Below are 56,951 nucleotides of genomic sequence, written 5' to 3'. Positions count from 1 at the left end.
GCGCCAGGCTTTTACCTACTCGCCAGCCAAATCCGCCCGAGGTCACGCGCCCGACGAGCTCCTCGCCAAGATAGATAGCTTCCGATCCGCGGGCATCGGCGTCAGTCACGTCCATGACCTCCATCGTCACCAGCGTATTGCTGAGCCCCGCAGCCTGCCGTTCGAGCAGCCGCTCGCGGCCATGAAAATGCTCTTTCTTCTTCGAGATAAAGCGATCAAGACCGCTTTCATGCGCCGAGTATTCGATCGAAAGCTCGCGCGGGATCAGCTTGTAGCTTTTCTCCATCGCCATCAGCGTCATTGCGCGGATCCCGAATGGCTTAATGTCGAATTCAGCACCGGCTTCCATCAGCTTGTCGAAGATGTAATTCTGCATCTCGATCGGGTGGTGAATCTCCCAGCCCAGTTCACCGATGAAATTGACCCGCAGCGCATCCACGGGTGCGGTACCGATGCTGATCTTCTGCCCTGTTAGCCAGGGAAAGCCTTCATTCGAGAGGTCTGCTCTCGTCACCTTGGCGAGCACATCCCTCGCGCGAGGACCAGCCAGAACCAGAACGCCCATCGCAGTCGTCAACCGCTCGAAGGTCACCGAACCATCGGTCGGCATGGCCTTCTTGAGATAGTCGTGATCGTGCCGCTCGTAAGCCCCGGCAGAGACCAGGTAGAACTCCTGCGGTCCGGTCTTGTAGATCGTAAATTCGCTGCGAACCCCGCCCTCTTTGGTGAGGAGGTAGGACAGGCAGAGACGGCCAATGGTCTTGGGTACGAAATTGGTCAGCAACTCGCCCAGCCACTCTGCCGCTCCCGGCCCTGCAATGCGGCACTTGGCGAAAGGCGACATGTCTTGGATGCCGACCTTGCTGGTGACGTGCTTCACCTCGTTGCCGACATGCTCGAAATAGTTCGAGCGGCGGAAGGACCATTTCTCGCGGATCGACTCGCCTTCAACATGCGGATGATTGTGATTGAGCAGCACGTCGGGCCGGTCGAGATCGCTGTCGGACAATTCATAGCCGTGCGGCGCGAACCAGTTCGGTCGTTCCCAGCCGAAGACATTGCCGAAGACTGCGCCCAGATCCTTCATCCGATCGTAGCACGGCGTGCGGCGCAGCCCGCGCGCAGCCTCGCGTTCTTCGTCCGGATAGTGAACGGTGAACACCTTGGCATAGGCTTCCTCGTTCTTCTCGATGAGGTAACCCTCGTCCGCATATTCGCCGAAGCGGCGCGGATCGACGCCCATCATGTCGATGGTAGGCTCGCCGTCCACAATCCAGTGCGCCAGCTGCCAGCCTGCGCCACCCGCCGCGGTAATGCCGAAGCTATGGCCTTCATTAAGCCAGAAATTCTTGCGATCCCATGCCGGGCCCACGATCGGCGAACCGTCGGGCGTATAGGCGATAGCGCCGTTGTAGACTTTCTTGACCCCGACCTCGCCAAACGCGGGTACGCGGTCGATCGCGGTTTCGATATGCGGCATCAGCCGGTCCAGATCGTCCGGGAACAGCTCGTATTCGCTGTTTGCTGCAGGCCCGTCGACATAGCAGGCAGGCGCACCAACCTCGTAGGGGCCAAGCAGCAGGCCACCAGCCTCCTCACGCATGTACCAGCTGGAATCGCTCTCGCGCAGCACACCCATCTCGGGCAGGCCCTTGGCGCGCCTTTCCATGATCAGCGGGTGCTGGTCGGTCACGAAATACTGGTGCTCCACCGGAATAACCGGAATATCGAGCCCAACCATGCGCCCGGTCTGACGCGCGAAATTGCCCGTGCATGAAACCACATGCTCGCAAGTGATGTCACCCTTGTCGGTCGAGACCACCCATTCGCCATTCGCCTTCTGCGTGATGCCGGTGACGGTGGTGTTGCGGTGAATCTTCGCTCCGCACTGACGCGCACCCTTGGCCAGTGCCTGGGTCAGGTCGGCAGGCTGGATATAGCCGTCATCCGGATGACGTATCGCGCCGATGATGTCGTGCGTTTCGCAAAGTGGCCAGATTTCCTTGACCTCGTCGGGCGTAAGGAAATCGACATCGACCCCGATCGTCTTCGCGACGCCGGCGTAGTAATGGTATTCGTCCATCCGGTCCTGCGTCTTGGCAAGGCGGATGTTCGAAACGCGCGAAAAACCGACGTTGAGCTCAGTTTCCGCTTCCAGCGTCGGGTAGAAGTCCACCGAATACTGGTGAATCTTGCCGACCGAATAGGACAGGTTGAAAAGAGGCAGCAGGCCTGCCGCATGCCAGGTCGAACCGCTGGTCAGTTCCTTGCGTTCGATCAATACCACATCTGACCAGCCGAGTTTGGCCAAGTGGTACAGCGTGCTTACTCCCACCACGCCGCCGCCTATCACAACAACCCGTGCGCTATTCATCACACTCACCGGCACAATCCAATCAAGACCATGGGACAACCCCTGCGGCTTTCTATGCCCCGCCGCGGGGCCTGTTCGCAACGCACACGCGCTCCATTCGGCATACTAATGTTGGTGATTAGCCATGACCTCTCTGGAGAATCCGCCAACTGAAAAATTGCCTGATTTCTGCGGCTTTGAGGCTGTGCTGCAGCCGACTTTCTTGCTTCATGGTCGCACCTAGTATTGCCACGCGTAACGGTACCTATGGCTGCAAGGGCGAAGCCAGATTGCTTTCGATCCTGCACATCGTCATCTGGCGCTCGGCATCGACGCGGGCGGGAAGATCCGTTCGCTAACACGGAATGGCATGGGGATTATCGGTGTGGCGCACATAATCGACGGCAGCGCGCTCGCACGCAAGTTGGACGATGAGACTACTGCGGGTATCGCCGGGCTCACCAAATCAGGATATTACCCGCCCGGGCTCGCGGTGGTTCTGGTCGGCAGCGATCCGGCGAGCGAAGTTTATGTCGCGCACAAGATTCGTGCCTGTAGGCGCGTTGGTATTGAAAGCTACGAGCATCGTATGCCCGAAGGTACTTCGCAGGATGCGCTGCTGACGCTGATCGCTCGGCTCAATGCCGATCCGACCGTTCACGGCATTCTGGTGCAGGTCCCATTGCCGCGGCATATCGACGCCGGAGTACTTCTCGGTTCGATCGATCCGGCAAAGGATGTCGACGGGTTCCATCCGGTCAACGTCGGCCGGCTGTCGACCGGTACCGGAGGCCTCGTTCCCTGCACGCCGCTTGGGGTCCTGAAACTGCTCGACACCGTGATCGACAACCTAACCGGCCTCAACGCAGTCGTTATCGGTAAGTCCAACATCGTTGGCAAGCCGATCGCGATGCTCCTGCTGGAGCGCGAGGCCACGGTGACCGTCACCCATATCGAAACGCGCGGCCTGCCCGAAATCGCCCGACAGGCAGACATCATTATCGCAGCTGCAGGATCACCTCGCCTGGTCAGGGGCTTCTGGGTCAAGGAAGGCGCCGTGCTGATCGATGTCGGAATTACCCGGGTTGCTCGCTCAAACGGCGGTGAGCGCCTTGTTGGCGACATCGCCTTCGACGAAGTCGAGCACGCCAAGGCCGTCACACCGGTACCCGGCGGTGTCGGTCCAATGACCATCGCCTGCCTGTTGTCCAACACGCTCAAGGCAGCGCGCAATGCAAGGAACCACAAAAATGGGTGAGCTTCAATCGATCACTATCGTGCGCGTGCGCGATTATCCGGTTCTGGCAGACATTGGCATCAATCCAGATGAAATTGGGCGGCGCCAGCCGCTCGTCGTCAGTGTCGAGGTCGAAGTGGCTGCAGGCTCGGTGAACGATATCGGCGAAACGGTCGACTACCGCCGCATCGTCGCAGAGATCGACGGGCTTGCCGCAGTGCACATCCCTTTGATCGAGACCTTTGCACACAGGCTTGGCGAAACTTGTCTTGCGATGAGCGGTGTGGTGGGCGCGGATATCTCGATCGACAAGCCATTCGCAATCACGCGCGGGATGGCGGGGACTAGCATTAGAATCTTTCGAGCTTAGCACTAGGCGTTCGGAGCGAGAGCAGTTTCGAGAGGTCGTACAGAGATCCGTGGCGACAACTGTGTTTGAATGCCTCGCTAGCCAGAGGCTTGGAGTGCACTGTCGAGCTAGTTGCTCTCAGGAGGATCGCATTATCTGCTGCATTGGTGCCAGAAGAGGACTCGATTGAACCCTTTAAGTTACTGATATTACGATCTTATATCAATTCGAGGGTTTTAAAGGCCCCCGATTAGGCCCCCAGTGCAGGGCACCTGAACATAAATTCTCACTCTACGGTCGACCTCCGCAGCCTGTTCAATTAGCCAGAGATTTCGCCTTATTTCAGCTTAAGGGGATTTCGTCCTCAACGTTTGACAAACCGGGCCAAACTCTGTGCACCGCCTCCGCCAGCCTTTCGCCTCGATCCCTAATCTCTTCTTCTCCCCATTGATCGTTCTCGGCGATATCGCGGTTTAAAGCGAGTAGAGACTTTCCAATTCTCTCTCGCTTAAAATCCCAGCCCTCATTGCCATTCACTGTGTTCGCTGGAGGTGTGAGAAGCGTTAGGTTTCCTAACGTATTCTTGGCTCGCTCGCGCAAATCCATTTCTTCTCGCATTTCTGGTGAAACTGAGTGCCCCGCGTCAACGGCTGCGAAGAAGTCCTCGGAGGGCGCAATTCCGCTCTTCTTTAGAGGCCAATTCTTAGCCCATTTGTCGGGTAGGATATGCTCAATCGAGAGGTTCTCGATTGGGATATTTTCGTCAAATTTCGTGCGTAGCTCTCTCTCAAGCTTGGTAAGGATGTAGCGGAGTTTTTTTGAGCCCAAGTTCCCGTAGGCATTTTCCCTGTTGGCCGCCCCTATAAGGTCGGAATGAGTTGGCATCCTGGATGTTGGCGCAGTTAGCGAGCCAACATATTTGACGAGGCCAGCCAATGGGCTCTCGGCTGATTTCATCGCATCGATCATATTCGGAGCGATTTTATTGTAATTCTTGTTCGAACCACCAATCAAATCGCGACGAACCACATAGTCTTCGATTAAACGAAGAATTTCAGTCTCTTCCTCGTCCGGCATTTCTTGGTAGGCAGCCCATAGAGCCACGGGATGGAAGGTCGACGTGTCCCAAACTTTGGTAAAATTACCATATCGCCCAAGTGCGTTCGAGGTGTCGCCTTCCTCGATTGCGCGGTATGCATTCGCATAGTGAAGAAGACTCTCAATCTCAGCCTCGACGGAGGGAAAAGCCATTCGCAAAGCGAAGTTCTTGTAGGCATTCGAAACCTGACCTGCGGCGACTTCTTCACCGGTTTCTGCGACCAGGCTATGAGAGATCAAGTGATCAACTCTCGGGCGCTTCAGTCGCCCCTGCTTTACCTCTTCCTTCCAGAAGTCAGTCTCCAGTTTGGACCAGTGTTTCTCGAACAGGGTATCATCATTTTCGAGGCTCAACCGTGCACGATGGAAGATGTCATTTCTAATCAGGTCAAAAGCAGTGAGTGGCTCCGCATTTCCATTCAGTGATGCGAAAATCACCTGCGCATCGTCTTCTTTGCCAAGCTGAATGACAACAATCTGAAAAGAGTGGAGAAACCCTGAAAGCAACGCATTCAAGACCTGCTCAACAGAGAATTCCTCTCCCTTTTTCTCATCAATATACTCGGCAATTACCTCTCTCAAATACCAATAGGCTGCGAGCAATTTCGGTGCTTGGCCCCAAATCAGCTTCCCGTTCTTGTAGAAGAACTCTGGAAACTCAGCGCGAATTTCATCAGCAGACTTGGTTGCGACAGCCAAGAAGAACGGGCGGTCAAAACTCGATGACCAAAGCTTAAACCGTTCCTTCTCAGGCTCAGCCATTCCACCACTTATTGCATTAAAGAGATACTCAGAGACTGCATTCGAGATTTGTTCGCAGCCATTCTCCTCCGCGCTATCGCGCAGCGCAGCTAGCACTAGATTGAAGGTAGTAATGCGTTGTTGTCCGTCGACAAGGAAGCGCTTGTTAACAGTCCCAAACGGCTGGTCAGTCGGCTGTGAGTAGATAATGGCACCAACGAAGTGAGGTTTTACATCCTCGCCATCTAGCTTCTCCTCTGCCCTCTCACGCAAGTCGTTCCAGAGTGTGGGTATCTGCTTATCCTCGCGCGTTTCCCATGCGTAGTGCCGCTGGTAGACTGGGATTACCCATTGCTGCCTCTCTTGCAGAACATCGTTCAGCTTCCAGTCTTTCGCGTGCAATTCTCGTCCCCCTGATTAGTTCGCGCCTCAGAAATCCACCTCGGCCAATTCCGTAACAACTGCGTAGTCTTCGCCGAGCGTTGCGAAATGCTTCTTCCCGCAATCGGTCTTCTGGTTCTCCTGTTGTCGACGCTTCCCGCGCTCCAGCGTGCTTTTCGTCTCACGAACGAAGAAGAGCTTTTCATGCCGTGCAGTCACAAACGCCCAGTCGGGATTATATGGCCCGACCGGCGTATCAACCACGAACCAGCCGGGTAGTTTGCAGAAGAACTTTACATGCTCGTTCACATCGAGCGCCTCGGCGAAATCGCGCTCAACCTCGCTGTCATACTCGACAAAATCGTAGAGCGTTCGGTCCTTATTCTTCACCTCATAAAGACGGTTCAGATAGCGCGTGATGCCCTTTTCGGCTTCCTGCTCGAACCGGGCCATCTCGTAATGAGCCCCATCGATTTTTTCATACTTGATGCCGTCGATCATCAGGTCGTGCAGCGCGCCTTGAATTTCCCGTGCTGCGTGTAGGATAAAAGTCTGAGGGTTGCCGATGAACTCATCGAGCTTGCCGCATTGCTTCAAGATTTCAGCCAGCGTGCTCCGCGTAAGTTCAGTTTCGCGTTGAAGCTGCCCCAGGATGTCGGGAAGTTTCCCGGACCGTCGCGAAGTGCTTACCTTGCGATCAAGCACGCCGCTGGCAGCTACACCCGAGTGCTCGACTGATACTGCAACCTTTTGAGCTGAGATCACAAGCGGGCTGATATGTTCCATACCCTTTATGCGCTCGACAGCTTTTTCGATGAGGTCTTCAGTTGAAAACTCGACACGATAGCGTGTCCTCTGGCTGATCCGGTGCCACAGCGCCTTGAAGTCGTCCCCCATGTGAACCTGCTTCCGAAAGCTCAGAGTCCGCTTATCGCGAGTTGGGCGGACATGACGCGAAATGAGGTAACGCCGCAGTTCGTCTTTTACCGGCTTAGCAATGTCCTCGTGTCCCGGAAGCTCGAACTCGAAAGTGAGGTCGTCTGGTCGGAAGTTGTCAGTATCCACCACACCTTTGCTGTCGAGGTAGCCCTGCCTTCGTAGAGTTTCCCAAACTTCGCTTGAGCCATCGACGCCGAGTGGCTCTTCATTGTCGCCAACCTTGCGGATCATTTTTGCGAAAGCGTCACGCGCTACCTCGCCGAACTTGACGCCGCTTTCGCCTTCGTACTCGGACTGTAACGTCTTGGCGAAGGACTGGTAATCCTCGTTGGAGATCACAACCAACCGGTTAACCGACTGGTCCTTCACTCGCTCGCCATCTGTGTTCACGGGCAGACGAAGTCCGCGGCCGATCTGTTGGCGGCGACGCATCGTGCTCCCGACAGCTTGTAAGACGCAAATTTGGAAGACGTTCGGGTTGTCCCAACCCTCGGCCAGAGCAGAGTGGCTGAAGATGAAGCGTAACGGTGTCTTGGGATCGAGCAGCCGCTCCTTATCAGTCATGATGAGATGGTAGGTATCTTCATCGGCCTTGGTCTTGCCGCTGGTGTCCTTGGCTTTCCCTTTGCCATCTTTTGAGAAATAGCCGTCGTGCACAGCCTCCGCAGGATAGGTCGCGACATCCGAGTAGTGCTTTTCTGCAAGCTCGGAGTAGGTGTCCTCGAACCACTTCCCGACCGGACCGAGACTTGTGGCCCCGTTGTCACCATAGATGCGGTAGTCAGCCACTCGATCTAGGAAGAATAGAGTGAGGACTTTAATTCCCTGCCCTTTCATCTCGCGTTCTTTGCGCAGATGATGCTCAACTGCGCGCTCAATCATGAGCTTAGTCACATCATCCGCAGCGCCACCCATCTCTTCATTCAATTCGAGTTTGAGGCCGTTCTGAAAATGCAGCGCCTCAGCCCCCGGCGTCGCGTCAATTTCCGAGACCATCAGGTCGGTGTAACTCTGATGCTCCTTGGACTTCTGGAAGAGCGTGTCGCCCTTCTTCACTGTGACTTTGCCACGCTTTGGACCGCCAGCTTGCATCTTAAAGATTTCGATCTGAGCTTGAATGGGTGACTTCGTATGGTCAGCCTTGAGGAACTTTACATACGGGTCGGATGAACGATCATCTGCACCGACGCTATCGACCTCAATTCGCTTCACAAGTTGCCGCTCGAAAGCCTCTACTGGCCCGAGGCGGAAAAGCAGATTGCGCGTGTCCTTATGGGTTGCAGAGTAACGGAAGATCGCTGCTGGATTGAGCCTCTGGATGGCCGCAGCGGCGTTCTCCGTGTCCATGCGCTGCGGTTCGTCGATGATGACGAAAGGATTAGTTTGCGAAAGAAAGTCGATTGGGCGTCCGCCCATCTTGTCGCTGTCGCGATAGATGATGTTTCCGCTCGTCTCTCCTTCGCCAGCGTCCTTGATGAAAGCCTGGATGTTCATGACCAAGAACTGCAAATGCTGCCCGCCCGCGAACTGCCGCACGCGGGAGGGATGCTTTGAGTCATAGACATCGAAATTGAATGGCATCGCGTCATAGAGCCTGCGAAAATGCTCGCCCATGACCTCGAGGCTCTTAAGAACCCCCTCGCGGATCGCGACCGAGGGAACGACGATGATGAATTTGCGGAAGCCGTATCGCTGCGCAAGTTCGAATGCGCTTCGCAAATAGACATAGGTCTTGCCGGTGCCTGTCTCCATCTCGACCGCAAAATCGAGTTCATCTATGTCGCGAGCAGAAGAAACATCGTTCGCTTCTTGAACCGCCTCGAGGTTCTCAAATATCTGATCGTTGGACAGAGTGATCGCATTGCCCAGTCCATGCTCAGTTTGGATCAAGCCATCGGTAATAGCCGCGCCCATCTCGGTCTCAACAGTGCCGGTCGCCTGCCCTTCGAACAGGTCCGCGACCGCAGAAACTGCAGAGTGCTGGTAATCCAGCGAGGGATCAAACTTGAGCTTCATCAGACCCCCCTAAACAGTGCGGAACACGCTGCCGTCCTCGCCGTGCCCGAGGCGCGACTTGAAGGTCTGGACCGCATTGGTCTTGAGTTGATCATCCTTTTGGAAACCCGCATCAAGGCAGACCACGCGCGCAGCGTCCGTTTCCTCGGCGAGATCGGCAAGAGCGTCGATAATGTCCTTTGTTAGTTTGCGTTCAAGGCAGATGATGAGAGCGCCTTCAGCTACGCTAAAGACGGTTGCACCTTCAATATTCTTGCTCTCAATTTTCGTCGTGAGTTCGAACCCATCTTTTAGCAGAAGTTCGAATAGGACCTCTTCATTCGATGCATCCTTTGCAGAAACTGCATGAGCGGCAATCCTCGATAAGAGATCGGACGCGCCAATAGTGGAGTCGACACGCCATTCTTTGAACACTGACGGGCCGAGGCAAAAAGCCCGCATGCCTTCCGCAGGGGCCCGTTCTTCAAAATTCTCTCGCAATCGTGCACGAGCCAATGCGGATATTGTTTCATGTCGACCCCCTTCGATTTTCTCGGGAAGTTGGACCAGAATAAATTTTCTAGCCTTCTCGCCGCCTGCCGAGAGTTCTAGAACGGCGTCCCCAGTTGCTCCGGAGCCCGCAAAGAAATCGAGCACGTAGTCGCCCGGCTGTGTCACCATTGAAATTAGGTAGCTCAACAAACTGACAGGCTTCGGATAATCGTAATTAATTCCGAGCTTTTCGAGAGCGGAACTGGCTTGTTCAGTCGTGCCCATCTTTTGCAAGACAGAAACAATATTCCGAGATTTTCCGCGATCTCGTCGGTAGTAGATGACGCCCTTCTTAGAGAGATAGAAGGTCAACTCGCTACCTTCATCGTCAAGAGGGACGCAGCCTCCCTTTATGAAGGCTTCCAACTTATTTTTGTTGGCCCACCCCGAAAACACACGAACAGGTGAGGTAAGCTTGCTCTCAGCTATATGGAGATCATCCATATGGATTGGGTATGACACGCCATATTTCTTCGTGATCTCACGGGTGATGTAGCCAGTTTCAGAAACCTCGTTCCAAAATGCTTGAGGAAGCTTATCGGCGGCTAAATCGACCTCTGGGACTTCGCAGGGGAAATCAGCGGGCAGAGTGACCTCGCTCGGAGGATTGGCTTTCCCATTCTTCGTAATGGAGTTTATCGCAATGCCTTTCCATACATTGCTCTCACTCCGCGTATTCGGGTCTACAACATATTGAAACTCGCATAGATCAGCGGACTTTGCATAAACAACCACATACTCGTGCGTGACCTTAACGTCGTATTGGTTGTCGGTATGCCCCTCCGAATGCCACACTAAAGTAGCTATATGATTTTCTTCTCCATAGATGAGGTTCATTATCGACAAAAGGTGGTGCAATTCATTGTCGTCTATTGATACGAATATGAAGCCATCTTCGGACAGTAGGTTCTTCGCCAGATAAAGGCGTGGGTAGAGCATGTTCAGCCAGCGGCTGTGAAACCGCCCCGAATGCTCGCTATTAGTAGAAAATCGCTGACCTTCTTCGTCTGCCTGGCCGCTATATTTCAGGTAGGTGTCAAGGTTTTCAGCATATTTGTCCGGGTAAATGAATTCACGTCCAGTGTTATATGGAGGGTCGATATAGATCATTTTAATCTTGCCGAAGTATGCTTTCTGTAACAGCTTAAGCACTTCAAGATTATCGCCTTCGACGAAGACATTTTCGCTGTCATCGAAGTTCACGCTCTCCTCACGATCCGGTCGCAGCGCGCCGGTGGCGGGGGCCTGAATAACCTTCATGCAGGCAGCCTTTCCCGGCCAAGTAAGACCAAAGCGCTCCGATCCTTCATCTATCCAGTCGCCCATCACCCGGCAAAGCTGGTCTAGGTCGATCTTGTTCTCATCAAAGACTTCCGGAAACAGCCGCTTGAGATCTGCGCGCTTGCGAGCAGCGACATCATCTGAATTGAGATCGAAGGGTTCGGGCTTTTCATTCGGGGAGTCGGTCATATGATCTCAAAGGTTATCGTAAAAAGGTCAGTGGTTTGTGTGTCTTGTGTCAGTTGCTCGGCCACTCGGTCAAGCAGGCGCTCCTTGCGCTCCTCAATTTCCTTGGCCTCACCATCATAGGCACGCCAAGCTTCATCGCGCTTCTTCTCGCACCGCTGTTTTGCGCGCTGAAGGGTGAGCTTGTCTTGGAGTGATCCGGCCAGCCGAACTCGCTTCTTCAGATCGACCAGTTCATCATCATACTTTCTGAGATCGGCCTTGAGCCCGGTGCGTTTATCCTCAGCCCAGTCGTCAAGCTTATCCATTTCCTGCTGCAACCAATCGGCGCGCTGCGCATCGAGATCAGCAAGAATGGCAGAGAACTGTGCATCAAGCGCTTCACCTAAATCGGCAGGGATATCGGCGATCTTGCCGATGCTCACTGGCAGTTCAAACAGTCGCATGGCCGCCGAGGGATCTAGCTGCTGGCCGTCATTGGTGATCGCTGCGAGCACGATATGGTCCTGCGCATCAACTCCTGTCACCGAAAGGAGACGTGCCGAAATCGTGCCGCTCGCGCCCACGAACGGCTTTAATGCTGACGCACTAGCTTCCCAATCGGTGTAGTCGAAGACCAGATGGCGACAGGGCAACTTTCGATTTGCAGCCTCATCGAGCAGATGCTGCGCCAGCGGATGGCCAAGGCGATACCGATGTCCGTCCAACCCAACCTTGCCTAGGAAGAAACCACCGGGCGCTGCAGGGCCAACCGGCTTCTTTAGTGTGAAGGTAAGATGAGCGTCGTCAAAAGCTGCATCGCGCCCAAGCTCATATTTAGTGACCGCCCAAAGCTTGCGCTCGTAGCGGTTTAAATACTCCTTGCTGCGATCCAGGTTAATCTTGAGCCGGTCGTGCACCTCTGCATCGAAATGCTCGAGCAAGGTTCGACGCGTATCCTGCATGGTCGCATCAATTTCCTGCTCCATCTCGGCGCGCAAAGCCTTGAAGCGTTCCTCAATTTCCTCAGCCGTTCGGCAGTTCTGGTAAATCTCAGCGATACGCTTCTCAAAATCGACACCTGAGCCAATTGCCCCGAGCACTTCATCTGACGCGCCAAATACGCCCTCGAAAAGCTGAAATTTCTCCTTCAGCAATTCGTAGACGCGCTGATCAGCGGCATTCTCCCTATTGAGGAAGTTAACAACAACCACATCGTGCTTCTGCCCGTATCGGTGGCAACGCCCAATGCGTTGCTCAATCCGTTGTGGGTTCCACGGCAGGTCGTAATTCACGACCATAGAACAGAATTGTAGATTGATACCTTCTGCTGCCGCCTCGGTTGCGATCATTATTTCCGCGGTGTTACGAAAATGATCGACCAGGGCTGCTCGAATGTCCGCCGCGCGCGAACCGGTCACCTTGTCCGATCCGCGATGCTTCTCGACCCACTCACTGTAGATGGCCTTCGACTGCTCATCAGTGTTCGATCCGTTGAAAAGGACAAGCTTTTCCGCGAAGCCGTTCGCTGAGAGCAGGCGAACGAGATATTCCTGCGTCCTTCGGCTCTCAGTGAAGATAATCGCCTTACGAGAGGCACCTAGTTCTTCCGCCTTATCGAACCCTGCACCAAGGGCCTTTAGAAGCGCCTCGCCTTTCGCGTTCTGGGTGATGGCGGTTGCCTCGTCCGCGAAGGCGCGAAGCTCCTCGATTTCGGACGCTATCGAGGCGCGTTCCTCCTCCGTGAGAAGCCCCTGCTCGAAGTCAGCGTCGTCATCGAGCGCTTCTTCTCCCCATTCTTCTTTTGTCTCCTGAAAGCTGTCCACGTCTTCATCGAACTCCGCCTCGAAGATCGATCTTCGTACAAACTGATCCGCCTTAAGTTGCCGCTCTAGTTTGGAAGCCAAATTGTGCAGCATTCCTGCAATCGCAAACGTCGAAGACGCGAGAAGCTTCCGCATCACTAGCGTCATCAGCGTCCGCTGGCTTGAAGGGAGGGCCGCCAACTCTTCGCGTTGGAGATACCCCGAAACGTCCTGGTAAAGTTGCCGCTCTGCCTCTGTGGGAGTGAACTCTTCGGTCAGAGGGACCCGGTTGGTATAGGAGACATACTCTGTCACCTGCCTACGCAGAGTTCGATGGCAGAGCGGCATAAGTCGCTCTTTCAGGTTGTCGAAGTTCGCATCACCACGTTGCGCAAATTGAGCCCGGAAGCTTTTGGCATCACCGAAGGCATAGTCATCGATTATGCTGACAAGGCCATAGAGTTCCATCAGAGAGTTTTGTAACGGAGTTGCAGTCAGCAATACCTTTGGGACGTTAGCAAGCGCGCTCTTCAGCGCCTTTCCCGTCTTGTTTGAGTTCTTATAGACATTTCGTAAACGGTGGGCTTCGTCGATTACCGCCAAGTCCCAACGCGTAGTCATGACTTCTTCTTCATGCCGTGCCGCGAAGGGGAATGAGCAGATAATTATCGCATTCTGTTCGAATGGCCTCATGCCATCGGCTGCAAGACGCTTGTAGCTGGCAGCTTCCAGGATTGCCGTGGGTAGAAAAAATTTCTCGGCCATCTCCTGCGCCCATTGCTTGCGAAGGTTCGCAGGTGTGATGATCAAAATTCGCCTGGCGCCTTCTGTCCATCGCTGGGACAGCAACAGACCCGCCTCAATTGTTTTTCCAAGTCCAACCTCGTCGGCAAGGATTGCTCCTTTCGAGATCGGTGACTGAAAGGCGAAAAGAGCCGCAGCGACTTGGTGGGGGTTCAGGTCGACCTGTGCGTCCAGCAAAGTCCCAGCCAACTTCTCAGCATCGCCCGACGCATGACGGCGACGAAGCTCGTGAGAATATAGTTTTGAATGAACGTCAGTCGGCAATTCGAATTCCAATGGTTGCTAGCATTCTCAGGGCCCGCCCCCCATTACGTTCCGATGCATCACTTCCGTTTCGGGCTTTTTGGTCGCGGGGAGAGCCCTTTATTCTTGCGGTCTTTCATCAAGCCGAATTCATAGGCTTTTTTGGAAATGTTCTCCACGTTCATGACCAGCTTGGGCAGGTTGAGAATGTTCATATTTGAAGTGGTTTGTAGCATCTTGAGATCTGCTTCTTTGACCGGACTACCAAGCTCCTGCTTGGCCATGACCCACTGCGTCCTCGAAATCGCAAAAGCTGCGAAGTCAGCAATTTGAATACCCGGTGTTTTGTGCGACTCCCGAAACTGCACTTTGGGTCCCTCAATGACATCTCCCCAATTCGGCAGTTCCACATCCACCCCTGCTTTGGCCAATCCTTCATCAACGAAAAGAGGCATAGGCAATTTGAAATTTTGGGGTCCATCCTGATGAAGTTCTCGCAGATAGCGAGCCAATTGATGGCAAAGCATCAGGAAGCCTAGGTGAGACACTTCCTTTATGTCCCACCATACGCCTTCTGCCTTTCGCACCTTAGCCCAAAACCGTTCAGCGTCAGCGTAGGACTCTTCGCTTGCCGTTTGGTGGATCACCGGAAGTTGGAAGTAATCCAGTAGCATCTGCATGAGTTCGAATATCTCAATGCGTTTACCGACCGGAACGTTTCGCCAACTCCCCCTGCCGCTATAGATGTCCGTGAAGTGTAATTCGACGGCGCCAAAGTCATCAAATATCCCTTTGAGGAACATTTCCATCGCGACCGTGACTTGTTGCTCGATGCTGGATGGAACGATGACTGCAGTCCAAGACTTGCGGGTGCTGGATAGAAAGTCTGACCCTGACTCAACGCCAGGGTTTCCAGAGTCATCTACGTAAACACCCCCTTCAACCATTCATTCGTTCTCCCAGCAATTTCGTTCGCGGCATCGCTTCACACCGATGTTCTATCTTCATCTGCCCAAAAAGGAAATTCCATATTGAATATAGAAGGTTGCAAGTCAGTTTGAGGTCAAGACCAATGCCGAATTTGCTTCCCCTATACCCTAGGGTTTTGGTAGTTTGGCAAAGTGAGCAGGTTCAGCGAAAACATCGAAGCAAATGAGGATTGGACAGATTACGGGAGTGCTGGGGATATTCCTGTTGGCCCAAGGCTATCCTCCTACCATCTGCACACGGCTGAGTGGCGCGAAGCTTTCCTTGAACGACTGGTGGCAGTCGGTGAACCTGCTTTGCTCGAAGCCACTTCAAGGGTTTATGAATTGCTGGCTGAACCAAAAGACTATCGAAGCGCGCTAATAGCCAAAGCGGCCGGAGTAACCGGCATAGGCAAAATCGCTATCCTTTATACTCTTCAGGCGTTTCTGGATGAATGGCTCCAACCAACGCAGCCATTGCCTCCACCTTCATCTTTCGAGGACGTCCAAAGCTGGCATAAAGCTGCAACGCGTGTTTGGAATTCAGATAGTGAGAGGGAGCAATGGGTGGTGAAAAAGTTCGCCGCAGTGTTGGACGGCAAAGCAATCTCAGAATTCGCACATAGCTAAAATTACTGAATACACTCCTCAGCCACTCGTGCGGTTCGGTTTTGCCAACCCCTTGGACTAAATATCTCGATGCGGCGAAGTCCTTGCTGTTCTGTAATCCTATAAGCAAAGACGACTGTTTGAGGCGTGTCGACAGCAATCACGAGTTCAGAGCTACCGCGTAAGACGCTGGGCAGCGAGGGCCATATTTCGCTCAGCCCTACCCCAATGCACATCTCCAATTCTTCGAAGGACCGCTGGCTAGAGAAAGTCGATCTTACGTCTTCCTCTGCGAGTAATTTCTTTGAGCTTCTTGCCTTTGCTTCACTTCCAAACATTGTGGTGGCAACTAGCGCCGCCAAAATCAGACAAGGAACGCCATTCGCAAACTGTCTGAAGACCGAGCGTATACGAAATTGCTGCACGATGTTTGTCCTCCGAAACCCTTTGAGAGTGAACACTTTGCGCCTTGCGATCTGATATTGCCCAGGAAAGTCAATTTCCCTGTTTTAGCGACTGCGGTTTTAGGGCCTGTGCCGTCTCTTTTTTATAGTTCCTGAGAATGTCTGCCCCACATCTGGCTTTACCGCTCTCCGCTGCCTTGCTGCAAATCCATCCAAATATGTCTAGCTAGGTCGTTCTAATTTCAGACGTGTCCCGTTAAATTCCAAGATACTCGTGGTTCGTTCCCAACCTTCTTTCCTCTATTGCCGACGAAATCGATCCTTGATCACGATGGTATTTATGCGGCGCCCCTCGACTGAAATATGCACCCGCCAGGGTTTGAGTGCTCCCAGGACGACTATGTGATCATCACACTCCAATGCACCAGAAAGTGTCAAACAATTCGCGCGATTGCGCTGACTTAAGAAGACTAAATCCGTGTCGTGCTTTACAGCACGCACAAAATCTTTCGGAGAATAAAGATCTGAATACCAAATCACATGAGGCCTGCTTGATAGAGAGGTGTTGAGAAGAGGGCATAGGACGACCTTCCCCAGCAGAGCCGGGAAAGGTCCTCCCTGTCCTCGTTTTACCTGCTCGACCGAGCCGGCGCCGATTGAGGGGCCGATGCGCGAGCGCCCGCATCAACATGGACGGCTACTTCACGACAGATGGCGCTCTGCCGGCGGCCACGCTTCCGTCCCTAGGACTGCGCTTGGGCTTTGGTCGCTTCCCCACAGTAGCCCACTGCACCGCCACCCTGCCGTCAAATTACACCGACGATGGCGGTCGTTCCATTCAAGGGTAAATCACAGAGAGTTCACTCGATGTTCGGAAGGCGTCCCGCAAAACGCTCAATCTCATCACGATGAAAGAGTGTTCGGTTGCCGTTCTTCAGAGCGGAAATCCGACCTTCCTTAACAGCAACATACAGAGCCGAGCGGCTCATCGAGAGTTGCCGGCAGGTGGTCTTTACGTCATTAAGGACATTCATAGGTTCCTCCCAGATAGCCAGATAGCGACAAGGAAAGAACTATATGGACATAGAGCCTTCAAAAAAAGAGGCAAAAATATTGGTTTCGACCCAATAATCTAGATAATCAATAAGTATGCATTTTTTGTGTCAAGCCCTTTACACAAAATCGGGTTTTGTATCATTTCCTTTATACTTAAGTGTATCTTTTGATCGAAAAAATTCCGCATGGAAGGTGATTGCATTCAAGGTTTATGCTGCGAATTTTACTTCACGACCAGCCTCAAGGTCAAAGAGCCTCTGGCTCCACCAAGCATGAAGGCGTTGCCGCTCTTCCCAGCGTAATCCACGGTCATATACGCCTCTAATCGCGTTGCTGTCTTTGTGGGCTAATGACCTCTCTATAGCATCGTGGTCAAATAGGCCGCTCTCGTTCAACTGTGTGCTCGCCATCGCCCGAAAGCCGTGCGCAGTCATTTCGTCAGAGGTATAGCCCATTCGGCGAAGTGCCGCGTTTACGGTGTTCTCGGACATCGGGCGCTTGGACGTGCGCAAAGAGGGAAATATGAAGGCCTCCCGCCCGGTGAGCGCCTGAACCTCAGTAAGGATTTGCAACGCTTGTTTGGACAGAGGCACTCGATGTGGTTGGCGCATCTTCATTCTCTCCGCCGGGATGGTCCAGATTGCCTTCTGAAAATCTATATCGCACCACTGCGCATGCCGAATTTCTCCAGGCCTTTGAAAAACATGCGCAGAGAACTCCAAAGCATGCCTAACAAGTGGGTCGCCAGAATATTCGCGAATTGATCGCATAAGCCCGCCGATTTCCGCGGGTTCGAGCAGTGCAGCGTGGTTTTTCACTTGGGGCGCGGCAATCGCTCCCCGCAATATCTGACACGGGTCAGTTTCTGCTCGGCCGGTCGCGCCTGCATAGCGGAATACGCGGCTGGCAAATGCACGGACCTTGCGAGCAGTCTCCAGTTGGCCCTTCTTTTCGAGGTGTTTCAGCACATGAAGGACATCGTTTGGACGAATGCTCGATATAGATCTATGTCCAAGCGACGGAGTGAGCAAACCAAGCATCCACTGAGCCTTGATGATTGTGGCCGTGGCCCGCCCCTCCTTCTCCATTTTGGCGATATATTCATTCGCGACCGCCTTGAAGGTAGTCGCTGTTTCAAATTCTGCTTCAAGCCGCAGGCGCCGCTTCTCTGTGCTCGGATCGACGTTAGTCGCCAATAGAGACTGTTGCTCCCTCACAATCTCGCGTGCATGCTTTAGAGACACAGCAGGGTAAGAGCCGAGACATAGCTTTCGCTCGACGCCATTGAACCGGTATTTCCACCTCCACAGCTTACTACCGCGGCTTGTGACCAATAAGTAGAGGCCATACCCATCGCTGAGTTTAAAGTCTTTGTCGCGAGGCCGCACTTTACGACATTGAGTGTGAGTAAGTTTAAACACCTTGGGGGCCTCCAATCTCCTGAAACCTAAAAGGCCCCAAAAGAGGCCCCCAAATGCCTCGAACTGCGCATGAACAGCCGTGAACGCACTCGGACAGAACGCGTCATTTTTAGCAGAATTCTGGGGTTTTTGGAAGGTTCCGCGGACATTCGCGGACGAATAAATGGTGCCCAGAAGAGGACTCGAACCTCCACGGGGTTGCCCCCACCGCCACCTGAAGACGGCGCGTCTACCAATTCCGCCATCTGGGCACACCATGCGCGTCCGATACCGAGCGACCGGCCACAACAGGAGCGCGCGCCTAGCCCGCACCCGCAGGGCTGTCAATGGATTATCAGATTGCCCATCGCAACTGTTGCGAGCCGGCAATGGTTGGGGCAAGGGACCTCGACACGGAATCAATAATGGCTGGGATGAAATGGCCGAAACCGAAGCACTGAAAGACAAGCTCGTCGTCCTGTTCGGGGGCAGCGGCTTCCTTGGACACTATCTTGCCCAGACCTTGCTTAAGCGCGGCGCAAGGCTTCGGATCGCCAGCCGCAATCCGGAAAGAAGCCACTCGCTCAAGCCGCTGGCCAATCTCGGCCAGATCCAGTTCGTCCGCTGCAATATCAATGATCCCGATCAAGTGCGCGCGGTTGCGACGCATGCCGATGCGGTGGTCAATCTCGTCGGCAGCTTCGCCGGTGACCAGATCCAGCTGATGGGCAATTCTGCAGGCGTGGTCGCCCAGGCTGCCGCCGATGCGGGAGCGAAGGCGCTGGTCCACATCAGTGCGATCGGAGCTAATCCGGATTCGTCCGCGACATATGGTCAGGCAAATGCGCTCGGAGAGAAGCTCGTATCGCAAGCCTTTCCGAAGGCAACGATCCTGCGTCCATCAGCGCTGTTTGGTGAGGACGACAACTTCGTCAACATGTTTGCAGGGCTGATCCAAATGCTGCCTGTGCTGCCGGTATTCGGGCCCGATTCTGAGCTGCAGCCTGCCTTTGTCGACGATCTGGCAGAGGCCATCGCCGTCGCTCTCGCCGATCCGGGCAAGCATGGCGGCAAAGTTTATGAACTCGGCGGTCCGGAAGTGATGACGATGCTAGAGCTCAACAAGCGGATCGCCGCTGCGGCACGTCGCGACCCTCTGTTTCTCCCCGTTCCAGATCCGATTTCAGCGATATTCGCGGCCTTACCGGCGACACCTATCAACGGCGACCAGTGGTCGCTGCTCAAAGAGGGCAATGTCGTATCGGGAAAACATCCGGGCTTCGAGAAACTCGGCATCGAACCGCATCCGCTCGGCTTGTTCCTCGATCGCTGGATGACCCGCTACCGCAAACACGGCCGTTTCAGCACGAGCAGCACACCGACCTAGAGGTTAATCTTCCGGCGCGAGGCCTGCCGGTTTCGCCTCACCTTCGATCAGGTTCAATGGCTCGACAAGAAGCTCCGCGCCATTGCTGCCCGTGATCCTGACGCGTTCGCCGACGTCGATATCGGGCCCGCGCGCAATCCATTCGCTGTCGCCGTACCGGATTCGCCCGCTCCCACCATCGAGGGCCTGCGTCACAATAGCCGTTTCACCGACGAGCCGCCCGCCGCGCTTGTTGAGCAGCGGGTCCGAGCTTTCGATTGGCCTTTCGCGCAAGAAACGCTTGGCCGAATAGACCGCGATCAGTGAGAGAAACACGAAATTCACGACTTGGAACGCGGGGCCGAGATCGAACACAAAGGCGATAGCCGAAGTGACTACGGCAGCGAGACCGAGCCACAGCAGGAATACCCCGGGCACAAGCATCTCGAGCGCGATGAGGACCAGCCCGATCGTCAGCCAGATCCAATGGGCGTCGATCCCTTCGAACATCAGCTATCTCCGCTGCGCGGAACGCTGGCGCGCGGCACCCGGTCACGCTGCGGCGGAAGCTGCGTACCGCCATCACGCGTTGTCACATCTGCCTCACCGGGCTTCACGATATCGCGTACCAGTTCGCCGATACCGCCAAGCGAGCCGATTAGTTGGGTTGCTTCGACGGGGAAAAGGATAGTCTTGGCATTCGGACTATCGGCAAACTTGCCGACCGCCTTGGTGTATTCCTGAGCAATGAAGTAGTTGATGGCCTGGTTACCCGACGAGGCGATTGCATCGGACACCATGTTCGTAGCCTTCGCTTCGGCCTCCGCCGCACGCTCGCGCGCTTCGGCATCACGGTAGGCCGCCTCGCGCTTGCCTTCCGCTTCGAGGATGGCCGATTGCTTGCGCCCTTCGGCACGCAGGATGGAGCTGGTCTTGTCGCCTTCAGCCTCAAGGATTTCGGCGCGCTTCAAACGCTCGGCCTTCATCTGGCGGGCCATCGCTTCCGAGATATCGATCGGCGGGCGGATATCCTTGATTTCGACGCGGGTGATCTTGACCCCCCATGGCGAGGTGGCATGATCAACCACCGACAGCAGACGGGCGTTGATCTCGTCGCGCTTTGACAGAGTCTCATCGAGATCCATTGCACCCATGACGGTACGCAAGTTGGTCGTGGTCAGCGCCATTATGGCCTGGAACAAGTTAGATACTTCGTAAGCTGCCTTACCCGCATCGAGGACCTGGAAGAATACAACTGCATCGACTCCGACCATAGCGTTGTCCGCAGTAATGATTTCCTGGCCCGGAATGTCGAGCACCTGCTCCATCATGTTGACCTTCTGGCCAACGCGATCAATCAACGGGACGAGGATGTGCAGCCCCGGATCGGCGGCAGTAGTAAATTTACCCAACCTTTCGATCGTATAAACATAGCCTTGCTTCACAACTCTCACGGTCGTGAAAAGCAGCACGATCAGAACAAAGATAACGATTCCGAAAAAGACGAATTCCATCAAGACCCTCCGTAAGTCGCTGCTAGGGTAGCCGATGATCGGAAAGCGAGAAAGTAAAACCGGAGGGAATCAGCTTAGGTTAAGCAGTTTTTGGTATTTTTTGCCTAATTGCCGATGTTTGGATTAACACGCGCGAAACCAGCAGGGAGGATAGCTAACGTAGTGTGATAAAGATGTTTCAAAACAGGATAATAGACCATCCTGCGGACCCATCTAGCCATCAAAACGTTATTCTCGAGCCATGCAACAGGAAACCATCTCTGCCCCAGCCTATGTGATCAAGCCGGAAGAGCTGCTGGCGCTCAACTTCCTGGCAGATGATCACCCGCGACCGGTCGATGCGGAATGGATCAATCGCGGAACCGACCAGAAACTCAAGCCGAGCACGGTGCAGATGCTCCAGCGGACTCTGTTCCGCGACATGGCGCCGCCCAGCGTGGTCCAGCTGCATCGCTCAGCAGGCCTGCGCGTTATCTTTCGCAACGATAAGGATCGGCAGTCTTTCGCAGCAGCTTTTGCTGCAGCCCGCGAGCAGGAAAGCCAGCGACGCAAGACAACCGTGACGGCTACCTTCGATAGCCGCGAGGAGGCCGAAACGGCGATCGCCGCGCTGGTCGATTCCGGTTTTGCCGAAGAACGCATCTCGCTGATCTGGCGCGTCAGCCAGCTGGAAGGCCACGCGCCCAAGCTGCGAGAAGGTCACAGCAAGCTCAGCGTGGCGAGCGCGATAGCCGGCGGCGGTGTCGCGGGTGCCCTGCTAGGTGTCGCAGTTCTGGTCGTACCTGGGCTGGGACCGATCGCAGCTGCCGGTGCGATTGCTGCAGCGGCTCCTTCGGTGGCCGGCGTCAGCGGCGTCATAGGCGCTACCGGCGGTGCTATAACTCGCATGCTTGACGATCATGACGTCGAGGACATCGCTTCCAACTATCATGAGCAGCAGATCAATCGCGGCAAAGTCTTCGTGACAGTCGATGTGACCGACGACGATATGCGGCGAGACGAGGCGCGCGCCCTGTTCCGCCAGTTCGGCGGCAAGTCGACACTGCGCGCCTGATACCAGCTGTTTATTAGACCCGGGAATCGCCGGGCCTGAATTCCCGCTAAAGACATGATGGACATGCGCCCGATTTCGCGCCAACTTGTGCGCGGATTCGCCGGCCCCGGGTCGGCTTGAGGGGAGATAGACATGCAGCTTCGCGGATTGGCGACATTTGCCGCTTTGACCCTGGCCGGCGCCGGACTTTCAGCTTGCGGGAGCGATCGTTCGGACCCGGCTACCGAAGGCGTCACCGATGCCATGATCGCGGCAGGGGTGGGCGAAGAATGGTTGACCTATGGCGGCGGCTATGACGAACAGCGCTTTTCTCCTCTCCAGCAGATCAATGCCGAAAACGTCGGCCAGCTGGGTCTGGCCTGGTTTGCTGATCTCGATACGGGGCGCGGGCAGGAAGCCACCCCGCTGATGCATGACGGGACGATCTACGTCTCGACCGCATGGAGCATGGTCAAAGCATACGACGCCAGGACCGGTGCACCCAAATGGGCGTTCGATCCCGAAGTGCCGCGTAATACGCTTGCCCGCGTGTGCTGCGATGCAGTTAACAGGGGTGTCGCGCTCTATGGTGACAAGGTTTACGTTGCCGCGCTCGATGGGCGGCTGATCGCGATTGATCAGGCGAGCGGTCAAGAAGCGTGGTCAACGCAGGTCGTTCCCGATCTCGACAACTATGCGATTACCGGCGCGCCACGCGTTGCCAATGGCCTGGTGCTGATCGGTAGCGCCGGGTCCGAGTATCGTGCGCGCGGCTTCCTCGCCGCCTACGACTGGCAAACGGGCGAAGAAGTTTGGCGCTTCCACACCGTGCCCGGCAATCCGGCCGACGGATTCGAGAACGAGGCGATGGAGCGCGCTGCCGAGACATGGGGCGGCGAATGGTGGGAATTTGGCGGCGGCGGCACCGTTTGGGATTCGATCACTTTCGATCCCTCTACTAACCTCGTCTACTTCGGGACAGCGAACGCCGAGCCATGGAACCCCAACACCGCCGATCGCGGCCTGGGAGAGGCACTCTACACCGCTTCGATAGTAGCTGTGGATGCTGATACGGGAGAGTATGCCTGGCATTTCCAGGAAACGCCCGAGGATCGTTGGGATTACGATTCGAACTCCCAGATCACGGTAGCGAACCTGGAAGTCGACGGCGAACAGCGTAGGGTCGTGATGCATGCTCCGAAGAATGGTTTCTTCTATGTGCTGGACGCCAAGACGGGCGAATTTCTCTCCGGCGAAGCCTTTGCGGAAGTCAATTGGGCCGATGGACTCGACTCCGAAACCGGCAGGCCAAACATTCGCGATGAAGCGCGTTATGAGCTGACCGGAGATGTATTCGTCGGCGCTCCCGGATTATACGGGGCGCATACATGGCACCCGATGAGCTTCAGCCCGCAAACGGGCCTGATGTACATCCCCGCCAACAACACTGTGATGCCCTATCTCGCCGATGAGGAATTCGAAGGGTCGGAAATGGGCGGACAGATGGGGATCGATGTCGGCAGCGTCGCGATGCCAGCAGACAAATCGGTTAGGCAGCAGTTTCTCGATTCGACGACTGGCCATCTGCTCGCTTGGGATCCCGTGAAGCAGCAGGAAGCGTGGCGGGTTGAATATCCCGGGCCTTCCAATGGCGGTACACTATCGACCGCAGGCAACTTGGTTTTCCAAGGCACTGCAGGTGGCGAATTTCGCGCCTATAGCGCTGATAGCGGCGAGCAGCTCTGGTCCTTCCCGGCACAAACCGGGATTATCGCCGCGCCAATGACCTATGCGATCGATGGCGAGCAATATGTCGCGATCCTTGTCGGTTGGGGCGGACTGTGGGACATGAATACGGGACTACTGGCGGCCAAATCCGGCCCAACCCCCAACATCAGTCGCTTGCTGGTCTTCAAGCTCGGAGCCGAAGGCGAATTGCCGCCCGCACCGCCGCTGCGCGAATTGGTGCTTGATCCGCCGGCATTCAAGGGAACCGAAGAGCAAGTCGTACTAGGGCAGGCACTGTATGGGCTCAATTGTGCGGGCTGCCACGGCGATGCGGCGATTGCAGGGCAAATCAATCCTGACCTGCGCCATTCGCCAACCATTGCCCGTGCCGAGGCCCTGCGAGCCATTGTGATCGACGGTGCGCTCGAACATAACGGAATGGTCTCGTTCGATCGTGTCGTGACGGGTGATGATGCCGAGGCGATCCGGCAATACATCATCAAGCGTGCCAACGAGGACAAGGCGCTCGAAGGTAGTTAGCACGCGCAAACCTATCCATTTCAATGGGGATCTGTCGCTTGTTCTTACAAGCAGCAGCCCCACATGGTAGGTTGCGAGCAACAACCGACACGATTCGGCGCTGCGGGACTGCCCCGCGTGCCAGACCATATGGGAGAATTCCATGACCACCCTTTATCGCAACCTGATTGACGGCAAGATGATTGAAACCGCAGCGACCATGGAAGTGGTCAATCCTGCGAATGAACAGGTCATCGGCCTCGTGCCTGCCTGCGGCAAGGACGAGCTGGACCAGGCCGTCGCCGCGGCCCGCCGCGCCTTCAAGACCTGGAGCAGGACCCCGATCGACGAGCGCCGTGCCGCGATCATGGCCATCTCTGGTGCGATCAAGGAGAACGCCGACGAACTGTATCGTCTCCTGACGAGTGAACAGGGCAAGCCGCATGAACAGGCCAAAGGCGAGATCTTCGGCGCTGCCGGGATGTCAGCGGCGCAATCGACGCTGAGCCTGGAAGAAGTTGTCAATGAGGACAGCGATCAGCGCCTCAGTCGCACCCGCCGCGTACCGGTCGGTGTTGTAGGCGGCATCGTGCCGTGGAACTTCCCCGTGATGATGGCGATCCAGAAGATCGTCCCCGCCATGCTCTCAGGCTGCACCATCGTCCTCAAGCCTTCGCCTTTCACCCCGCTGACCACGCTCCGCATTGCCGAGCTGATCGCGGACAAGGTACCGGCGGGCGTGGTCAACATCATCACCGGCGAGGATTCGCTCGGCCCGATGATCACCGAACACCCGGACATCGACAAGATCACTTTCACCGGCTCGACCGCGACGGGTAAGAAGATCATGGAAGGTGCCAGTGCCGACCTCAAGCGCATCACTCTCGAGCTTGGCGGCAATGACGCCTCTATCGTGATGCCCGACGCCGATCCCAAGAAAGTCGCCGAGCAGCTGTTCTGGGCGAGCTTCTCCAACGCCGGGCAAATCTGCGTTGCCGCAAAGCGCGTCTATATCCACGAGGATATCTATGACGAGCTAAGTCAGGCGATCGCCAATTATGCCAAGACGGTTGTGGTAGGCGATGGCTCGCAGCAGGGTACCGGCGTAGGCCCGATCCAGAACAAGAAGCAGTACGACCGTGTGCTGGAACTAATCCAGGATGCCAAGGACAATGGCTACAAATTCCTGACCGGCGGTGATGCCGATCCATCGGGTACCGGATACTATGTTCCGATCACGATACTCGACAATCCGCCAGAAGACGCACGCATCGTAGCCGAAGAGCAGTTCGGCCCAGTCATGCCGCTGATGAAATTCTCGACCGAAAGCGAAGTGATTGAGCGCGCCAATAACTCCGAATACGGCCTTGCCGGTGCGGTCTGGACGGCCGATACTGACAAGGGCGTGGAAATTGCCGAGCAGCTGGAAACCGGCACGGTGTGGGTGAACGAGTATCTCCACCTGTCGCCCTTCTCACCTTTCGGCGGGCACAAGCAGTCGGGCTTTGGCGCGGAATACGGTATCGATGGCCTCAAGGAATTCACTTACCCGCAGGTGATCACGGTCAAGCGCGATGCCGAAGTCGCCTGATCGAGTCTACATCTTGATGTAAACGGATGGCCGCTCGAGGAAACTCGGGCGGTCATTGCTTTTGGGAGACTGAGATTGACGGTTTGGCAGATTGGCGATGCCAGGATCACGGCCATCGTCGAGCAGGATATCGATCTAGATGGCCTGATACCCAAGGCCAAGCCGGAAACGCTGCAAGAAATTGACTGGCTCAGACCCCATTACATTGACGAAAGCGGCAGGATGCTGGGTGTCGTACAGTGCTTCGTTATCGAGATCGGGGATCACTTGATCCTCGTCGATACCTGTTTCGGGGATCACAAGGACCTGCCGAACGATCCCGAGCGGCATCGCAAGGTCTTCGGGCTGCTCGACAAGCTCAAAGGCGCAGGGTTCATGCCCGAGGAGGTCGACGCAGTCTTCTGCACCCACCTCCACAATGATCACGTCGGGCTGAATACGATACTGGTGGACCGCGTTTGGGTACCGACCTTCCCCAATGCGCGTTACCTATTTGCTCGCAACGAGTACGAATTCTGGGCAAGTGAGGCCGAGCGGCCGGTTGTCAATCCCGATACGCTTGAGCGACCCATCGACAAAGTCCATGCTGAATTTCATCACACGCAGAAGTGGGTTCACGAACAGTCGGTGCTGCCCGTGATGCACGCAGGGCTTGCCGAACTGGTAGAGCCGCCGTGCGAACCGGTGCCGGGCATCCGGCTGGTCCCGACACCAGGTCACACGATCGGCCATGTCAGCGTCGAAGTGAATTCGGGCGGGATGAAAGCACTGATCACCGGCGACAGCTTTCATCACCCCTGTCAGATCGCCCGCACCGATTGGACGACGGTGGTCGACCATGATCGCGAGCGATCAACTGCCACGCGGCGACAGATGCTCGAAGAAACGGTCGGCACGGACACGCTGTTCCTCGGCACGCACTTTGCCGAGCCTTCGGGTGGGCGAATCGTCGCAGATGGCGATAGCTACCGTTTGCAATCATGAGCAGCGCGGCCGATCCCGAGGACATCCGCAACTGGCAACGGCGTTCAGCCGAACTTACGACTTCGGGGCGGCTGGAGTCGCATGACCCCGCCCGCCTCGCTGCAATCGGGGTGAAGCACGTCATCAACCTCGCGCTCGACAGTCACGAAGAAGCGCTCGGCAATGAAGCCGAACTGATGGCCGAGCATGGAATCGCCTATACGCATATTCCGGTGCCATTCGATGCGCCCACGCGCGACCATGTAGCGCAGCTTCGCGATACGATGGACGGTGCCGAAGGGCCGGTCCACGTGCATTGCATCATGAATTACCGCGTTAGCGCGTTCCTCTATCTGCATGACCTGGAAGACGGCGTGCCTGAACCCGAAGCACACGTGCGTATGTCGGAAGTCTGGGATCCGCTATCGAGCGACCATCCGATGGCGCAGCCATGGAGAAGACTACTCGAAACTGAGAGCTAAGCCGGTCCGGCTGCGAAGAAGTTCAGTTCCAGCAGAACATTGTTGGGATCTGCGGTGAAGATCTGGCGCAATCCGATCGATGAGAGATCATTGACCTTGTATTCCGCTCCGCGCGCATCGAGCCTCGCTTGCACTTCGTCGAAGTCGCCGCAGCGTAAAGCGACGTGATGGATCGCGCCGGTCTCAGCCCCTGGGCAAACAGACCGATCAAACGCGCGAGGGCAATCGACCGAGTTGAGATGCAATATGGCATTGCCTCGGTCATCATACATCCAACGGACCTGCTCGGGCTTTAGCGGTATGGGACCATCGCGTTCCTCAAGATCAAGGAGTTCGGAATAGAACCGCGCCGTCTCTTTCAGCCGATCGGTGATGATATTCACGTGATCCAGCCTTTCGACAATCATTTGCCGTCTCCCTCTAACGCCGCGTCAACGCCTCTTCGCTCTGCGTCATCAGCTTCTGGATGATATCGGCCACCGGCTCTTCTTCCTTGAGCATGCCCACCGATTGCCCGGCCATGATCGAGCCGCTCTCGACGTCGCCATCAATCACTGCACGGCGGAGCGCGCCGGCCCAGAAATGCTCGATTTGCAACTGCGCTTCTCCCATCTCGATCTCACCTGAATCGAGCCGCTTGGCGACCTCGATCTGCTTGGCGGTGAACTCCTCGGTGCCCTTGTTCTTGAGCGCACGAACCGGGATGACAGGAAGGCGCGGATCAACCTGTACGCTGGTGATGGCATCGCGCGCATTGGCGCGGAAGAAAGCCTTCTTGAAGTTCTCGTGCGCAATGCTTTCCGCTGCACAGGCAAAGCGTGTGCCGAGCTGGACGCCCACCGCACCCATTTCGAGATATCCCGCAATCGCCTGGCCTCGGCCGATCCCACCGGCGACGAAGACCAGGTGGTCTTCAGCCAGTTCGGGCAGGAATTCCTGCGCCAGAACGCTGGTCGAAACGGGACCGATATGGCCGCCCGCCTCCATCCCCTCGATTACCAGCGCATCGCCGCCGGAGCGAAGCAGCTTCTTGGCCAGCGCGAGCGTGGGGGCGAATACAATGACCTTCGCTCCGAATTCCTTGATCGCTTCCACGCTGCCCTTGGGCGGGATACCGCCAGCCAGGACGACGTGCGAAATCTCATGCTTTGCGCATACAGCAACCAAATCGAAGAGCTGCGGGTGCATGGTGATGAGATTCACGCCGAAGGGCTTGCCCGTCAGCTTCCTGGTTTCGGCGATCTCGGTATCGAGCAGGTCGGGCGTCATCGCGCCGCACGCGATCACGCCGAAGCCGCCCGCGTTGGAGATGGCCGAAACGAGATTGCGCTCGGAAACCCAGCTCATCGCGCCGCACAGGATCGCGTAGTCGCTGCCGAGGAAATCGGTGCCGCGCTGCATCAGGCGCGCGGTTTTGGGGAATGAAGTCATGCTCAGGCGGTTACGCGGCTTCGTCGCTCGCGTCGAGACCATAGGCCGTGTGCAGCACACGCACAGCCAGTTCGGTCTCGTCCTCGTCGATCAGCACGCTGATCTTGATCTCCGAGGTCGAGATGGCTTGGATATTGATCCCGCGATCCGACAGAGACTTGAACATCGTGCTGGCCACGCCCGCATGGCTCTTCATGCCGACACCCACAACGCTGATCTTGGCGATCTTGCTATCGGTTATGAGGCGATTAAATCCGATCTCCTCGCGTTTGTCTTCGAGCAGCGCCTGCGCGCGGGGGAGATCCGCCTGCGGCACAGTGAAGGTGACGTCAGTCTCTCCCTTGTCGCGGCCCACATTTTGGATGATCATGTCGACATTGATCGACGCATCGGCAAGTGGCTCGAAGATATGCGCCACGGCGCCCGGCTTGTCGGGCACGCGGGTGAGGATGATCTTGGCTTCGTTCTTGTCATGCGCAATGCCGGTCACAAGCTGGCGTTCCATATCGCCGTTCTCCACTAAAGCGTTCATTTCGTCATCGGACACGATCATCGTGCCGGGCAATTCATCAGCCGGAATAGCGTCATCGCCCAGAAAGCTCGACAATACTTGCAGGCGGACGCCCGATTTCATGGCCAATCCAACCGAGCGCGTCTGCAGGACTTTTGCCCCGACGGATGCCAGCTCAAGCATTTCCTCGTAAGTGACGGCCTTCTGCTTCTTCGCCTTGGCCACGATGCGCGGGTCAGTGGTGTAGACCCCGTCAACATCGGTGTAGATATCGCAGCGATCAGCCTTGATCGCAGCCGCAACCGCGACAGCCGAAGTATCCGAACCACCACGGCCCATTGTGGTAATGCGGCCGCCTTCGCTCACGCCTTGGAAGCCCGGGATCACGGCGATTTCACCGCTGGCAAGGCTTTCGATAAGTTCCGGTGAATCGATCGTTTCCACACGCGCCTTCGAATGCGCCTCGATCGTCTTGACCGGGAGTTGCCAGCCGAGCCAGCTGCGAGCCTTGCAACCCATCGATTGAAGAGTCAGCGCGAGAAGGCCGGAAGTTACCTGCTCCCCGCTGGCAACGACGACATCATATTCTGCAGGATCATAGAGCGGATTGGCCTCACGGCAGAAATTGACCAGCCGGTCGGTCTCTCCCGCCATTGCCGATACGACCACGGCAACCTCGTGACCAGCGGCCTGCTGCTTGCGCACAATATTGGCGACGCGCCGGATCCGCTCGGTCCCGGCCATCGATGTCCCACCAAATTTCATCACGATCCGCGCCACTGGCTCGCACCCTCCGGCAATCACTTGTGGCGGCCTGCGTTAGTGGGCACTGTGGCGCGTGACAAGCGGCTTGCAGTTTGGTCAATGATAGCGTTGATTGTTGCCTGAACAGAGGAAGAGCCATGCCCCAACTTGAACATCTGCCCCCTGGCACATCCGCTGAAGACATCGCAGCGCTGCTCTCAGAACAAGGTGCTTGCATCATCGACGGCGCCATCGACGCGGGAGGCATCGACGTGCTGAAGCGTGAGATCATGCCCTATGTCGAGGCGACCGGAATGGGGATGGACGATTTCACAGGGAGACAGACGAGCCGCACCGGGGCGCTTGTTGCCCGCTCGGAGAAGTGCCGTGAGCTGGTGATGGATAATCGGATCATTGCCACGTGCGATGCTTTCCTCAAACCTTTCTGCGACACTTACCAGCTGCACCTGACGCAGTTGATCCGCATTTGCGGCGGCCAAGGCGAGCAGCCGCTCCACCGCGACCGGCTGGCCTGGGGCGGATTTCTCCCCCGCGAGCTTGAACCGCAGCTCAACACAATCTGGGCCGTAACCGACTTCACCGCCGAGAATGGCGCAACGCGCGTCGTGCCGGGTTCGAACAACTGGGATTCGGAGCGCCGCGCCGAAGATCACGAGATTTGCCAGGCCGAAATGGCAGCAGGGTCGGTGCTGGTCTACTCAGGCTCTGTGATCCATTCGGGCGGGCACAATCGAACCGAGGAGCCACGGATGGGCCTCAATATCACTTACTGCCTTGGCTGGCTGCGACAAGAAGAGAACCAATATCTGTCCTGCCCGCCCGAAATCGCAAAAGATTTTGCGCCCAACCTGCGCGAATTGCTGGGCTATTCGATGGGCAGCTACGCATTGGGCTATTTCACCCCGCCGCTACCACCTGGTGAGGGACCCGAAATCACTCCCCCCGATTGGCTGTTTGGCGAAAAGGCAAAAGGCTGGGGGGAGAATTTGTACGAGACGGTCTCAGCCCGAGCTGCCAAGGGAGGCGTATGAGCACGCGATCCGCGACAATCCGGCCGCAAGAAGCGGAGCATTTCGGCCAGTTGGCCAAGGACTGGTGGGACCCCAAAGGCTCATCGGCCATGCTGCACAGGCTCAATCCGGTGCGACTGGGATATATTCGTGACCAGATCGACGAGCATTGGAGTGGCAATACCGAAGAGCGTATGCCGCTCGCAAACAAGCGCGTGCTCGATGTCGGTTGCGGCGCCGGCCTGCTATGCGAACCGCTCGCAAGGCTGGGTGCGAACGTAACCGGTGTCGATGCAGCCGCTGAGAATATCGCGGCAGCACGCGAGCACGCGGCGGGTTCGGGACTAAATATCACCTACCATGCCGGAGAATTGGGCGATCTCAGCTTAGGCCAGTACGATCTCGTCACTTGCCTCGAAGTGATTGAGCATGTTGCCGACAAGTCGGCATTCCTTGCCGAACTTGCGAGCCACATCGCGCCCGGCGGATTGATGATCCTTTCGACCCCCAACCGGACGCCGCAATCGCGTCTCCTGCTAGTCGAAGGGGCAGAGCGGCTGGGCATGATCCCGCGCGGCACGCATCATTGGGACGATTTCATCACGCCGGAAGAACTGGCCGCGTTATTACTTGGACAAGATCTGGAAATGCAAAATTTGCAAGGTATTGCATTTTCGCCGGTTACAGGATTGCAACTTTCCGACGATATCGGCCTTAATTACCTATGCACGGCCATACATGATATGGAAAATGCTCGGGAGTAACACGTTGGGGAATGTAATGGCGGCGGAAGAAGACACAGGCGATGATAGCGAGCGGCGGCGAGGAGACCGTCGCGACATCGGTGCCTGGGGCAAGTACCGCACAGGACGAGGCATCGCACGTGACGTAAAGATCCTCGATGTGAACGAAAAGGGCTGCCGATTCTTCGACAAGTTCGGCACCCTCAAACCCGATGACCGGCTGGTCTTACGGATTGGCAATGTCGGACCGCTGCTTACCTACGTCCGCTGGAACAAGGATTCCGAAATTGGTGCGGAGTTCGAAGAACCGCTCTATGGCGCCGTACTCGAGCACATTAGCAAGTATTTCGACGAGCGCAGCGCCGAAGAAAAGGCGCTCGAAGATAAGGGCGAGTAAAGCCTCCTACTATTCGCCCGCGTCACGTGCGGCGCGCGCCAGACCCGGATCGTCGGTAAAGATCGCGGAGACACCAGCGCTGGCAAGCATGCTCCACAGTCCCGCGGGATTGCCTGTGGCGGCTTCACCTCCCGCACTACGCAAGGCGGGCGGCAGGAAGGCATTCTCCTTGCGCAAAGTCCACGCGTGAACCGCTAGACCCGCATCACGGGCATGTGCGGCCAGCGGTGTGGCCGCACCATCGTCATCCAGCACAAGCCGGATATCCGCGGCTATCGTATCGGCATAGATCGCGATCTCCTCAAGGCCCGAAGGCGCAATCATGTCTGCGTAGCGCATAGTTGGTTCATCGACTGGCCCTCCCGTCGTCCCCACCAGCTGGACCAGCCTATAGTCGCTGCGCTGATCGAGGCGCCTGAGCGCGCCGACTTCGAACGACTGGATCGCAAACCGGTCGCTCTCTTCGATGCCCTGTTCCCGCAACTCTTTGAGAACCACGTCGACCATATCGATCCCGGCTTCCTGAAGCAGGAAGTGCGAGTGTTTGAGTTCAGGGATGAGGCCGATCGTGCGCCCGCTTTCCGCTTCTTTAGCCCGCACCAACTTCACGATTTCGGCAAAGGTCGGCACTTGGTAGAGGCCATTGTAACGTGCATTGGCCGGGCGCAGTATCGGAAGCCGTTCCTTCGCCCGCAAGGTGCGCAATTCTTCGAGCGTGAAGTCCTCTGCGAACCAGCCGGATACCAGCCTGCCATCGATTTCCTTTGAGCGTTCGCGATCCTCGAACTCTTCGCGCGAGGCAACATCGGTGGTCGAGGATAACTCGTTCTCGTGGCGCGCGATCAGCACAAGATCCTTCGTCACCACAAGATCCGGCTCGATCCAGTCGGCGCCCTGGTCGATCGCCAATTCATAGGCCGCGAGCGTGTGCTCGGGTCGATCGCCGCTCGCGCCGCGATGCGCGATGATATCCTGCGCTGCCGCAGGGAAGGCCAACAAGAATGCCAAGATTGCGGAATTTAACCGAATATTTGCCGCCATCCGCGAAACTCGCCCAGTCATGTTCAAAAAAGTCCTCATTGCGGCAGTTTTGGTTTCCGGCGCATTATGGGGCGCGGGCTATAACCTTGCGGATATCAAGCAGGGTATCTCCAGCGCCGCAGATAGCAATGCCGATGATCTGACCGGCGGGACCAGCGACTGGGGCGGCTAGAGCTCCGTTTCCCAATCGCTCTCCTTGAAGCCGACCAGGATTCCATACCCTTCTTCATCCGAGAACTCGACTACCGGACGTTTGATCATGCTGGGATTCGCCGCCATCAACGCGATCGCCTTTTCCCGGTCGATATTGGCCTTGTCGTCGTCGGATAACTTGCGGAAGGTCGTACCGCGTGTGTTGAGAAGAGGCTCCCAGCCTACCCGGCTGGTCCAGTCTTCCAGCTTGCCCGGATCGGCGCCTTCCTTCTTGTAATCATGAAAACTGTAGTCGCGCCCGCTCGTTTCGAGCCACTTGCGCGCCTTCTTCACCGTGTCGCAATTGGGGATGCCGTAAACTTCGATTTTCACGCTGCTAGCCTTCGGTCTTGTTCTCTGTATTCCTACTGGATGGAGCACATGGAGCACTGTCCTTGAGCAGGAAACTGGCGCATACGCCAGACCGTAAGTCCGCTAATGACGAAGGTATGAGCTGCGCATGGCCATCCTGCGCGATCTAGCGGCATTCGCGCGTGTAGGACAGGTGAGGAAGCACCCGCACAAACGAAACCGGCCGCCGGATTTCCTCCAGCGGCCGGATCCTCTTGTCAGCTAGGGTATTACTCGCCCGGAGCGTACCACTGGCCCGTGCCGGTCGCATTCGTCTGGCTGTACCAGTGCATCGTCAGCGATCCGTTGGCTCCGGCCGAATCGCCATCGCTGCCTTGAATGCCGCCCACGCAACCGAGCGCTGTGCCCGGACCCGGTTCTCCGAGGTAATTGCACCCGTAAACCGATGACGATTTGCTGCCATTCGCATCAGCAATACTGCACGACAGATGGATCGCGAAAATGCCGCCGTCCGGCTGCTGCAGGCCAACGCATTTCACTGTTCCTGAACTTGTGGTCCCGTCGTCAAAAGTCGTAGAATAGGCTCCTTCGACAACACCGCCTCCGCCGCGCGGACCGTTTGGTGTTGTCATGCCGCCAACGTTCTCGACCGGCTGCCAGACTACGTCATAAGTGAACTTCTGGGCATTGGCCGAACTCGCACCAAATACCAGGGCAGCCGATGCCACCATCATTGCAGTTCTTTTCATTATGTATTCTCCCACCGTGTACGCGACCCGAAGACGCGACCCTCAGGGAACAGACGCTTTCGCAGCATGCCCGAGTCGCTGTTTTATCACAGCAAGTCGGTTTCACCTAGGAACTTGTTCAGATTTAAACGGCGTAATATGAATGACTTGCCGCATTCAGTCTCAGCAAAAGGTGAAGTCAGCCCAGATGCGCATCGGCAATTGCCACGGCGAGCGCGTCCGCGGCATCGGGCCCTTCGACAGGAGCACCCGGCAACAAAACCTTTAACATCGCCTGCACCTGTGTCTTGTCAGCCGCCCCTGTGCCTACCACGGCCTTCTTGACCTTGCGGGCCGAGTGTTCGTTCACGCTAACGCCGGCACGCGCGCAGGCGGCCAGCACAACACCGCGCGCTTGCGCCAGCTTGAGCGTCGATTGCGGGTTCTTGTTGACGAAGACTTCCTCCGCCGCCGCGCGGTCGGGCGCATGCGTCTGCGCCACCGCTGCTATCGAATCGTGCAGATGCAGCAGGCGTTCGGCGAGCGGTGCCTTCGGATCGGTCCTGATTTCACCATTGGCAATGTGGGAAAGGCGCGCGCCCTCTGAGCGCACAACGCCCCAACCCGTGCAGCTGAGTGATGGGTCGAGACCGAGAATGAGAGTCATCTGATGGGTGCGGGTCGGACGTCCGTCCGCCCTTGGCGGCGCCAGCCCTCCCCCCCGTCTGGCCACGCCAGATTGTACCCTTGGGTGGTCGGGTGGGGGAGCGGGCCGGTGTCGTAATCCATCAACCTAGTCTTCAAGACGCTCCATGATCTCGTCCGAGATCTCATAATTCCCCCACACCGTCTGGACGTCATCGTCATCGTCCAGCACGTCGATCAGCTTAAGCAATGTGCCCGCGCCTTTCTCGTCCATTTCGACAGTTATGTTGGGCTTCCAGGCCAGCTTCACATTCTCCGCCTCGCCCAAAGTCTTTTCCAGATCGGATGCAACCTGATGCAATGCATCGGCTTCGGTCCAGATCGTGTGTCCGGTCTCGTCGCTTTCCAGATCGTCCGCTCCGGCTTCCATCACGGCTTCGAGGACCTTTTCCTCATCCCCTGCAGAAGCAGGATATTCGATCAGGCCTTTGCGCTCGAACCCGTGCGCAACCGAGCCCTCGGTGCCAAGGTTGCCGCCATGCTTGCTGAATGCCGTTCGCACAGCAGTGGCAGTGCGATTGCGATTATCCGTCAGCGTCTCGACGATGATCGCGCTGCCGCCCGGGCCATAGCCCTCGTAGCGGACTTCCTCATAATTCTCGTCATCGCCCGCCGTGGCCTTGTCGATCGCGCGCTGGATATTGTCCTTCGGCATCGATTGCGCCTTGGCGGTATTCACCGCCAACCGCAGGCGAGGATTCATGTCGGGATCGGGCGTACCCATCTTCGCCGCGACGGTAATCTCGCGCGAAAGCTTGGAAAAAAGGTTCGAACGCTTCTTATCTTGTGCACCTTTGCGGTGCATGATGTTCTTGAATTTGGAATGGCCTGCCATAGTGTCACTTCAATTAATCGGAAAAACGGATTTCGGGGGCCGCATTAGCCGCATGAGCACGCCAGTAACAAGCCCTGAGGCACATCTGCCCCAGGCGCATTCGATGACGGCCCAATGGTCGGATTTCCTTGGATTCCTGAAGCGGCCACGCTTGCCGGAGAAAGCGGCGGGAATCGACAGTCAGTCAATCACGGGAACTTTCCGTATGCTGGCGCTCGACTTTATCCTGGTCGGGCTGTTGCTTGCGCTGCTCTTCACCGCGATGGCGCTGGGGCTCGAAATTCCCGAAACTGCGCTCGCCGACATGGAATTGACCGCGGGGCTCATCGCGCTCGTCGTGATCGGTGCGCCTCTGGGCGAAGAGCTCGTCTTCCGCAGCTGGCTTTCGGGACGGCCAGGGCATGTGCTCGCAATGCTTGCGGTCATCATTGGCGCGCTGGCGATTCCGCTCGTTGCCGGCATGACCGGCGCCACCAATCCGGATGACACCGGCATATTCCTGTTCGCCGGGCTCGGCTTCATGGTCGGCCTCGCACTGGCGGGCTTCGCCCTCTGGTATTTCCGAAACCGCGGACCATGGCGCTGGTTCGCCGCGGCATTCCCGGTAATCCTGTTCCTCAGCGCCCTCGGTTTCGCCAGCGTCCATCTGGCCAACTACGAAGAAGAGATTTCGCCGTTGCTGTGGCTGCTGGTGTTGCCGCAGTTCATCCTCGGGCTGATCTGCGCTTATGTTCGGGTGAAGTTTGGCCTCTGGTCGGCGATACTGGTGCACGCGCTGCACAATGGCACGATCATGGCAATCGTAGTTGCAGCCGATGGGGCAGGATTGGGCGGCTAGATCACCACGGCCGTCCCGCTGACCGAGACCATCAGCATCGAGCCGTTCTGACCGATCACTTCATAGTCGATATCGACGCCCACCACGGCATTGCCGCCCAGCTGGAGCGCTTCCTGCTTCATCTCGGAAATCGCCTCGCGCCGCGCGCGGCTGAGCACCTCCTCATACTTGCCCGAACGCCCGCCTACGATATCAGTGATCGAGGCAAACAAGTCTCGGAACAGGTTGGCACCAACGATGACTTCGCCTGTGACCACACCAAGGTAGTGCTTCACCGGACGACCTTCGATCGCAGTCGTTGTGCTGACAATCATGCCGCCACGATCTCCGGCATCATTGGACTTCGATTCCCACGGGCTTGCCATACTTCGCTCTCCTTAGTTGCCGCTCTCGGCCAAGACTTTCTGCCACCAGCTCACATCGCGGTAGGCGCCGAGCTTCCAGCCAACATCACGATACACACCAACCGGCTCGAAGCCCATCTTGCGATGCAGCGCGATGCTTGCATCGTTGGGGAGCGCGATACCGGCAAAGGCAGCATGGTAGCCGGTCGCAAGCGCCGCCAGTAGCTCGCCATAGAGCGCAGTCCCGACACCTGCTGCGGCGGCTTGGGGCGCGACATAGACCGCAACGTCGCAAGAAGTCTGATAGGCTGCACGCGTGCGATGCCGCGAGCCATAGGCATATCCAATCACTTCCCCATCGCGCTCGGCCACCAGCCAGGCGTGGCTATCTCCATACTCGGAAATACGCCGCGTCATCTCCGCCTCATCGGGCGGATCGGTCTCGAAACTGGTCCAGCCGTCGGTCACAAAAGGGCGGTAGATCTCGGCACAGGCCGCCGCATCCTTTTGCGGATCGGCTGGCCTGATGATCACTTGCGACATATGCGTCCGGGATTGTCCTATTCGAGGCCGAGCGCCGCCTTGTAGGTATCGAGAATCGTTTCCATCTCCGCCCGATCATCAGGCCGCATCTTTCTGAGGCGAACGACCTGGCGCATAATCTTGGTGTCATAGCCGACCGCCTTGGCCTCGGCATAGACATCGCGAATATCATCGGCGATGCCTTTCTTTTCTTCCTCGAGGCGTTCGATACGCTCGATCAGCAGGCGCAGGCGGTCGTCGGTGGCTTCTGCCATCTTGTCTAGCTCCAATGGATGAGAATCAGTTGGCGGTTTGTTAGCCAGCCGCTCGCCTGCGGTGAACCCGCTGCTGCCCTAATCCACGCGATTTTTCGCGACGCTCGCTTCCATCGCCGCGATCTGCGCATCGGTTGCTGGTTTCTGGCGGGTCGCCTTCCACTCTTCCATCGGCATGCCGTGGATCACCTCGCGCGCCGCCGCCTTGTCGCCCTCGAAGCCGGCATCGCGAATCCAGTCTGCGAGGCAGTTACGGCAAAAGCCGGCCAGTCCCATCAGCTCGATATTCTGCGCGTCATGGCGATGTTGCAAATGCCGCACCAGCCGCCGGAACGCCGCTGCCGCTACGTCATCGGGAAGTTCGTCGAGCGCGGTGCAATTTTCTGCAGTCATGGTAATCGTCCTTGTATTGTCGCCCTGCTCTGACATAGGCGCGCAGTATGAGCAAACGCGAGTCCCGCCGCTTCGAGCCGCGCAGCCGCAAGGTGAAGATCCTTGCTACGGTCGGCCCTGCCAGCCGCGATGTCGAGATGATGCGCAAGCTCTTCAAGGCGGGTGCCGATGCCTTCCGCGTCAACATGAGCCACGGCGAGCATGCCGATCATGCTGCCACCATCAAGACGATCCGCGAGATGGAACGCGAGTTCAACCGCCCGATCGCGATACTGGCCGATCTGCAGGGTCCCAAGCTGCGCGTCGGCAAGTTCAAGGATGGGCAGGCGGTGATCCGCCATTCGGGCCACTTCACGCTCGATCGCAATCCCGAGCCGGGTGACGAGACCCGCGTCGAGCTGCCGCATCCCGAGCTGTTCGGCCTCCTAGAGAAGGGTCAGCGCCTGCTGATCAATGACGGCAAGATCCGCCTCAAGGTACTCGAAGCGGGCGATGACAAGATCCTCTGCTCAGCCGAAGTCGGCGGGGTGATCTCGGACCGCAAGGGCGTCAACGTCCCCGATGCCGAAATCCCGATCCCCGCAATGACCGACAAGGATCGCAAGGACCTTGCCTTTGCCGTGGAGCAAGGCGCGGACTGGATCGCGCTCTCTTTTGTGCAGCGTCCCGAAGACCTCGCTGAGGCGCGCCGCCTGATGGGCGGATACGGCGCGCTTTGCGCCAAGATAGAAAAGCCGATGGCGGTGCGGCGTCTGCCCGAAATCCTCGAACTCGCAGACGGGATCATGGTTGCGCGGGGCGATCTCGGGGTCGAGCTCGAGCCGCAGGAAGTCCCGCCACTGCAGAAGAAGATCGTCAACCTTGCGCGCACTGCGGGCAAGCCGGTGATCGTGGCGACGCAAATGCTAGAATCGATGATCGAAAGTCCGGCCCCGACCCGCGCCGAAGTCTCCGATGTGGCCAATGCGGTCTATGACGGGGCGGACGCGGTAATGCTCTCGGCCGAGACCGCCGCAGGCGAATGGCCCGAGGAAGCGGTCACCATCATGGACAAGATCGCCGCGCAGGTCGAAGCCGACGATTCCTATCTCGATAGAGTACGCTTCCACGATACCGAGCCCGATGAAACCACCGCAGATGCGCTCAGCCACAGCTGCATGACCATCGCCGATACGCTGCCGATCACTGCCGTCACCGTCTTCACCGGCTCGGGCTCGACCGCGCGCCGCGTTGCGCGCGAGCGCCCTTCGGTTCCGATGCTGGTGCTGACCCCGTCGCTCAAAACCGCGCGCCGCGTTGCGCTTCTGTGGGGCGCGCATGCCGTTCCCACCAAGGATATTGGCAGCTTCGAAGAGATGATTGCCAAGGGTAAACGGATGGCCTTGCGCCACGGCTTCGGCACAGCGGGCAGCAAGCTCATCGTGCTGGCTGGCGTGCCCTTCGGAACCCCGGGATCGACCAATCTCCTCCATGTTGTTACGCTGACCGGCAAGGAACTGGAGCGACACGGGGGTTAGACGAGGCAAGTCGATGCGCAGACGCGATGTCCTGGCTGCCACAATCTCCGCACCTTTGCTGGGAAGCGGGATCGCCCGGGCAGCGGAGCGAGCATCGCCCGAAGGCACTGCCGCGTCCCTCCCGGCAAAACCTTTTCATCGCTTGGGTATCGACCGTGATCGCGCATCCTTCGTGCTGCGAGCATTGGGCCTCGATGCCCTTTGCCTAACCGGTGAGGAGAATGTGCGCTGGGCCACCGGCGCTGTCCCCGCCCTTTCGCGGCTGGGAGTACCGGCGGCTGCAGCGGTTATCATTCCGGCGGACCACTCAATCCCGGTCACGCTGATCTGCTGGCAATTTTCCTACTACTACTCGATCGCCGACGCGGGCGTGGCGGATGGCGTGCGCGTCATGCTGGCCTCGGCTTCGCTCGACGGCGATGGTGCGCCGCGGCCGGTCTACTTCGCAGGTGACGGGATGGGACGAAGAACACCGCGCGAAACGGCACGGATCGCCGCGACCGAGGCGACCGGGCGACTCTATCGCGATTTTGGCGAAGCGCTGCAGCACGCGCTTCCTGCTTCATTTGCCCGCGAAGGCCGGTTCGGGTTCGATAGCCTCGAAGCGCGACAACTGCTTGAAAAGGCGCTCTCATCGGCCACCAACCGCGAAAGCTATGAGGCGCCGCTGCACATGCGCCTGATCAAAACAGCGGACGAGATCGCCGAGCTTTCGTTATCAAGCGAGGCCAATCGCCGCGCGGCTCACGCCGCTGTATCGCACATGCGCGAGAGGCTGACCAGCGCGCACCTGCGGCAGAGCTTCTTTGCTCATGCGGCGCTGGAAGGGAATCTGCCCGGCTTCATGGTGATCAATGGATCGATGTCGGAAAACTGGGTCGAGCCAATCGAAGAAGGCACGTCGCTGCTGATCGACTGCGTGACACATCGCAATGGCTATCACGGCGACTATGGCCGCACAGTGTTCATCGGTGAGCCGCGTAAGGCCATTGCCCGCAAGACGGCCGCGATTACACGCGCTTGGGAGGAACTGCGCGCCGAGTTGGAGCCGGGACTGAGCTATTCGCAGGTGGCAGCGCGCGGGCAGGCCATCCTCCACCGGATGGAGCCGGGGCTGCAAGTGCCGTTTCGGCCGCATTCCTTGGGTCTCGCGCATACCGAGCATCCCTCGCGCGACCTGGCGGGCGCGCCGCTCGATCCAATCCTCGAAGCAGGCATGGTGATCAGCGTCGATTGCCCGCTGCTGGAAAGCGGCGAGGGCGGCACCATCCACCTTGAAGACCTGACGTTGGTAACCGAGGACGGCAGCCGCCCGCTGCACGAAACCGGCCAGCCGGTACTGATGATTTAGTTCAGAGCAGAATCAGCCGTTTGCAGCCTGTTCCAATCGGGCCCTTGCCTCGTCCTCGCCGATCAACGGGAGCAGCTCTTTCATATCCGGGCCATGATCCATCCCGGTAAGCGCCTGACGCAGCGGCAGGAATAGCGCCTTGCCTTTCCTGCCAGTCTGCTCCTTCAACGCGTTCGTCAGCGCGTGCCATGGATCGTCGCCGGACAAGTCGAGCGCGCTTGCCGCCGCCGCCAGATAGGGCCGTGCCTCCTCATCGAAATCCGGCTGCGCAATCGGGCCTGTGACCAGCCTCCACCATTCGCCCGCCTCACCCACATGGCTGAGGTTCGGGCGGATCGCACGCCATGCCTCTTCACCCATACCGTCAGGGAGCCGGTCGGCGGCAACGGTATAGTCCATCTGGTGGACGATCGCGGCATTGAGCCGCTCAAGCTCTGCATCGTCGAACTTCGCCGGCGAGCGGCTGAAGGTGGACAGGTCGAAGCTTTCCAGCAGTTCGGCGCGATCGGCTATCGGTTGCACCGGCAGCGAGGTGCCGATGCGGGCGAGCAGCGCAATAACCGCTTCAGGCTCCAGACCCTTCTCGCGAAAAGCCTCCACGCCAAGCGAGCCGAGACGCTTCGAAAGCTTGCCCTCGCGCCCCACCAGCAGCGCCTCATGCGCAAAACTGGGTATCGGTTTTGCTGCACCTGTTTGTGCAGCAATTAGTGCGGTAAACATCTGAATTTGCACGGCTGTGTTGGAGACATGGTCTTCGCCGCGCAGTACATCGGTCACGCCCATATCGAGATCGTCAACCGCGCTGGGCAACATATAGAGCCACGAGCCATCGGCGCGTCGGATCACCGGATCGGAGAGTGACGCAGGATCAAACTTCTGCGGCCCGCGCACGCCATCTTCCCACGTGATGAGTTCGTCATGGTCAAGCTTGAAGCGCCAGTGCGGCGCGATTCCTTCGGCTTCCTTCGCCGCGCGCTGCTCTTCGGACAGTTCGAGCGCGGCCCGGTCATATATCGGCGGGAGCCCGCGGCCGAGCTGGATCTTGCGCTTGAGGTCAAGCTCCTGCGCAGTCTCGTAGGCCGGATAGACTCGGCCTGCTGCCCTCAATGCGTCGAACCCACCTTCATAGAGCGCCATGCGCTGCGACTGGCGTTCTTCCCCGTCCGGCTTCAGCCCAAGCCATGCGAGATCCGCGCGGATCGCCTCGACATATTCCTCTTTCGAACGCTCGGCATCGGTATCGTCGATGCGCAACAAGAACTTGCCGCCAGACTTCCTCGCCAGCATCCAGTTATGCAGCGCGGTACGAATATTGCCGACATGGAGCCGCCCGGTGGGCGAAGGGGCGAAACGGGTAATGATCATGCCGCGCCACCTAGCGCGAGTCGCGCCTCAAGGCGAGCGCGCAATCACGCGCGGCGTGCATCCTTGCCTGCCCGTACTCCTGGCAGCTTGCCCGCGCTCTTCTTCGCCTTTCTCCTGCGCAATGCAGCGCGGCGCGCCTTGCGATAATCGATGATTTCGGGGGGTAGCGGGGTCGGCAGGGCGAGCTCCGCCTCCTCGTCGTCCAGTTCGCTCCCCTGGACTGGCCGTGCGATCAGGAAGCCCTGCGCTTCGGTGCAGCCGAGCTTGCGCAACATGTCGAGCTGGTCGATCCGTTCTACGCCTTCCGCCGTAGTGCGCATCCCCATCGCCGCCGCGAGCCGGGTAACTGCGGCGATAATCGCTTGGCTATCCGCCTGCTCGACCACATCGTCGACGAAGCATTTGTCGATCTTGATCTTGTCGAAAGGGAAGCTGCGCAAATAGCTGAGCGAGGAATATCCGGTCCCGAAGTCATCAAGCGCGATGCGGATTCCCAGTTCGCGCAGTTTGAGCAGCACGGCGCGGTTGGCCTCACTGTTTCGCATCAATGCGCTTTCGGTGATCTCGAACTCGACCCGGTCGGGCGCTATGCCGCTGCTTTCGAGTGCGGACGTGATCGCGGGGATGAGATTGGCGCTGCGCATCTGCACCGGCGAAAGGTTGATCGCCAGCTGCGTATCGCCGCCCCAGCCGGCGACTTCGCGCATGGCCTCCGCAATGATCCATTCGCCCAGTGGCACGATCAGCCCACTTTCTTCGGCAATTCCGATGAACGCATCGGGCAGTATCATGCCGCGCTGCGGATGACGCCAGCGGACCAGCGCTTCGTGCCCGATCACCTGCCCGCGATCGAGATCGACAATCGGCTGGTAATGCACTTCCAGCTCGCGGCGGCGGATCGCTTTGCGCAGATCGGTTTCGATGCTGCGCCGGTTGCGCGCCGCTTCGTCGAGCGCGGGTTCGAACAGCGCGAACCCGTCGCGCCCGCGCGCCTTGGCGGCGTAAAGCGCGAGGTCCGCACGCCGCATCAGTTCCTCCGCATCGCATTCGCCAGGGGCGCAGCGCGCCACGCCCACACTGGCTGTTACGCGATATTCCTGCCCGCCGAGGTCGAACGGCCCGCGCAGCGCTTCAGTAAGCTGGTGAGTGCGGCGGGCGAGCAGCCGGTCCTGCGCCTTGAGTTCGAATAGCACGGCAAATTCGTCGCCGCCCAGCCGCGCGATAATGTCACCCTTGCGCATACTGCCTGCCAGCCGCTCAGCGATATTGCGCAGCAGCCGGTCGCCCACGCCGTGCCCCTGCGTATCGTTGACCGACTTGAAGTTGTCGAGGTCGAGCGTGAAGAGCGCCACGCGCTCCGCTGGGTTGTCTGACTTCAGCGCTTCGCGCAGCTGGTGCAGGAAGAGGTTGCGATTGGCGAGGCCGGTGAGCCCGTCATAATGCGCCATCTCTTTGATCTGGTCGCGTGCCATGCGGGCATCGGTAACATCGCGCGCGAAGCCGGAGATGCGCCCGTCGTGCTGCGGCATGGCCGAAAGCGCCCAGTAGCGCAGACTACCCGCGACATGAAGCGGTACGGTAAGATCGCGGAAGGGCTCGCGCTGCCATAACGCGGCAGAAAGGCGATCACGCTCAGGCCCCGCGTCGAACAGTTCGGCCAGAGCCAACCCCTCGATCTCGGCGGCACCGCGCCCTGAGGCGCTCCCGAAGCGTTCCGACACCGCTTGCAGGAACCCGTCATCATCGGCGGTCCAGAGCCAATCCGACGAGTTTTCTTCATACTCATTGAGCAGAATACGGACGGTGGCATCGCTTTCCCTGCGGGCATGTTCCTGCACAATGCGGTCGAGGAAGAATGCCTCCTGCGAGCGGACCAACTGGAGCAGGATCCCGGCCTGGGCGAGCAGGACAATCATCATCGGCACAGCCAGTTCGCCGCCGATCCGGTAGGCCGCAATGCCCGCGCCAATGCTGGCGAGGAGAATGAAACCGCGTACAATCGCCGGAGCGCCGCGTGAGGCCACGATCAATCCCGCCAGTAGGCCGCCGACAATCAGAAACGCTACCGCCGCTTCGAGTCCCGTCGCAGAGTCCAGTAAGAGCGGTAGTCCTATCGCAAAGGTCAGGCTGTTGGCCAAACCGATGACAAGGAAACCGCTCATGAGCTGGCGGGCGCGCATGATCTCCGGCAGGCCCTCATCGACCATTTGCAACACGAACAGCCGCGCCAGATTGACTGTCACCGCTACTGCCAACCAGCCAATCCCCACTAGTGCGTTGTCTCCATCGACCAGCAGGATTGCCAGCGCGAGCGCTGCGAACATCCCGGCCAGTGAGGCAAGCGGTGTAAGGCGTACGAGGTCGTCGATCCGCCGGACGAGGATATGATCCTCCTTTCCCGTCAGGGGCCAAACATTCGCGGTCATTGCGGCTTCTCCAAATGCACCATCGTGGAGCAAGCTAACTACAGCGCGGCGGCGCTTAGAAGCTCGGCTCACCGCAAACTGTGGAGCAAGCCCGACTATCTTTGACCCTGTGCCGCGATGGCACAGAAATGCGCGTTTTTGGCGCCGCCGATCCGCTTAACTGGTTAATATTACGATGTTTTTTGTTAATTAGGTTGAGCCAATGCCTCGCGGCCTTGCACCCAATCAGGTGTCGAGGCCGAATCGCTTGCGTGCCTTCGCGATCTCTTCGCGGAATTTCTCGATCGCGCGATTGTCCTCGCGCGAGCCATGCTCTGAGATGTAGAATTCGATTTCCGCCAGTTCCATCTCCGCGATTTCAAGATGGCTCGGCAGCTCCAGCAGCGCGTCGTCGCGGGCTTGGGCCATCTGTTCGATGACCACCGGATCACTCATTGACTTGGGTGGCTTACGCCCCGCCGCACGCCATTTCTCCTGGGTATGCTGGTAAAGCTTCTTGAGAAACTCACGCAGCAAACCGATCGCCAGGCCGTCTTCGCCGTCTGCTAACATCGTGTCGACGGCCATGCGATTGCGTTCGGTCAGCCACCCGGTGGGGTGATACATGATGCGAAAATGCAGGAACCGGTAAATTAGCTCATATTCGCGCTTTTCCAGGTATCGCTTGACGAGAGGCTTGCTGACTGACTGGCTGCTGTCGAGGAACAGAAGCTGTGCATCTTCCTGGGATATTTCTCCGGCTTTCATCCGTTCGATCGCTCGACCCTCGGCCCGCTCTAGATCCTCGCGGAAATTCTTGAAGCGCAAGACCGTCGCCGCGACGATCTCCTCGCCCAGTTGCATTAACCGCGGGGAAGCTGGGGGCGGCCCCGTGAAGACCATTCGCTCGAATGAACTCAACGGGCCGGGTTCGTCTTCCGGCGGTTCGGGGATGCGATCGCCGTCACTCATATCGGCATCAAGAGTATGCTGCGCCGCAGGCCTGACAGCAGTACCCCGCCACCATCCGCAGGCTGGATACGGTCTGCCTCGTCGATCGCTGCAAAGACATCTTCGATCCGCTCGGGTAGACCGATGTCGCATGCAATCCTTGGCCCTTCCGACGGAGGCGGGGTTGCGGAGAACTCGCGGCCATCGATCACGTAGCGCCGCTCCCAGCCCGCGCATGCCGGATCCCAGTAGATCACCCTGACATTCCCAAAGAGCATAAGTGGCATGAAGTTTTCGAAACGGTCTCCGTCCAGTTCCGCCACGCGCCATGACCCGGCAAGCGTCGTAACACCTTGCGGTTCGTCATCGGATGCCTCGTCGGTGACGATTGCCGGAGCTGTCTCTTCGGCCGGATCGACTAGTGCCTGCTCGCAGGCAGCGAGCAACAGCACTGGAACAATAAAGGCGCTTCTCATCGCCGCATCATAGCGTCGATTTTGCAAAGACAAACCCCGCCAGTGCATGGGCACCGGCGGGGTCTCTCGTATCAATAATGGAGCGAAGGCTTATTCGGTTGCTTCCGCGCCTTCTGCAGGACCGCCATCGGTACCGCCCATGGCCGCTTTCATCGCTTCTTCAGACATAACCGCATCGGCCTCGGGCTCGGGCTCCGGAGCATTAGCGGCTTCGAGCGCTTCCTGCTGCTTCTTCCACTGTGCCCGCAGCGCTGCGTCGCGGCTCGAAGCCGTGACCCGCATGCGGTTCATGCTCGCACCGGTGCCCGCCGGGATAAGGCGGCCCACGATCACGTTCTCCTTGAGGCCGATAAGCGTGTCCTTCTTGCCTTCAACCGCCGCCTGCGTGAGCACGCGAGTGGTTTCCTGGAAGGACGCGGCAGAGATGAAGCTGCGCGTCTGCAGCGAAGCCTTGGTAATTCCCAAGAGGATCGGCTTGCCTTCGGCCTTCTTCTTGCGCGAAGGAAGCTTGGCGTTGACCGCGTCCATTTCCTCCCGATCGACCTGCTCGCCCGGCAGCAGCGTGGTGTCGCCGCCATTGGTGATCTCGACCTTCTGCAGCATCTGGCGAACGATTACCTCGATGTGCTTGTCGTTGATCTTCACGCCCTGCAGTCGGTAGACTTCCTGGATTTCGTTGACGAGATACTCGGCCAGAGCCTCGATCCCGAGAACTTCCAGGATATCGTGCGGGTTGGGCGAACCTGAGATGAGCGTATCGCCCTTCTTCACGAAGTCGCCTTCCTGCACGTCGATCACCTTGGTCTTGGGGATCAGGTAATCGACCTGTTCGCCTTCCTCGGGGATGATCGCGATCTTGCGCTTGGCCTTGTATTCGCGGACGAATTCGATCTTGCCCGAAATCTTGGCAATGATCGCATTGTCTTTTGGCAAGCGTGCTTCGAACAGCTCGGCAACCCGCGGCAGACCGCCAGTGATGTCGCGCGTCTTGGCAGCTTCCCGCGAAGCACGAGCAAGGATGTCACCCGCCTGTACTTCCTGTCCGTCTTCTACCGAAAGCGTGGTGCCCGGAGCCAGCATGTAGCGCTGGGCTTCGGTTTCCTCGTCCTTCTTGGTCTTGCCCTTGCCTTGGGCATCGGCTTCGCCAAGCAGGGTCAGGCGCGGACGCAGGTCATCGGTTTTCTTGCGGCCCGTTGAGCGCAATTCGGTAACGACGCGCTGGGCGATACCCGTCGCTTCGTCGACCCGCTCTTCCATCGTGGTACCGTCGATCAAGTCCTGGAAGCGGACCGTGCCCGACTGCTCGGTGATGATCGGCAGCGTGAATGGATCCCATTCGGCCAGGCGATCGCCTTCCTTCACCTTGGCGCCATCCTTGTGCATCAGGACGGTACCGTAAGGCACCTTGTGGATTTCACGTTCGCGGCCTTCGGCATCGATCACTGCCAGTTCGCCGTTCCGGGCAAGCGACAGGATCCGGCCCCGCTTGTCGATGATCGTCGGCATGTCGCGGTATTCGACCTTGCCGTCCGAGATAGCTTCGAGGTGCGAGGTTTCGTTGAGCTGTGCCGCACCGCCGATGTGGAAGGTCCGCATCGTCAGCTGCGTGCCCGGTTCACCGATCGACTGCGCCGCGATCACGCCGACCGCTTCGCCGATGTTGACCGGCGTACCGCGCGCTAGGTCACGGCCATAGCAGGTCGCGCAAACGCCCTGTTCGGCTTCGCAAACCAACGGTGAGCGGATCTTGGCCTGCTGGACTTCGGCCTCTTCAATCGCCTTGACCATTGGCTCATCGATCAGCGTTCCCGCCTTGACGATCACTTCATCGGTCGCGGCATTGAGGATGTCCGCGGCCGTGGTACGGCCAAGGATACGCTCGCCGAGCGAGGCGATGACTGAACCACCCTGCACGATCGCGCGCATTTCCAGCGCATTGTCGGTCTTGCAATCTTCGGTCACGATAACGCAGTCCTGCGAGACGTCGACAAGACGGCGGGTCAGGTAGCCTGAATTTGCCGTCTTGAGCGCCGTATCGGCGAGGCCCTTACGCGCGCCGTGAGTTGAGTTGAAGTATTCAAGAACGGTCAAACCTTCCTTGAAGTTCGAGATGATCGGCGTTTCGATGATTTCACCAGACGGCTTGGCCATGAGGCCGCGCATACCGGCGAGCTGCTTCATCTGCGCCGGGCTACCACGAGCACCTGAGTGGCTCATCATGTAGATCGAGTTGATCTGCGCCTGCTTGCCGTCCTTGTCGATCGGCTGCGAGCGGATCTCTTCCATCATCGCTTCGGCCACCTGGTCACCGCAGCGGCTCCAGGCGTCAATCACCTTGTTGTACTTCTCCTGCTGGGTGATGAGACCGTCCTGGTACTGTTGCTCATAGTCAGCCACCAGCTTTTTGGTCTCTTCCACCATGCCATCCTTCGAATCGGGGATGATCATGTCGTCCTTGCCGAAGGAGATGCCGGCCTTGAACGCGTGGCGGAAGCCCAGCACCATGATGGCGTCGGCAAACAGCACCGTGTCCTTCTGGCCGGTATGGCGATAGACTTCGTCGATCACGTCGCCGATGTCTTTCTTGGTCAGCAGGCGGTTGACGATGTCGAAAGGAACCTTGAAGTTCTTCGGCAGGCATTCGCCAATCAGCATGCGTCCCGGAGTGGTGACGAAACGCTTCATCTCCACCTTGCCGTCTTCATCGGCTTGCGGAACGCGGGCAACGATCTTGGTGTGAAGCGTGACCGACTTGGTCTCAAGCGCTTGGTGTACTTCGGCCATGTCCGAGAACATCGGCAGCTTCTCGTGCTTATCGCCTTTACCTTCGCCGTCGATGAATTCCGGAGTGTGCTCCTGACGTTCCATCGACAGGTAATAGAGACCAAGCACCATGTCCTGCGAAGGCACGATGATCGGCTTGCCATTGGCAGGCGAAAGGATGTTGTTCGTCGACATCATCAACACGCGTGCTTCCAGCTGCGCTTCGAGCGACAGCGGAACGTGGACGGCCATCTGGTCACCGTCGAAGTCGGCATTGAAGGCTGCGCAGACCAGCGGGTGAAGCTGGATTGCCTTGCCTTCGATCAGCACGGGTTCGAACGCCTGGATGCCGAGACGGTGAAGCGTCGGAGCGCGGTTCAGCAGAACCGGGTGCTCGCGGATCACCTCGTCAAGGATGTCCCAGACTTCCTTGCGCTCTTTCTCGACCCACTTCTTGGCCTGTTTGAGAGTCATCGAGAGACCCTTGGCATCGAGGCGGGCGTAGATGAACGGCTTGAAAAGCTCGAGCGCCATCTTCTTGGGCAGGCCGCACTGGTGCAGCTTGAGCTCCGGACCGGTCACGATGACCGAACGGCCGGAATAGTCGACGCGCTTACCCAGAAGATTCTGGCGGAAGCGGCCCTGCTTGCCCTTGAGCATGTCCGAAAGCGATTTCAGCGGACGCTTGTTGGCACCGGTGATGACACGGCCACGGCGACCGTTGTCGAACAGCGCGTCAACGGCTTCCTGCAGCATGCGCTTTTCATTGCGGACGATGATGTCCGGCGCGCGCAGCTCGATCAGGCGCTTCAAACGGTTGTTGCGGTTGATCACGCGGCGATAGAGATCGTTGAGATCCGACGTCGCGAAACGGCCTCCGTCGAGCGGCACCAGCGGGCGCAGTTCGGGCGGGATCACGGGGATCACTTCGAGGATCATCCATTCGGGGCGATTGCCCGAATCGATGAAGCTTTCGACGACCTTGAGGCGCTTGATGATCTTGGCCGGCTTGAGCTTGGACTTGGTGGTCGCCAGCTCTTCCATCAGATCGTCGCGCTCTTGCTCGAGATCGAGATCCATCAGCATGATCTTGACCGCTTCGGCACCGATCCCGGCGCTGAAGGCATCTTCGCCATATTCGTCCTGCGCTTCGACCAGCTCGTCTTCGGTCAGCAGCTGGAATTTCTCCAGCGGCGTGAGGCCGGGTTCAACGACGATGTAGCTTTCGAAGTAAAGCACCCGTTCAAGCTGCTTCAGCTGCATATCGAGCAGCAGGCCGATGCGCGAAGGCAGCGACTTGAGGAACCAGATATGCGCAACCGGCGCGGCCAGTTCGATATGGCCCATCCGCTCGCGGCGGACTTTCGTTACGGTGACTTCAACGCCGCATTTTTCGCATACGACGCCCTTGTACTTCATGCGCTTGTACTTGCCGCACAGGCATTCGTAATCCTTCACCGGGCCGAAGATGCGGGCGCAGAACAACCCGTCACGCTCAGGCTTGAACGTACGGTAGTTGATTGTTTCCGGCTTCTTGATCTCGCCGAAGGACCACGAGCGGATCCGCTCAGGCGATGCGAGCCCGATCTGGATCTGGTCGAAGGTTTCCGGCTTGGCCAGCTGGTTGGTGAATTTGGTCAGTTCGTTCATTTTTCAGTTCCCTCTAGGGAGCAAATTTCAATCCGCAGAGCGCTTGGCGCGCACAGCCTTGACGAAGAATACAACAGCAAAAACAAGAAGCAGAGCGCCGACTACAGTTTGAAAAGTCGATCCGTCCGCAGTCACTCCAAGTAACCCGATGAATAGCGAAAATATGCCGAAAAACGCATTTGACGCAGCCGGATTGTTGGCAATGCTGTCCATGAATCCCACTCTCTACTCCGCCGCAATCTGGCCCCAGTCGTCCTCATCCTCTTCGCCGTCATTGAGCGAAGTGAGTTCGACATTGAGGCCGAGGCTGCGCATTTCCTTGACGAGCACGTTAAAGCTCTCCGGAATGCCGGCTTCGAAGGTATCGTCACCCTTGACGATCGCTTCGTAGACCTTGGTCCGCCCGATCACGTCATCCGACTTCACGGTGAGGATTTCCTGCAGCGTGTAGGCCGCGCCGTAGGCCTGGAGTGCCCAGACCTCCATCTCACCGAAGCGCTGACCGCCGAACTGCGCCTTACCGCCCAGCGGCTGCTGGGTAACAAGCGAGTAGGGACCGATCGAACGCGCGTGGATCTTGTCGTCGACCAGGTGATGCAGCTTGAGCATATAGATGATGCCCACGGTGACCTTACGGTCAAAGGCTTCACCCGTGCGCCCGTCATAGAGCACCGACTGGCCCGAGCTATCGATCCCGGCTTTCAGCAGTTCGCTGGTGACATCGCCTTCGCGGGCACCGTCGAACACCGGTGTGCCCATCGGGACACCCGTGCGCAAATTGCGCGCCAGCTCGACGATTTCCTCGGTGGTGCGGCCATCGATATCGTTGTGATACTGATCGCCGTAGATGTCCTTGAGAACATCGACGAGCTCTTTCGGCTTCTTCGCCTTCGCATAATCTTCCGCCGCATTCGGATTGGCTGCCCGCCAGTCTTCCAGCTGCTGGGTAACCTGCTGTCCGAGGCCGCGTGCGGCAAAGCCGAGGTGCGTTTCGAAGATCTGCCCGACGTTCATGCGCGACGGCACGCCGAGCGGGTTGAGCACGATGTCGACCGGCGTCCCGTCTTCGAGGAACGGCATGTCTTCCATCGGCAGGATCCGCGAAATCACACCCTTGTTCCCGTGGCGGCCGGCCATCTTGTCGCCCGGCTGCAGCTTGCGCTTCACTGCGACGAAGACCTTGACCATCTTGAGCACGCCCGGTGCGAGTTCGTCACCGCGCTCGAGCTTTTCCTTACGGTCTTCAAACTTCTCATCGATTCCATTGACCGCTTCGTCATACTGGCTCTTGACCGCTTCGATCTGGGCCTGACGCTTGTCATCGGCGACCGCGAATTTGAACCACTCGTGCTTTTCGACTTCCTCGAGCAGCGCTTCGTCGATCTTGGCGCCCTTCTTCACACCCTTGGGTGTAGCCGAAGCCGTCTGGCCAAGCAGCATGTCGCGCAGACGGTTGTAGGTCGCCCGGTTGAGGATCGCCCGTTCGTCCTGGCTATCCTTGCGCAGGCGCTCGATTTCCTCGTTCTGGATCGCACGCGTACGGTCATCGATCTCGATACCGTGGCGGTTGAACACGCGGACTTCGACGATCGTCCCGGCAACGCCCGGAGGTAGGCGGAGTGACGTGTCACGCACATCGCTGGCCTTCTCACCGAAGATAGCGCGGAGGAGCTTCTCTTCCGGCGTCATCGGGCTTTCACCCTTCGGTGTGATCTTGCCAACCAGGATATCGCCCGGGTGCACTTCAGCACCGATATAGACGATGCCCGCCTCGTCGAGGTTGCGCAGCGCTTCCTCGCCGACATTGGGGATGTCGCGGGTGATGTCTTCCGGCCCGAGCTTGGTGTCGCGCGCCATGACTTCGAATTCCTCGATATGGATCGAGGTGAAGACGTCGTCCTTCACGATACGCTCGGAGATGAGGATCGAGTCCTCATAGTTGTAGCCGTTCCAGGGCATGAAGGCGACGAGGCTGTTCTTGCCCAGCGCCAGCTCGCCCAGATCGGTCGACGGGCCGTCAGCGATGATATCGCCTTCCTCGACCACATCGTTCACTTTCACCAGCGGACGCTGGTTGATGCAGGTGTTCTGGTTCGAACGCTGGAACTTCTGCAGTGTGTAGATATCGACGCCCGACTGGCCGGGTTCGATATCGCCGATCGCACGGATCACGATGCGGGTCGCGTCGACCTGGTCGACGATACCGCCGCGGTTCGCCGCAATCGCTGCGCCGCTATCGCGGGCCACCGTTTCTTCCATGCCAGTGCCGACGAAAGGCGCTTCGGCCTTCACCAGCGGAACGGCCTGGCGCTGCATGTTCGAGCCCATCAGAGCGCGGTTGGCGTCATCGTTTTCCAGGAAAGGAATAAGCGATGCGGCGACCGATACCAGCTGCTTGGGCGAAACGTCCATCAGCGTGATCTGCTCGCGCGGTGCCATGAAGTAGTCACCGTTCTGACGAGCCGAAACCAGCTCTTCAACAAAGGCGCCCTTCTTGTCGAGCTCGGCCGAAGCCTGGGCAACGGTGTGCTTCTGCTCTTCCATCGCTGAGAGGTAGACAACCTCTTCGGAGACCTTGCCGTCCTTGATCGTACGATAAGGCGTCTCGATGAAGCCGTACTTGTTGACCCGGCTGAACGAGGCCAGCGAATTGATCAGGCCAATGTTGGGACCTTCCGGCGTTTCGATCGGGCAGATACGGCCATAATGTGTGGGGTGAACGTCGCGCACTTCGAAGCCGGCACGCTCACGGGTGAGACCGCCCGGGCCAAGCGCCGAAACACGGCGCTTGTGGGTGACTTCCGAAAGCGGGTTCGTCTGGTCCATGAACTGCGAAAGCTGCGAAGAACCGAAGAACTCACGCACCGCTGCCACGGCGGGCTTGGCGTTGATGAGATCGTTGGGCATGACGGTCGAGACGTCGACCGAGCTCATGCGTTCTTTCACTGCACGTTCCATGCGCAGCAGGCCGACGCGGTACTGGTTTTCCAGCAGCTCGCCGACCGAACGGACACGGCGGTTGCCGAGATTGTCGATATCGTCGACTTCGCCCTTGCCGTCCTTGAGGTCGACCAGTTCCTTGACCACTGCGAGGATGTCTTCCTTGCGTAGCGTCGTCACGGTGTCTTCGGCATCGAGTTCGAGGCGCATGTTGAGCTTCACGCGGCCAACCGCGGAAAGGTCATAGCGTTCACCATCGAAGAACAGACCTTCGAACAGCGCTTCTGCGGTTTCCTTGGTCGGAGGTTCGCCCGGACGCATGACCTTGTAAATCGCTTCAAGGCCTTCATCGCGGTTCTCGGCCTTGTCGACCTTGAGAGTGTTGCGCATCCACGGGCCGGTGGTGACGTCATCAATGTCGAGCAGCTCGAGCTTGTCGACACCAGCCGCATCGAGCACTTCGAGGTTCTCGGGGCCGAGTTCGTCGCCCGCTTCGATGTAGATCCGTCCGGTCTTCTCGTCGATCATGTCGCGCGCTGCGAAATGGCCGAAGATTTCATCGGTGGGGAGAAGCAGGTCCTTCAGCCCGTCCTTGGCAGCCTTGTTGGCGGCGCGCGGCGAAATCTTCTGACCAGACGGGAATACTTCCTCGCCGGTCTTGGCATCGACCAGCGCAAAAGCCGGCTTCTGGCCACGCCAGGCTTCGGCGTCGAACGGGATCTTCCAACCATCACCCTTTTTGCCCGAGACGCGCTCCCAGATGATCTTGTCGTAGAAGTGTTCGAGGATCGCTTCGCTATCGAGGCCCAGCGCATAAAGCAGCGCCGTAACCGGCAGCTTGCGCTTGCGGTCGATACGAACGTTGACGATGTCCTTGGCATCGAACTCGAAATCGAGCCACGAGCCACGGTAGGGAATGATGCGAGCGGCGAACAGCAGCTTGCCCGAGGAGTGGGTCTTGCCGCGATCGTGATCGAACAGCACACCGGGCGAGCGGTGCATCTGCGATACGATGACGCGTTCGGTGCCGTTGATGATGAAGGTGCCGTTCTCGGTCATGAGCGGCATGTCGCCCATGTATACGTCCTGCTCCTTGATATCGAGGACCGAGCGGGTCTCGGTTTCCTGGTCGACTTCGAAGACAATCAGGCGCAGCGTCACTTTCATCGGTGCAGCATAGGTGATGCCGCGCTGCTTGCACTCAGTGGTGTCATGCTTGGGCGGCTCAAGCTCGTAATGCACGAAGTCGAGCTCGGCCGTGCCGGCAAAATCGCGGATCGGGAATACCGAACGCAGCGTCTTCTCAAGACCCGAAACATAATCGATCGACGGATCGGAGCGCAGGAACTGCTCGTAGCTTTCGCGCTGGACCTCGATCAGGTTCGGCATCTGGACGACTTCATGGATGTCGCCGAAAATCTTGCGGATGCGCCGCTTGGCAGTGCCGGTGTTGGTGCCGGGCTTGGCTTTGGTCGCCATGGGTGAGTGCTCGCCTCTTTATCAAGCCGAGGCGGATGGCCCCGGCGAATTGTCATGCCTCGCGCGGGGTCAGGCCCACATCGGACGCGCAAAAAGGCCGCAGCATGGATGCACCCGATCTGGGCGTTGCTGCAGCCGGCGTCGCGATATGGTAAATCGCCGCTTCCATCCCTGGCCGATCCCCGCGCATGAATCGGTCCTTGCTCGAAGCGGGCGTTCGGTCGGCGATATAGGAATGCGGATGCGCTAAGTCAAACGCTGGTTGGCCAGCGGGCCATCGAGTCAGCTGGTCAGCTCAATCGCGCCTGCCACCATCGGATTGCGCAAGTGCATAGAAGTGCCAAGTAGGCCGGAATCAGGATCAGCAAATCGAGCCGAATGTCGAATCGCGAAGGCATTGTCGATTCGTATGTTACAGCGAGCACCAGCACCGGCAGCCAGGCCCACTTCATGGCCTTTCCCAGTTTCACCAGCCCGATCTTGCCCCAAGGAACGAACGACAGAATCGCCACGAAGACTATGGCGAAGAAGCACAGGTTCAGAACCATATTCGCAGCGCTATCGCCCACTTCGATCATCTGTCGCCCCCTGAGCGATTGGTGTCACTGGGTTCAGTAAGAGGCGCGCGCATGCTCTACCAGCAGCGTCACCAGCGCCTCGTTTTCCTGTTGCAGCGCATAGGCCAAGGCATTGTTGCCAGCATCGTCCTTGGCGGCACTGTCCGCGCCCATCTCGAGCAGGCGCGCGGCCAGACCGTTGGCCCCCGTGAGCGCCGCAGCAATAAGCGGCGTGACACCGCCCTCGCCGGCCTGGTCGATATTGGCACCGGTGGCGATCATGTGATCGGCATTGTCCATTTCTCCGGCCATGATCGCCGCGACGAGATCACGGTCATCCTCGGGCTGGGCGATCATCTCTTCCGGCACGTTCTTGATCGTCCCGTAGGCGCAGCCCGACGCAGCAAGCGATGCCAGCAATGCCCAGATGATTCGATTCGCAGCCATAAGTTCCCCTCCCGTTGGCGATTGGCGTTCCATGCCACAGCATCGCCGCAAGATAAAACCCTTGTTCTTCAATGCACTTATTGTTTTTCGATATTATCGATTGACAATAATGAGGCTCCCGCATATTGATTATCGATATTGAATGCATCGAATAACAACATAGACCATATCGGAGAACGAAAATGTCCCAGATTGCTACCAACCTCACCGCCGCCTTCATCGCGGTCTTCATCGCCGCTGCCACGATCGTCCCGGTCGTTAACGTTCCAGCAGCCGATTACAGCACGATCACGCTCACACCTGAGCTCGCCTGAGTCCCGGACGCCACAGGAGAAGAATCATGAGTACTGCTAAGACCGATCCGCTCCTGCTCGCAGGGAAGCTGATCACCTATATCGGCCAGGGCCTGATGGCTATCGCCGGTGTCGCACT

At 58.0% G+C, this 56,951-nt stretch carries 50 protein-coding genes and 1 tRNA gene (2 of these 51 running past the window's edge); 19 read left to right on the top strand and 32 right to left on the bottom strand.

Translation table 11 applies throughout. The features are described 5' to 3' along the window. A protein-coding gene (locus tag ACEWMW_RS05970; protein ID WP_409412976.1) for a GcvT family protein crosses the window boundary here: on the bottom strand, positions 1 to 2,374 show its 5' portion. Its footprint begins 131 nt before the window's first position; the window shows 2,374 of its 2,505 coding nt (coding positions 1-2,374); the start codon lies at positions 2,372 to 2,374; the stop codon falls past the left edge of the window. Between the two features lie 209 nt (positions 2,375 to 2,583). On the opposite strand from ACEWMW_RS05970, the gene ACEWMW_RS05965 reads away from it, so the two are divergent. From ACEWMW_RS05965 to ACEWMW_RS05955, 3 genes are read left to right on the top strand one after another with little or no spacing between them, the layout of a single operon-like run. After that, on the top strand, positions 2,584 to 2,712 hold the full coding sequence (locus tag ACEWMW_RS05965; protein ID WP_409412975.1) for a hypothetical protein: 129 nt from the start codon (positions 2,584 to 2,586) through the stop codon (positions 2,710 to 2,712). An 11-nt stretch (positions 2,713 to 2,723) separates the two neighbouring features. Continuing rightward, entirely contained in the window at positions 2,724 to 3,611 is an 888-nt protein-coding gene (folD, locus tag ACEWMW_RS05960) for a bifunctional methylenetetrahydrofolate dehydrogenase/methenyltetrahydrofolate cyclohydrolase FolD (protein ID WP_409412974.1), read from the top strand. Continuing rightward, positions 3,604 to 3,960 carry a dihydroneopterin aldolase gene (locus ACEWMW_RS05955; protein WP_409412973.1) on the top strand — a complete coding sequence of 119 codons (357 nt, stop codon included), beginning with the start codon at positions 3,604 to 3,606 and terminating at the stop codon, positions 3,958 to 3,960. Before folD ends, ACEWMW_RS05955 begins: the two co-directional genes overlap by 8 nt. Before the next feature lie 321 nt (positions 3,961 to 4,281). Here ACEWMW_RS05955 and ACEWMW_RS05950 read toward each other — a convergent pair whose 3' ends face one another. Genes ACEWMW_RS05950 through ACEWMW_RS05930 form a run of 5 tightly spaced genes read right to left on the bottom strand, consistent with a single transcriptional unit; the run spans position 4,282 to position 14,890 of the window. Next, entirely contained in the window at positions 4,282 to 6,180 is a 1,899-nt protein-coding gene (locus tag ACEWMW_RS05950) for a DUF262 domain-containing protein (RefSeq protein WP_409412972.1), read from the bottom strand. Positions 6,181 to 6,207: 27 nt separating this feature from the next. Further along, on the bottom strand, positions 6,208 to 9,114 hold the full coding sequence (locus tag ACEWMW_RS05945) for a restriction endonuclease (protein ID WP_409412971.1): 2,907 nt from the start codon (positions 9,112 to 9,114) through the stop codon (positions 6,208 to 6,210). 9 nt (positions 9,115 to 9,123) lie between these two features. Then, on the bottom strand, positions 9,124 to 11,115 hold the full coding sequence (locus ACEWMW_RS05940; RefSeq protein ID WP_409412970.1) for a site-specific DNA-methyltransferase: 1,992 nt from the start codon (positions 11,113 to 11,115) through the stop codon (positions 9,124 to 9,126). Beyond that, entirely contained in the window at positions 11,112 to 13,976 is a 2,865-nt protein-coding gene (locus tag ACEWMW_RS05935) for an SNF2-related protein (RefSeq protein ID WP_409412969.1), read from the bottom strand. The genes ACEWMW_RS05940 and ACEWMW_RS05935 overlap by 4 nt, the downstream gene beginning before the upstream one ends. A gap of 47 nt (positions 13,977 to 14,023) precedes the next feature. Continuing rightward, complete coding sequence (locus ACEWMW_RS05930; protein ID WP_409412968.1) at positions 14,024 to 14,890, bottom strand: DUF3800 domain-containing protein; 867 nt, start codon at positions 14,888 to 14,890, stop codon at positions 14,024 to 14,026. Between the two features lie 174 nt (positions 14,891 to 15,064). On the opposite strand from ACEWMW_RS05930, the gene ACEWMW_RS05925 reads away from it, so the two are divergent. After that, on the top strand, positions 15,065 to 15,541 hold the full coding sequence (locus tag ACEWMW_RS05925; RefSeq protein ID WP_409412967.1) for a hypothetical protein: 477 nt from the start codon (positions 15,065 to 15,067) through the stop codon (positions 15,539 to 15,541). Positions 15,542 to 16,784: 1,243 nt separating this feature from the next. Here the strand turns inward: ACEWMW_RS05925 and ACEWMW_RS05920 are convergent. The 3 genes from ACEWMW_RS05920 to ACEWMW_RS05910 all read right to left on the bottom strand — a co-directional run bounded on the left by ACEWMW_RS05920 (position 16,785) and on the right by ACEWMW_RS05910 (position 18,652). Then, positions 16,785 to 16,958, bottom strand: a complete 174-nt coding sequence (locus ACEWMW_RS05920; protein ID WP_409412966.1) for a helix-turn-helix domain-containing protein — start codon at positions 16,956 to 16,958, stop codon at positions 16,785 to 16,787. A 231-nt stretch (positions 16,959 to 17,189) separates the two neighbouring features. Then, positions 17,190 to 18,401: a tyrosine-type recombinase/integrase gene (locus tag ACEWMW_RS05915; protein ID WP_409412965.1), complete on the bottom strand. Its 1,212-nt coding sequence runs from the start codon at positions 18,399 to 18,401 to the stop codon at positions 17,190 to 17,192. 164 nt (positions 18,402 to 18,565) lie between these two features. Further along, a tRNA-Leu gene (locus ACEWMW_RS05910) sits at positions 18,566 to 18,652 on the bottom strand. Between the two features lie 167 nt (positions 18,653 to 18,819). Between ACEWMW_RS05910 and ACEWMW_RS05905 the strand changes: the two genes are divergently transcribed. After that, positions 18,820 to 19,767, top strand: a complete 948-nt coding sequence (locus tag ACEWMW_RS05905; RefSeq protein ID WP_409412964.1) for a complex I NDUFA9 subunit family protein — start codon at positions 18,820 to 18,822, stop codon at positions 19,765 to 19,767. A gap of 3 nt (positions 19,768 to 19,770) precedes the next feature. On the opposite strand, the gene ACEWMW_RS05900 is transcribed toward ACEWMW_RS05905, so the two are convergent. Continuing rightward, positions 19,771 to 20,256: an NfeD family protein gene (locus tag ACEWMW_RS05900; RefSeq protein WP_409412963.1), complete on the bottom strand. Its 486-nt coding sequence runs from the start codon at positions 20,254 to 20,256 to the stop codon at positions 19,771 to 19,773. Next, positions 20,256 to 21,260, bottom strand: a complete 1,005-nt coding sequence (locus tag ACEWMW_RS05895) for an SPFH domain-containing protein (RefSeq protein WP_409412962.1) — start codon at positions 21,258 to 21,260, stop codon at positions 20,256 to 20,258. The genes ACEWMW_RS05900 and ACEWMW_RS05895 overlap by 1 nt, the downstream gene beginning before the upstream one ends. Before the next feature lie 241 nt (positions 21,261 to 21,501). On the opposite strand from ACEWMW_RS05895, the gene ACEWMW_RS05890 reads away from it, so the two are divergent. From ACEWMW_RS05890 to ACEWMW_RS05870, 5 genes are all read left to right on the top strand, one after another. After that, positions 21,502 to 22,314, top strand: a complete 813-nt coding sequence (locus ACEWMW_RS05890) for a hypothetical protein (RefSeq protein WP_409412961.1) — start codon at positions 21,502 to 21,504, stop codon at positions 22,312 to 22,314. 132 nt (positions 22,315 to 22,446) lie between these two features. Beyond that, positions 22,447 to 24,561: a PQQ-dependent dehydrogenase, methanol/ethanol family gene (locus ACEWMW_RS05885; RefSeq protein WP_409412960.1), complete on the top strand. Its 2,115-nt coding sequence runs from the start codon at positions 22,447 to 22,449 to the stop codon at positions 24,559 to 24,561. 142 nt (positions 24,562 to 24,703) lie between these two features. Next, positions 24,704 to 26,131: an aldehyde dehydrogenase family protein gene (locus tag ACEWMW_RS05880; RefSeq protein WP_409412959.1), complete on the top strand. Its 1,428-nt coding sequence runs from the start codon at positions 24,704 to 24,706 to the stop codon at positions 26,129 to 26,131. 75 nt (positions 26,132 to 26,206) lie between these two features. Further along, positions 26,207 to 27,115, top strand: a complete 909-nt coding sequence (locus ACEWMW_RS05875; protein ID WP_409412958.1) for an MBL fold metallo-hydrolase — start codon at positions 26,207 to 26,209, stop codon at positions 27,113 to 27,115. After that, positions 27,112 to 27,576, top strand: coding sequence for a protein tyrosine phosphatase family protein (locus ACEWMW_RS05870; protein ID WP_409412957.1), 465 nt, complete (start codon positions 27,112 to 27,114; stop codon positions 27,574 to 27,576). The genes ACEWMW_RS05875 and ACEWMW_RS05870 overlap by 4 nt, the downstream gene beginning before the upstream one ends. On the opposite strand, the gene ACEWMW_RS05865 is transcribed toward ACEWMW_RS05870, so the two are convergent. Genes ACEWMW_RS05865 through ACEWMW_RS05855 form a run of 3 tightly spaced genes read right to left on the bottom strand, consistent with a single transcriptional unit; the run spans position 27,573 to position 30,298 of the window. Continuing rightward, positions 27,573 to 27,983 (bottom strand): VOC family protein, encoded by a 411-nt coding sequence (locus ACEWMW_RS05865; protein WP_409412956.1) that lies wholly within the window; start codon positions 27,981 to 27,983, stop codon positions 27,573 to 27,575. The genes ACEWMW_RS05870 and ACEWMW_RS05865 overlap by 4 nt on opposite strands. Positions 27,984 to 27,996: 13 nt before the next feature. After that, a complete protein-coding gene (locus ACEWMW_RS05860) occupies positions 27,997 to 29,007 on the bottom strand; it encodes an NAD(P)H-dependent flavin oxidoreductase (RefSeq protein ID WP_409412955.1) in 1,011 nt (336 codons plus the stop codon). A gap of 10 nt (positions 29,008 to 29,017) precedes the next feature. Beyond that, the gene (locus ACEWMW_RS05855) at positions 29,018 to 30,298 is read right to left on the bottom strand and encodes an aspartate kinase (protein ID WP_409412954.1); all 1,281 of its coding nucleotides are present in this window, start codon (positions 30,296 to 30,298) and stop codon (positions 29,018 to 29,020) included. A 122-nt stretch (positions 30,299 to 30,420) separates the two neighbouring features. On the opposite strand from ACEWMW_RS05855, the gene ACEWMW_RS05850 reads away from it, so the two are divergent. Genes ACEWMW_RS05850 through ACEWMW_RS05840 form a run of 3 tightly spaced genes read left to right on the top strand, consistent with a single transcriptional unit; the run spans position 30,421 to position 32,433 of the window. Next, positions 30,421 to 31,314, top strand: coding sequence for a phytanoyl-CoA dioxygenase family protein (locus ACEWMW_RS05850; protein WP_409412953.1), 894 nt, complete (start codon positions 30,421 to 30,423; stop codon positions 31,312 to 31,314). Further along, positions 31,311 to 32,057 carry a bifunctional 2-polyprenyl-6-hydroxyphenol methylase/3-demethylubiquinol 3-O-methyltransferase UbiG gene (gene ubiG, locus ACEWMW_RS05845; protein ID WP_409412952.1) on the top strand — a complete coding sequence of 249 codons (747 nt, stop codon included), beginning with the start codon at positions 31,311 to 31,313 and terminating at the stop codon, positions 32,055 to 32,057. Before ACEWMW_RS05850 ends, ubiG begins: the two co-directional genes overlap by 4 nt. Before the next feature lie 16 nt (positions 32,058 to 32,073). Next, the gene (locus ACEWMW_RS05840; protein WP_409412951.1) at positions 32,074 to 32,433 is read left to right on the top strand and encodes a hypothetical protein; all 360 of its coding nucleotides are present in this window, start codon (positions 32,074 to 32,076) and stop codon (positions 32,431 to 32,433) included. Positions 32,434 to 32,442: 9 nt separating this feature from the next. Here ACEWMW_RS05840 and ACEWMW_RS05835 read toward each other — a convergent pair whose 3' ends face one another. Next, positions 32,443 to 33,495: a glycerophosphodiester phosphodiesterase family protein gene (locus ACEWMW_RS05835; protein WP_409412950.1), complete on the bottom strand. Its 1,053-nt coding sequence runs from the start codon at positions 33,493 to 33,495 to the stop codon at positions 32,443 to 32,445. Between ACEWMW_RS05835 and ACEWMW_RS05830 the strand changes: the two genes are divergently transcribed. Further along, positions 33,494 to 33,646 (top strand): hypothetical protein, encoded by a 153-nt coding sequence (locus tag ACEWMW_RS05830; protein WP_409412949.1) that lies wholly within the window; start codon positions 33,494 to 33,496, stop codon positions 33,644 to 33,646. The genes ACEWMW_RS05835 and ACEWMW_RS05830 overlap by 2 nt on opposite strands. Here the strand turns inward: ACEWMW_RS05830 and ACEWMW_RS05825 are convergent. The 4 genes from ACEWMW_RS05825 to ACEWMW_RS05810 form a co-directional block, all read right to left on the bottom strand. After that, on the bottom strand, positions 33,643 to 33,999 hold the full coding sequence (locus tag ACEWMW_RS05825) for an ArsC family reductase (RefSeq protein WP_409412948.1): 357 nt from the start codon (positions 33,997 to 33,999) through the stop codon (positions 33,643 to 33,645). The two genes, ACEWMW_RS05830 and ACEWMW_RS05825, sit on opposite strands and share 4 nt — an antisense overlap. Positions 34,000 to 34,247: 248 nt before the next feature. Next, entirely contained in the window at positions 34,248 to 34,727 is a 480-nt protein-coding gene (locus ACEWMW_RS05820) for a hypothetical protein (RefSeq protein ID WP_409412947.1), read from the bottom strand. A 178-nt stretch (positions 34,728 to 34,905) separates the two neighbouring features. Next, a complete protein-coding gene (gene ruvC, locus ACEWMW_RS05815) occupies positions 34,906 to 35,373 on the bottom strand; it encodes a crossover junction endodeoxyribonuclease RuvC (RefSeq protein WP_409412946.1) in 468 nt (155 codons plus the stop codon). Positions 35,374 to 35,499: 126 nt separating this feature from the next. Then, positions 35,500 to 36,246 carry a YebC/PmpR family DNA-binding transcriptional regulator gene (locus ACEWMW_RS05810; protein ID WP_409412945.1) on the bottom strand — a complete coding sequence of 249 codons (747 nt, stop codon included), beginning with the start codon at positions 36,244 to 36,246 and terminating at the stop codon, positions 35,500 to 35,502. Between the two features lie 52 nt (positions 36,247 to 36,298). On the opposite strand from ACEWMW_RS05810, the gene ACEWMW_RS05805 reads away from it, so the two are divergent. After that, entirely contained in the window at positions 36,299 to 37,084 is a 786-nt protein-coding gene (locus tag ACEWMW_RS05805; protein ID WP_409412944.1) for a CPBP family glutamic-type intramembrane protease, read from the top strand. On the opposite strand, the gene ACEWMW_RS05800 is transcribed toward ACEWMW_RS05805, so the two are convergent. From ACEWMW_RS05800 to ACEWMW_RS05785, 4 genes are all read right to left on the bottom strand, one after another. Further along, positions 37,081 to 37,398, bottom strand: a complete 318-nt coding sequence (locus ACEWMW_RS05800) for a heavy metal-binding domain-containing protein (RefSeq protein ID WP_409413614.1) — start codon at positions 37,396 to 37,398, stop codon at positions 37,081 to 37,083. The genes ACEWMW_RS05805 and ACEWMW_RS05800 overlap by 4 nt on opposite strands. Positions 37,399 to 37,461: 63 nt before the next feature. Next, positions 37,462 to 37,971 carry a GNAT family N-acetyltransferase gene (locus ACEWMW_RS05795; RefSeq protein WP_409412943.1) on the bottom strand — a complete coding sequence of 170 codons (510 nt, stop codon included), beginning with the start codon at positions 37,969 to 37,971 and terminating at the stop codon, positions 37,462 to 37,464. Positions 37,972 to 37,988: 17 nt separating this feature from the next. Continuing rightward, the gene (locus tag ACEWMW_RS05790; protein ID WP_409412942.1) at positions 37,989 to 38,225 is read right to left on the bottom strand and encodes a DUF2312 domain-containing protein; all 237 of its coding nucleotides are present in this window, start codon (positions 38,223 to 38,225) and stop codon (positions 37,989 to 37,991) included. Positions 38,226 to 38,303: 78 nt separating this feature from the next. Then, positions 38,304 to 38,618 (bottom strand): DUF1244 domain-containing protein, encoded by a 315-nt coding sequence (locus ACEWMW_RS05785; RefSeq protein ID WP_409412941.1) that lies wholly within the window; start codon positions 38,616 to 38,618, stop codon positions 38,304 to 38,306. A gap of 47 nt (positions 38,619 to 38,665) precedes the next feature. Here ACEWMW_RS05785 and pyk point away from each other — a divergent pair, with 47 nt between their 5' ends. Together pyk and ACEWMW_RS05775 are read left to right on the top strand one after the other, a co-directional pair. Next, positions 38,666 to 40,135 (top strand): pyruvate kinase, encoded by a 1,470-nt coding sequence (gene pyk / locus ACEWMW_RS05780; protein WP_409412940.1) that lies wholly within the window; start codon positions 38,666 to 38,668, stop codon positions 40,133 to 40,135. 13 nt (positions 40,136 to 40,148) lie between these two features. Beyond that, positions 40,149 to 41,486 (top strand): M24 family metallopeptidase, encoded by a 1,338-nt coding sequence (locus ACEWMW_RS05775; protein WP_409412939.1) that lies wholly within the window; start codon positions 40,149 to 40,151, stop codon positions 41,484 to 41,486. A gap of 12 nt (positions 41,487 to 41,498) precedes the next feature. Here ACEWMW_RS05775 and gltX read toward each other — a convergent pair whose 3' ends face one another. The 9 genes from gltX to ACEWMW_RS05730 all read right to left on the bottom strand — a co-directional run bounded on the left by gltX (position 41,499) and on the right by ACEWMW_RS05730 (position 56,519). Next, positions 41,499 to 42,851, bottom strand: coding sequence for a glutamate--tRNA ligase (gene gltX, locus ACEWMW_RS05770; protein ID WP_409412938.1), 1,353 nt, complete (start codon positions 42,849 to 42,851; stop codon positions 41,499 to 41,501). Positions 42,852 to 42,895: 44 nt separating this feature from the next. Continuing rightward, positions 42,896 to 45,277 (bottom strand): putative bifunctional diguanylate cyclase/phosphodiesterase, encoded by a 2,382-nt coding sequence (locus tag ACEWMW_RS05765; RefSeq protein ID WP_409412937.1) that lies wholly within the window; start codon positions 45,275 to 45,277, stop codon positions 42,896 to 42,898. A 225-nt stretch (positions 45,278 to 45,502) separates the two neighbouring features. Continuing rightward, positions 45,503 to 46,228: a hypothetical protein gene (locus ACEWMW_RS05760; protein ID WP_409412936.1), complete on the bottom strand. Its 726-nt coding sequence runs from the start codon at positions 46,226 to 46,228 to the stop codon at positions 45,503 to 45,505. Continuing rightward, positions 46,225 to 46,683, bottom strand: coding sequence for a hypothetical protein (locus ACEWMW_RS05755; RefSeq protein WP_409412935.1), 459 nt, complete (start codon positions 46,681 to 46,683; stop codon positions 46,225 to 46,227). The genes ACEWMW_RS05760 and ACEWMW_RS05755 overlap by 4 nt, the downstream gene beginning before the upstream one ends. A 90-nt stretch (positions 46,684 to 46,773) precedes the next feature. Then, positions 46,774 to 51,096 carry a DNA-directed RNA polymerase subunit beta' gene (rpoC, locus tag ACEWMW_RS05750; RefSeq protein ID WP_409412934.1) on the bottom strand — a complete coding sequence of 1,441 codons (4,323 nt, stop codon included), beginning with the start codon at positions 51,094 to 51,096 and terminating at the stop codon, positions 46,774 to 46,776. Positions 51,097 to 51,123: 27 nt separating this feature from the next. Next, positions 51,124 to 51,309: a hypothetical protein gene (locus tag ACEWMW_RS05745; RefSeq protein ID WP_409412933.1), complete on the bottom strand. Its 186-nt coding sequence runs from the start codon at positions 51,307 to 51,309 to the stop codon at positions 51,124 to 51,126. Positions 51,310 to 51,321: 12 nt separating this feature from the next. Beyond that, positions 51,322 to 55,515 carry a DNA-directed RNA polymerase subunit beta gene (gene rpoB / locus ACEWMW_RS05740; RefSeq protein ID WP_409412932.1) on the bottom strand — a complete coding sequence of 1,398 codons (4,194 nt, stop codon included), beginning with the start codon at positions 55,513 to 55,515 and terminating at the stop codon, positions 51,322 to 51,324. Positions 55,516 to 55,805: 290 nt separating this feature from the next. Next, a complete protein-coding gene (locus ACEWMW_RS05735) occupies positions 55,806 to 56,093 on the bottom strand; it encodes a hypothetical protein (protein WP_409412931.1) in 288 nt (95 codons plus the stop codon). 33 nt (positions 56,094 to 56,126) lie between these two features. Further along, complete coding sequence (locus ACEWMW_RS05730; RefSeq protein WP_409412930.1) at positions 56,127 to 56,519, bottom strand: ankyrin repeat domain-containing protein; 393 nt, start codon at positions 56,517 to 56,519, stop codon at positions 56,127 to 56,129. 182 nt (positions 56,520 to 56,701) lie between these two features. Here ACEWMW_RS05730 and ACEWMW_RS05725 point away from each other — a divergent pair, with 182 nt between their 5' ends. After that, positions 56,702 to 56,833: a hypothetical protein gene (locus ACEWMW_RS05725; RefSeq protein ID WP_409412929.1), complete on the top strand. Its 132-nt coding sequence runs from the start codon at positions 56,702 to 56,704 to the stop codon at positions 56,831 to 56,833. A 26-nt stretch (positions 56,834 to 56,859) separates the two neighbouring features. After that, on the top strand, positions 56,860 to 56,951 hold the start of the coding sequence (locus tag ACEWMW_RS05720) for a DUF2975 domain-containing protein (RefSeq protein WP_409412928.1). Its footprint extends 442 nt past the window's final position; the window shows 92 of its 534 coding nt (coding positions 1-92); it begins with the start codon at positions 56,860 to 56,862; its stop codon lies off the right edge, out of view.

Source organism: Litorerythrobacter xanthomarinus, assembly GCF_046254955.1.
Classification (GTDB): Bacteria; Pseudomonadota; Alphaproteobacteria; order Sphingomonadales; family Sphingomonadaceae; genus Qipengyuania_C.
The sequence above is the reverse complement of the archived record's forward strand: the minus strand, read 5'-3'. Positions and strand labels throughout refer to the sequence as shown.

Coding starts and splice junctions, on each gene's coding strand:
- ACEWMW_RS05965 (WP_409412975.1), top strand. CDS start 2,584: ATGGTCGCACCTAGTATTGCCACGCGTAACGGTACCTATGGCTGCAAG.
- folD (WP_409412974.1), top strand. CDS start 2,724: ATGGGGATTATCGGTGTGGCGCACATAATCGACGGCAGCGCGCTCGCA.
- ACEWMW_RS05955 (WP_409412973.1), top strand. CDS start 3,604: ATGGGTGAGCTTCAATCGATCACTATCGTGCGCGTGCGCGATTATCCG.
- ACEWMW_RS05945 (WP_409412971.1), bottom strand. CDS start 9,114: ATGAAGCTCAAGTTTGATCCCTCGCTGGATTACCAGCACTCTGCAGTT.
- ACEWMW_RS05940 (WP_409412970.1), bottom strand. CDS start 11,115: ATGACCGACTCCCCGAATGAAAAGCCCGAACCCTTCGATCTCAATTCA.
- ACEWMW_RS05930 (WP_409412968.1), bottom strand. CDS start 14,890: ATGGTTGAAGGGGGTGTTTACGTAGATGACTCTGGAAACCCTGGCGTT.
- ACEWMW_RS05920 (WP_409412966.1), bottom strand. CDS start 16,958: ATGAATGTCCTTAATGACGTAAAGACCACCTGCCGGCAACTCTCGATG.
- ACEWMW_RS05905 (WP_409412964.1), top strand. CDS start 18,820: ATGGCCGAAACCGAAGCACTGAAAGACAAGCTCGTCGTCCTGTTCGGG.
- ACEWMW_RS05900 (WP_409412963.1), bottom strand. CDS start 20,256: ATGTTCGAAGGGATCGACGCCCATTGGATCTGGCTGACGATCGGGCTG.
- ACEWMW_RS05895 (WP_409412962.1), bottom strand. CDS start 21,260: ATGGAATTCGTCTTTTTCGGAATCGTTATCTTTGTTCTGATCGTGCTG.
- ACEWMW_RS05890 (WP_409412961.1), top strand. CDS start 21,502: ATGCAACAGGAAACCATCTCTGCCCCAGCCTATGTGATCAAGCCGGAA.
- ACEWMW_RS05885 (WP_409412960.1), top strand. CDS start 22,447: ATGCAGCTTCGCGGATTGGCGACATTTGCCGCTTTGACCCTGGCCGGC.
- ACEWMW_RS05880 (WP_409412959.1), top strand. CDS start 24,704: ATGACCACCCTTTATCGCAACCTGATTGACGGCAAGATGATTGAAACC.
- ACEWMW_RS05870 (WP_409412957.1), top strand. CDS start 27,112: ATGAGCAGCGCGGCCGATCCCGAGGACATCCGCAACTGGCAACGGCGT.
- ACEWMW_RS05865 (WP_409412956.1), bottom strand. CDS start 27,983: ATGATTGTCGAAAGGCTGGATCACGTGAATATCATCACCGATCGGCTG.
- ACEWMW_RS05860 (WP_409412955.1), bottom strand. CDS start 29,007: ATGACTTCATTCCCCAAAACCGCGCGCCTGATGCAGCGCGGCACCGAT.
- ACEWMW_RS05850 (WP_409412953.1), top strand. CDS start 30,421: ATGCCCCAACTTGAACATCTGCCCCCTGGCACATCCGCTGAAGACATC.
- ubiG (WP_409412952.1), top strand. CDS start 31,311: ATGAGCACGCGATCCGCGACAATCCGGCCGCAAGAAGCGGAGCATTTC.
- ACEWMW_RS05840 (WP_409412951.1), top strand. CDS start 32,074: ATGGCGGCGGAAGAAGACACAGGCGATGATAGCGAGCGGCGGCGAGGA.
- ACEWMW_RS05830 (WP_409412949.1), top strand. CDS start 33,494: ATGTTCAAAAAAGTCCTCATTGCGGCAGTTTTGGTTTCCGGCGCATTA.
- ACEWMW_RS05835 (WP_409412950.1), bottom strand. CDS start 33,495: ATGACTGGGCGAGTTTCGCGGATGGCGGCAAATATTCGGTTAAATTCC.
- ACEWMW_RS05820 (WP_409412947.1), bottom strand. CDS start 34,727: ATGAAAAGAACTGCAATGATGGTGGCATCGGCTGCCCTGGTATTTGGT.
- ruvC (WP_409412946.1), bottom strand. CDS start 35,373: ATGACTCTCATTCTCGGTCTCGACCCATCACTCAGCTGCACGGGTTGG.
- ACEWMW_RS05810 (WP_409412945.1), bottom strand. CDS start 36,246: ATGGCAGGCCATTCCAAATTCAAGAACATCATGCACCGCAAAGGTGCA.
- ACEWMW_RS05805 (WP_409412944.1), top strand. CDS start 36,299: ATGAGCACGCCAGTAACAAGCCCTGAGGCACATCTGCCCCAGGCGCAT.
- ACEWMW_RS05800 (WP_409413614.1), bottom strand. CDS start 37,398: ATGATTGTCAGCACAACGACTGCGATCGAAGGTCGTCCGGTGAAGCAC.
- ACEWMW_RS05795 (WP_409412943.1), bottom strand. CDS start 37,971: ATGTCGCAAGTGATCATCAGGCCAGCCGATCCGCAAAAGGATGCGGCG.
- ACEWMW_RS05790 (WP_409412942.1), bottom strand. CDS start 38,225: ATGGCAGAAGCCACCGACGACCGCCTGCGCCTGCTGATCGAGCGTATC.
- ACEWMW_RS05785 (WP_409412941.1), bottom strand. CDS start 38,618: ATGACTGCAGAAAATTGCACCGCGCTCGACGAACTTCCCGATGACGTA.
- pyk (WP_409412940.1), top strand. CDS start 38,666: ATGAGCAAACGCGAGTCCCGCCGCTTCGAGCCGCGCAGCCGCAAGGTG.
- ACEWMW_RS05775 (WP_409412939.1), top strand. CDS start 40,149: ATGCGCAGACGCGATGTCCTGGCTGCCACAATCTCCGCACCTTTGCTG.
- gltX (WP_409412938.1), bottom strand. CDS start 42,851: ATGATCATTACCCGTTTCGCCCCTTCGCCCACCGGGCGGCTCCATGTC.
- ACEWMW_RS05765 (WP_409412937.1), bottom strand. CDS start 45,277: ATGACCGCGAATGTTTGGCCCCTGACGGGAAAGGAGGATCATATCCTC.
- ACEWMW_RS05760 (WP_409412936.1), bottom strand. CDS start 46,228: ATGAGTGACGGCGATCGCATCCCCGAACCGCCGGAAGACGAACCCGGC.
- ACEWMW_RS05755 (WP_409412935.1), bottom strand. CDS start 46,683: ATGAGAAGCGCCTTTATTGTTCCAGTGCTGTTGCTCGCTGCCTGCGAG.
- rpoC (WP_409412934.1), bottom strand. CDS start 51,096: ATGAACGAACTGACCAAATTCACCAACCAGCTGGCCAAGCCGGAAACC.
- ACEWMW_RS05745 (WP_409412933.1), bottom strand. CDS start 51,309: ATGGACAGCATTGCCAACAATCCGGCTGCGTCAAATGCGTTTTTCGGC.
- rpoB (WP_409412932.1), bottom strand. CDS start 55,515: ATGGCGACCAAAGCCAAGCCCGGCACCAACACCGGCACTGCCAAGCGG.
- ACEWMW_RS05735 (WP_409412931.1), bottom strand. CDS start 56,093: ATGATCGAAGTGGGCGATAGCGCTGCGAATATGGTTCTGAACCTGTGC.
- ACEWMW_RS05730 (WP_409412930.1), bottom strand. CDS start 56,519: ATGGCTGCGAATCGAATCATCTGGGCATTGCTGGCATCGCTTGCTGCG.
- ACEWMW_RS05725 (WP_409412929.1), top strand. CDS start 56,702: ATGTCCCAGATTGCTACCAACCTCACCGCCGCCTTCATCGCGGTCTTC.